Consider the following 57,671-nt stretch of genomic DNA (forward strand, 5'->3'; position numbering starts at 1 on the left):
AAAGCGATATTGATTAACGGCGAACCGTGCCACCTGCACTTCACTGAGGTTAGTTTTTACCGGAATGGAGGTGAAGCGGTGTGAACGGGCGCGCTCTTTTTTAAAGGCGGCAATGTCGTCGTCCGTCAGGTCTACGACGTTACGCAGCGCGTCGAGGGTATCCTGAACGTTGTCGACCTTTTCCGGCATCATTTCTATCTGATAAATGGTGCGGTTAAGGGCGAGTGGAATTCCGTTACGGTCATAAATGATGCCGCGACTGGGGGCGATAGGCACCAGTTTGATGCGGTTTTCGTTCGAGCGAGTCTGATAATCAGTAAAGCGAACGATTTGCAGATTATAAAGGTTGGCGATCAGCACGCCGGTGAGCAGCAAAATCCCCAAAAAAGCGACCAGCGCCCGGCGCACAAACAGCGCGGACTCAGCCGAATAGTCGCGAAAAGAATTCTGTAGTTTCATCCGCTGCTTAATCTACTCAAGAATCAATGATCACTCACGGTGATAAGGATGGTTGGTGGTGATGCTCCACGCCCTGTACAGACTCTCCGCGACCAGAACCCGAACAAGAGGGTGAGGAAGGGTTAACGCAGAGAGTGACCAGCTTTGTTCCGCTGCCGCTTTACAGGCAGGAGAGAGACCTTCCGGCCCGCCAATCAACAGACTGACGTCACGACCGTCCAGTTTCCAGCGTTCCAGTTCAGTCGCCAGCTGCGGCGTGTCCCAGGGTTTACCAGGGATATCAAGGGTGACGATGCGGTTTTTGCCTGCGGCAGCCAGCATCTGCTCACCCTCTTTGTCGAGAATGCGTTTAATATCCGCGTTCTTGCCGCGTTTTCCTGCCGGGATTTCGATCAGCTCAAAGGGCATATCTTTCGGAAACCGACGGAGATACTCCGTAAACCCGGTTTGCACCCAGTCAGGCATTTTCGTACCCACAGCGACAAGTTGCAGCTTCACGCATTAACTCCAGAGTTTTTCCAGTTCATACAGGCGACGGCTTTCTTCCTGCATCACGTGGACAATCACATCACCGAGGTCAACTACGATCCAGTCTGCAACGTTCTCGCCTTCTACGCCGAGCGGCAGCAGACCAGCAGTGCGGGACTCCTGAACAACGTGGTCTGCGATAGACATTACATGACGGCTGGACGTGCCGGTGCAGATAATCATGCAATCAGTGATGCTGGATTTGCCCTGAACGTCTAAGGCGATGATGTCTTGACCTTTCAGGTCATCAATTTTGTCGATTACAAAATCCTGAAGTGCTTTACCCTGCAAGTGTTCCCCCTGGGTGAAAAGAGTTAAAAACGTCTGTTAGTATACCTGAACCAGAGGCGATATCGGGACAAATGTCTCCGAAAGCGCTTTTGAAGTGCGCTATCATCCCACCCCACGCCGCAGAATGCATCGCCATTTTTGTAAAACAATTTCTGCAAAGCTCTGAAGGGCGGGAAAAGTCAGGTTGCGGAGAATAACAGCCTGTCATGGGGTGTCAATGGGAGAGAAGCCCTTCGGCAGAAAAAACAGGGCTTTCACTCCCCGTCGTGCCATACAGCCCGGCTGTTGAGCACTTTAAGAACCGCAAAATCGTCGCAAAAATCAATTGCGCTCCAGCAACCTTGTTCGACGCGAAAATGCCACATTGCTGTAGCCGGCATGGACAGCAGACGGGCGATCAACATGCTCAGAACACCCTGATGGCTCACCACCAGTAGGTTTTGGCACGTTTTGTAATCAGCGAGCTGAGCAATAAAGCGTTCCACGCGCAGGGAAAACGCCTGAAAACCTTCACCATTGGTTGGCGTCGCATTCTGCCAGTCGTTACACCACACGGCGTAGTTTTCGGCGTCTTCTCGCGCCAGATCGCGATGATGGCGCATTTCCCAGTCACCAAAAAACATCTCATTGAGCTCAGGCATGTTGCGCACAGGAACCTCGCGATCGCCTAAGATCAACTGCGTTGTATGGCGGGCACGTTCCAACTCGCTGCACAGAACGTTGTCGACAGGCACATTGCGTAACAGCGTACCCAGTATTTGCGCCTGAGCGATACCCCGTTCCGTTAGCGGTGTGGGGGCGTGGCCGCTGTATAAACCAGCGACATTGGCTTCAGTTTCTCCATGACGTACTAACCAGAGTCTCATTTTTTCCTCTTGAGGTTATTCGCACAAAACATGATGTTTGCCCTGATTGCGCAGAGATTTTTCACTAAAATACCTTTTTTTGCGTGGAGCGGCACGATGTCTTTATTGAAGAGCGCGCATGGTGGCAATACCCGAGAAGCCGCCGAACTGTTGGGCATCTCGCCTGAACAATTGTTGGATTTTAGCGCGAATATTAATCCGCTGGGTATGCCGGCAAGTTTAAAACGCGCGATCGTCGACAACCTGGACTGCGCGGAGCGTTACCCGGATGTTGATTACGCTAAATTGCATGCGGCGCTGGCGGAGCATCATCAGATTCCTGCCTCATGGATACTTGCCGGAAACGGCGAGACTGAGTCGATTTTCACTTTGGTGCAAGGACTTAAACCACGCCATGCGATGATCGTGACGCCCGGGTTTGCTGAATATCGTCGGGCGCTGCACTGGGGAGACTGCACGATCCATGAGTTTGCGCTACGCGAAGACGATGGCTGGCAGCTTACCGATGCAATCCTCGATGCGTTAACCTCAGAGCTGGACTGCCTGTTTCTCTGTACGCCCAACAATCCCACTGGCTTGCTGCCCGATAACCGCCTGCTGCGCGAAATAGCCGCGCGTTGTGAGTTGCTTGGGATCAATCTGATCCTTGATGAAGCGTTTATCGATTTTATTGCCGGGGAGCAGGGGTTTATTCCGCTGCTTCGGGATAACCCGCATATTTGGGTGCTGCGCTCGCTAACCAAGTTCTATGCGATACCGGGGCTGCGGTTAGGGTATCTGGTCAACAGTAATGAACAGGCTGTTGCACAGATGCGCCGTCGACAAATGCCGTGGTCAATTAACGCATTTGCTGCACTGGCAGGCGAGATTATTTTACACGACAGCGCATATCAGCAGGCAACATGGAAGTGGCTGGAGCAAGAGGGCGCGAGGTTTGATCGGCAGTTGAAAGAACTGCCCGGCCTGACGGTGTATCCTGGCAGGGCAAATTATCGCTTATTGCGCTGCGAGCGGGCGGATTTTGATCTGCAACGCGCAATGCTGGAACAACATGTCTTGATTCGCAGTTGTGCTAATTATCCGGGGCTGGATGCGCGCTATTATCGGGTAGCCGTTCGCAGCCAGGAAGAGAATAACCGCCTGTTGGCGGCTCTACGCAAGGTGCTTAGCGGTACAACCCCTGCTGATTGATATAGTCAAGCACTGCAGCTGGCATCAGGTCGTCGCAGGGCTCGCCTTTTTCCAGACGCTCACGGATGAGCGTGGCGGAGATGTTAAACCACGGCGTTTCAGCCAGATAAATTTTCCCGCAAGGCAAGTTGTGCAGGTCATCTGGCGAATGGGTCAGATGATCCTCCAGCCACTGCTGGTGCTTTTCCTGCGCCATTTCGAGCGGATAGCCCGGACGTCGGCAGACAATGAGGTGGGTGTTATCCAGAATCGTGTCGTAGTCATGCCAGGACGGAAAGGTAAGCAGTGAGTCCTGGCCAATAATAAACGCTAACGGTACTTCCGGGCCTTGCTCCTCGCGCCACTCTTTGAGCGTTTGCGCGGTGTAGGAGGCGGTATCGCGTTTCAGTTCGCGTTCATCGAGGGAGAACAACGGCTTATCGGCAATGGCCAGTTCAACCATGCGCTGACGTTGTTCGCCGGACGCTTCGGGTTGCGCACGATGCGGCGGCACATTATTGGGCATGATAATAACCCGGGAAAGGCCAATCAGATTCGCCAGAATTTCAACCGGTTTAAGATGACCATAATGCACCGGATCAAAGGTGCCACCGAACAGAGCCTGCAATGATTTCATATCAACCATCAATAAAAACATCGGCCAGCGATTTATGGCAGAGCAACAGGGAAAGCCCCTCAAGTTCCGCCCACACTGACTGACCATAGTCTTGTTTAAGCGTAATTTCAGTACGCGTTAACAGCGTTACCGCCTGACGCAACTGCGCAGGGTTCAGCCGGTTTAGCGCGTCTCCCATCATACCCCGGCGATTTTGCCACACCCGGTGTTTATCAAACAACGTGCGCAAAGGCGTATGGGCTGACTGCCGTTTTAAGTTGACCAACAGCAGTAATTCACGCTGTATCGTGCGCAGCAAAATAACCGGCTCACTGCCTTCCAGACGTAACTGTTGCAGAATGTGCAGCGCGCGTTTGCTTTTGCCCATCAGCAGCGCATCCACCCAATGGAACGGGGTAAAGTGCGCGGCATCGTTAACGGCTTTCTCCACGCGAGGCAGCGTTAGTTTGCCATCAGGCCAAAGCAATGCTAGCCGTTCCAGCGCTTGCGCCAGCGCTAACAGATTACCTTCATAGCAATAGCACAACAGCTGATTGGCTGCGTCATCCAGTTGTAGATTGTTAAGCTTCGCTCTGGCGGCGACCCAACGAGGAAGCTGTGCTTGCTCCGGCGTCTGGCAGCTTACCTGCACCGCATTATTGGCAAGTCCGGTATACCATGCGGCGTTTTCCTGCGCTTTAGTCAGTTTGTTGCCGCGAACGATCAGCAGCAGGTCGTCATGTAGCAGTGTGACGAGTGAAGCGAGCTGTTCGTTAATGGCGGCATTGGGGCCATTTTCAGGCAACTGCAAAAGTAGGGTTTGACGGCTGGCAAACAGGCTCATTGCCTGGCAGAGTGAAAAAATCTCTCCCCAGTCGGTGCTATTGTCCAGGGTGAAAGCGTGGTGTTCTTCGAACCCTTGTATGGCGGCAGCCTGACGGATAGCGTCCTGGCTTTCCTGCAACAAGAGAGGATCGTTACCTAAGAGCAAATATGCCGCGCGCAGCCCTTCATTGAGCTGTGCGCGGAGTTGTTCAGGGTACAACTTGAGCATCAGTTACCCAGCGTGGTGGAAACACGCGCCGGAGATGACGCAGGCTCTGCGGCTTTTGTCGCCGCTGGCTTAGCATCATCAGCATTGGATGACAGAGTATCGGCCAGATGTACGCTTGGCAGCTTACGAATTAACTGTTCAGCCGCTTTGTCATACATCTCTTTGATGATCATCTCTTGCTCGTTATCCTTCGCCAGTGCAGCCTGTGGGTTGTCAAAGAACGAACGATAAACTTTGGCGCTGATTGGATAAATATCATGACCAGGAATCAGCACAGTAGCACTTACGGACATCACCATCTGGTATTCAGCCGTTTGACCGTTCTGGAATACCGACGCCGTATCCTGCGAAATGCTGACCGCGCCAAGACGTAAGGACGTCACATCTTTACGCATTGAGCCGTCTTCAAGCAGCGTAACGCCATTCAGACGCAGCTGATTACGAACCGCGCGGCTTAATGGGCCGTTCGGATCACCAGAGTTCAGGATCATGGTTTTCATTGAGGGTGGAACCTGCGTAGTACTACGCAGATGCCAACCGCACCCGGCGGTGACAAGCACCGCCAGAGATAACAACAATGTTGTCAGAAGTCGCACGCTTCCTCCCGCGCTTAGCCAACGACCAGATTGAGGAGTTTACCCGGTACATAAATCACTTTACGTACGGTAACGCCATCAAGATATTTTGCTACCAGATGCTCCTGGCCAGCACGCTCACGAACCTGCTCTTCAGTGGCGTTTACCGGAACGGTGATTTTGCCACGTACTTTACCGTTTACCTGAACCACAACCAGCGTTGAGTCTTCAACCATTGCCGCTTCATCCGCCACCGGCCACGGTGCGTTGTCGATATCGCCTTCGCCTTTCAGTGCTTCCCACATCGTGAAGCAAACGTGTGGGGTGAACGGGTTCAGCATGCGAACGACGGCCAGTAAGGCTTCCTGCATCAGGGCTCTGTCTTGTTCGTCTTCCTGCGGTGCTTTCGCCAGCTTGTTCATCAGCTCCATAATCGCCGCAATTGCGGTGTTAAAGGTCTGACGACGACCGATATCATCGGTAACTTTAGCAATGGTTTTATGTACGTCGCGACGCAGCGCTTTTTGGTCTTCGCTCAACGCATCAACGTTCAGGGCAGCAACATCGCCTTTGGAAGTATGTTCGTAAACCAGCTTCCATACACGTTTCAGGAAGCGATTCGCCCCTTCAACGCCGGATTCCTGCCATTCCAGCGTCATATCAGCCGGAGAAGCGAACATCATGAACAGACGTACCGTGTCAGCGCCGTAACGTTCAACCATAACCTGCGGGTCGATACCGTTATTTTTCGACTTGGACATTTTGCTCATGCCGGTATAGACCAGTTCATGGCCTTCTGCGTCCTGAGCTTTGACGATACGACCTTTTTCGTCGCGCTCAACGATGGCATCAACCGGAGAAACCCAGTTACGCTCGCCGTTTGCACCAACGTAATAGAACGCATCAGCCAACACCATACCCTGGCACAGCAGCTGTTTGGCCGGTTCGTCAGAGTTGACCATGCCCGCATCGCGCATCAGCTTGTGGAAGAAGCGGAAGTAGAGCAGGTGCATGATGGCGTGTTCAATACCACCAATGTAGATATCAACTGGCAGCCAGTAGTTTGCGGCTTCTGGATCCAGCATCCCTTCGTTGTACTGCGGGCAGGTATAGCGCGCGTAGTACCAGGAGGATTCCATAAAGGTATCGAAGGTGTCGGTTTCGCGCAGCGCAGGCATGCCGTTAACGGTGGTTTTTGCCCACTCCGGATCGGCTTTTATTGGGCTGGTGATGCCGTCCATAACCACGTCTTCCGGCAGAATAACCGGCAACTGATCTTCTGGCGTCGGCAGTACGGTACCGTCTTCCAGCGTCACCATCGGAATTGGCGCCCCCCAGTAACGCTGACGGGAAACACCCCAATCACGCAGACGGTAGTTCACTTTACGTTCACCCACGCCTTTCGCTACCAGCTTGTCAGCAATGGCGTTGAAGGCAGCTTCGAAGCCGAGGCCGTCAAACTCGCCGGAGTTAAACAGCACGCCTTTTTCGGTCAGAGCTTGTTCGGACAGATCCGGCTCTGCGCCTTCAGCGGTCAGAATTACTGGCTTGATGGTCAGGCCATATTTTGTCGCAAACTCGTAATCGCGCTGATCGTGGCCCGGAACGGCCATGACTGCGCCCGTACCGTATTCCATCAGGACGAAGTTTGCTGCCCAAACGGGGATTTCTTCGCCAGTCAGCGGGTGAACAGCTTTAAAGCCCGTGTCGACGCCTTTCTTCTCCATGGTTGCCATTTCGGCTTCAGCAACCTTGGTGTTGCGGCATTCGTCAATGAAGGCAGCCAGTTCTGGGTTATTTGCAGCAGCTTTCTGCGCCAGCGGGTGACCTGCGGCAACGGCCAGATAGGTCGCACCCATAAAGGTGTCCGGGCGGGTGGTGTAAACGGTCAGCGTGTTGTCGTAACCGTTCACATCGAAGGTGATTTCCACGCCTTCAGAACGGCCAATCCAGTTGCGCTGCATCGTTTTCACGGTGTCAGGCCAGTGATCCAGGTTATCCAGGTCACGCAGCAGTTCGTCAGCGTAAGCGGTGATTTTGATGAACCACTGTGGGATCTCTTTACGCTCGACTTTGGTATCGCAACGCCAGCAGCAGCCGTCGATAACCTGTTCGTTTGCCAGTACGGTCTGGTCGTTCGGGCACCAGTTGACCGCAGACGTTTTCTTGTACACCAGGCCTTTTTTGTACAGCTCGGTGAAGAATTTCTGTTCCCAACGGTAGTATTCCGGGGTGCAGGTCGCCAGCTCACGGCTCCAGTCGTAACCGAAACCCAGCATTTTGAGCTGGTTTTTCATGTATGCGATGTTGTCGTACGTCCACGGTGCTGGCGCGGTATTGTTTTTAACCGCAGCGCCTTCTGCAGGCAGACCGAACGCATCCCAGCCAATTGGCTGCAGTACGTTTTTGCCCAGCATGCGCTGGTAGCGGGCGATCACGTCACCGATGGTGTAGTTACGTACGTGGCCCATGTGTAGTCGACCAGAAGGATAGGGAAGCATAGACAGGCAGTAATACTTCTCTTTGCTCTCGTCTTCGGTAACTTCAAATGTGCGCTTCTCATCCCAGTGAAGCTGTACTTTGGATTCTATCTCTTCCGGGCGGTATTGCTCTTGCATGGCAGCCAGTGGTCCTGTTTTCAATACAGCTACAAACGTAGCTCTAGATGTGGTGTTTCAGATCCGCATAGCATAGCCCAAACGCCCGCGCCAAAACAGCCTTTCGCGCATTCAGCGTTGAATTCCCGCAAGGATAATTCTTGCACGAATTTACACACTCTGTGGACAGTCTTGCAAAGCGTAGCGTAAATAACGTCTATTATTATAGACAGTTAACGACCCAGGAGGCGAAGTGATGAACAAGGTTGCTCAATATTACCGTGAACTGGTGGCTTCACTGAGCGAACGTCTGCGTAATGGCGAACGCGATATCGATGCGTTGGTGGAGCAGGCGCGTCAACGAGTTATGCAGACCGGGGAGTTAACGCGAACCGAGGTGGAAGAGCTCACCCGGGCCGTCAGACGTGACCTGGAAGAGTTTGCTCTGAGCTATGAAGAAAGTCTCGATGAGGAGACAGACAGCGTCTTTATGCGGGTTATCAAGGAGAGTATCTGGCAGGAACTGGCCGATATTACAGATAAAACGCAGCTCGAATGGCGCGAGGTGTTCCAGGACCTCAGTCATCACGGGGTTTATCACAGCGGTGAGGTGGTCGGATTAGGTAATCTGGTCTGCGAGAAGTGCCACTTCCATTTAGCGGTTTACACCCCGGATGTGCTGCCGCTGTGTCCGAAATGCGGACACGATCAGTTTCAGCGGCGACCGTTTGAGCCGTGATGATTAGGCGTGCCAGAAGTTATTTGTAGGCCTGATAAGATGCGCCAGCATCGCCATCAGGCAATATGCCGGATGGTGGCGCAAGCGCCTTATCCGGCCTACAGTTTTACGCGTAATATCTTAAACGTTCTGCCAGCAAATCGACAAACCCTTCGCGATCCACGTCTACCATTACGGTGGCGTTTGGCTTATTGCCGCTCAGGAAGTAGTAATCCACCACGGTCATTCCCTGGGTATATTTACCCTGAGTTTCCACGCCGACCCAGCGTTCAACGGTGGTAAACAGTTCAGGTTTCAGCAGCCAGGCAATGGTGCATGGATCATGCAGCGGTGCGCCGATGAATCCCCATTTTTCATCTTTGTGATATTCAAAGAAGAAGTCGAGTAGTTCTGCCACGATCGTCGAAATGGGATTGCCGATAGCGCGGAACCGCTCGGTATCTTCGCGATGTATTTGCGCTTTATGCGTGACGTCCAGACCAGCCATCACCACTGGAATGCCAGACTGGAATACGATTTCAGCGGCTTCAGGATCCACGAAAATATTGAACTCGGCGGCGGGCGTCCAGTTTCCGAGGCCCATCGCACCACCCATAATTACGATACGGGCGATTTTGGCGTGCAGCTCAGGATGGCTATTCAGAAGCAATGCGACGTTAGTCTGCGGCCCGGTGGAGACAATCGTCATCGGTTCCGGGCTTTCACGCAGGGTTTTCGCCATCAGTTCCACGGCGGTACAGTCTTGTGGCGCAAAAGCGGGTTCCGGCAGCGCCGGGCCATCAAGTCCACTCTCGCCGTGAACGTTATCGGCGATAATCAGATCGCGCATCAGTGGTTTCACTGCGCCACCAGCTACTGGTATATCCGTACGGTTGAGCAACGTTAACATGCGCAACACGTTACGCAGCGTTTTGTCAGGTGTCTGGTTACCGGCTGATGAGGTTATCGCTTTCACATCCAGTTCTGGTGAGGCGAGGGCGAGCACAATTGCGATAGCGTCGTCATGACCCGGATCGCAATCAAACAGGATAGGAAGTGCCATTGTTGCTCCTTGTAAGTGGGACTTTGTGACAAGGTTAACGCTGGGCTGTATGTGTTTCGAGAGGCGAAGGGATAAAGCGTGAGGTGGCGCGCACATGGAGGTGCGCGCCAGCAAGATTAGTGCAGTATTTTCGCGAGGAAGTCTTTGGCACGGTCCGATTTCGGATTAGCGAAGAACTCTTCTTTCGGTGAGTCTTCAACAATTTTCCCTTCATCCATGAAGATCACCCGGTTCGCCACTTTACGCGCAAAGCCCATTTCGTGGGTTACCACCATCATGGTCATCCCTTCATTGGCCAGTTCAACCATAACGTCCAGTACTTCGTTGATCATTTCAGGATCAAGCGCCGAGGTCGGTTCGTCAAACAGCATGGCGATAGGATCCATGCACAGCGCCCGGGCGATAGCGACACGCTGTTGCTGGCCCCCTGAGAGCTGAGCTGGAAACTTTTCCGCATGTGCTGACAGACCAACGCGTTCCAGTAACTTTTGCGCTTTGTCGCGGGCCGGCTTTTTATCGCGCTTGAGCACTTTTACCTGCGCCAGAGTCAGGTTCTCAATGATCGACAGGTGAGGGAACAGTTCAAAGTGCTGGAACACCATACCAACGCGAGAGCGCAGTTTGGCCAGATCGGTTTTTTTATCATTCACCACGGTACCATCAACGGTGATGACGCCTTGTTGTACCGGCTCCAGCCCGTTCACCGTTTTGATAAGCGTTGATTTACCTGAACCTGACGGGCCGCAGACCACCACCACTTCCCCTTTTTTCACTTCCGTGGAGCAGTCGGTCAGCACCTGAAAGTGACCATACCATTTAGAAACATTTTTCAGGGTAATCATTAAACTGTCCTTTTCTTCAAATAGCTGACCAACAACGATGCGCTCAGACTGAATACAAAATAAACGGCGCCAGCAAACAGGATCATTTCAACCTGTGTGCCGTCACGCTCGCCAATGGTAGAGGCGGTACGGAAGAAGTCTGCCAGACTTAATACGTAGACCAGCGAGGTATCCTGGAAGAGTACGATGCCCTGGGTTAGCAGCAGCGGTACCATCGCGCGGAATGCCTGCGGCAGAATAATGAGCTTCATCGACTGCCAGTGGGTCATCCCCAGAGCCAGCGCGGCGCTGGATTGCCCACGAGAAATACTCTGGATACCGGCACGGATAATCTCGGAATAGTACGCGGCTTCAAACATCGAAAACGCGACCATTGCTGAGATCAGGCGAATATCGGTTTTTGGCGACAGACCCAGTACGTTTTGCAGGAAGCCGGGCACAATCAGGTAGAACCACAGCAGCACCATGACCAGCGGAATAGAACGAAATACGTTGACGTAGCCTTTCGCAAACCAGGCAATCGGCGCGAAGCTGGACAGGCGCATTACTGCAAGGATGGTTCCCCAGACAATACCAATGACTACCGCCGTAACGGTGATTTTCAGCGTGATGATTAACCCATCCAGCAGATACGGCAGGGAAGGGATGATAGAACTCCAGTCAAATTCGTACATTATTTGCCTCCCAAATTGCCAGGCAGGCGGATTTTACGTTCAACAAGATTCATCACCAGCATGATGACGGCGTTAATCAGGACGTAGGCCAGAGTGATAGCGGTAAACGATTCCCATGCGTGGGCGGAGTAATCCAGCAATTTGCCCGCCTGTGCCGCCATATCGACCAGGCCGATGGTGGAGGCGATCGCGGAGTTCTTCACCAGGTTCATCATCTCTGAGGTCATTGGCGGAACAATCACGCGGTAAGCGTTTGGCAGCAGCACATAGCGGTAGGCCTGCGGTAGCGTTAGCCCCATCGCCAGAGCGGCGTTTTTCTGCCCACGAGGCAGAGACTGAATTGCGGCGCGAACCTGTTCGCAGACGCGCGCGGCGGTAAACAGCCCCAGACAAAGCATTGATGAGAGGAAGAACTGGATGTTGGGATCCAACTCAGCCTTGAACCACATCCCAATGTTTTCCGGCAGCAGTTCCGGAATAACCAGATACCAGGTAAAAAACTGGACGATGAGTGGAACGTTACGAAACAGCTCAACGTACAGCGTGCCGATCCCAGAAAGGAAACGATTTGGAACGGTACGTAAGATGCCGAATAAAGAGCCTATGAGGAAAGCGATAATCCAGGCGGTGATGGATAACGCGACAGTGACCTGGAAACCACTCCAGAGCCAGCCGAGATAGGTGGTGTTGCCGAACGGGGCTTGTTGTAAAAAAATACCCCAGTTCCAGTCTATAGACATAAATCTACTCCAGAAAAAAAAGGGTAGCAGCGCTACCCTCGAAGATTGTTATTCGGCGTTTTGCGGTTTTCAGGCCTGATGGGGAACGACCATCAGGCTTATAGTCTGTCCGTGCCGAGTAACAATCGAGAGGGAGGGGAAGCCTCCCATTTATTTTAGTTAGTTAAGCGCTTTATCATTCGGTTCTTTGAACAGAGCTTTCATCTCGTCTGACAGTTCGAAATTCATGTTCAGGTTCTTCGGCGGAATTGGATTTTTAAACCACTTATCAAACCATTTCTCAGCTTCGCCTGAGGTTTGCGCCTTGGCGATAGTGTCGTCCATCAGCTTTTTGAACTCAGGATCATCTTTGCGCAACATACAGCCGTAGGCTTCCTGAGACTGTGGCTTGCCGACGATCTCCCAGTTGTCTGGTTTCTTCGCTTTCGCGCGCTCGCCAGCAAGCAGGGCGTCATCCATCATAAAGGCAACGGCACGACCGCTTTCCAGAGTACGGAAAGAGTCACCGTGGTCTTTCGCGCTGATGATGCGCATATCCATTTTTTGTTCTTCATTCAGCTTGTGCAGCAGAACTTCGGAGGTGGTACCCGAAGTCACGACTACGGCTTTACCTTTCAGATCGGCGAAATCTTTAACGTCGCCGCCTTTTTTCGCCAGCAGACGGGTGCCGACAACGAAAATGGTGTCAGAGAAAGCCGCTTGTTTTTGGCGCTCGACGTTGTTGGTGGTGGATCCACATTCAAAATCGAAGGTGCCGTTTTGCAGCAGCGGGATACGGTTTTGTGAAGTAATCGGGATCAGTTTCACCTGCAGATCAGGCTTGTTCAGCTTTTTCTTCACGGCGTCAACGATCGCGTTGGAGTAATCCTGTGAATAACCGACCACTTTTTGCTGATTATCGTAGTAAGAAAACGGTACTGATGATTCACGGTGGCCGACAACGATCACGCCATTTTTGGCGATCTTATCCAGCGTGCTGCCTGCCGCTGGTGCTGCGTCTTCTGCGTGCGCCAGACCGGCGGACATTCCCATGACCAGCATGGCAGTGGCGAGCTTACGTAATTGCATATCCAACTCCTTTATCGTCTGCGCCAGGGACGCATTGATACCCATTGTGATGTTGTTATTGTTTGCTACTAAAACGTGCAGTCTTGTATGTGTTTGTTAACATTTAGTTTGGATGAATGTAAAGAATTTGCTGTGTTATTGTTTATTTTTGCGAAGTGCGCCGCACCATTTGGGGGCAAAAATATCTTGTTGCACTTTTCAGGTGCTACCGGCGCTCAACTTTGGTGCGACCAGGTTGCACATTCAGCCAAAACAGCGTTTGCCTTGTAGAACAAAGCAATAGACGTGCCAGAATGGTCTTTGGGAGGGGGAAGTAGGCCTGATAAGCGTAGCGCCATCAGGCACGATGCTGCACAACTGCCGGATGGCGGCGTACCGCCTTATCCGGCCTGCATTTGATGGGGCACTGTTTTACTTACGACGTTGGCGCAGACTCATTACCACTGCGCCAAAGCCAAACAGCGCGGTTAGCAGCCAGAGCGGCCAGTTTCCGGTACGGGCATAAGGGGTTAAGCCCGTCGTTGGCGTCACGCTGGTGGTCAGCACCTGACGGGTAAACTGCGGGATCATCGCCTGAACTTCGCCCTGCGGACCAATCACCGCCGTAATACCGTTGTTGGTGCTACGCAGCAGAGGTCGCGCTAGCTCCAGGGAACGCATACGCGCCATCTGGAAGTGCTGCCACGGGCCAATAGATTTACCAAACCATGCATCGTTAGAGATAGTCAGCAGGTAGTCCGTATCCGGGCGGAAGTTATCCCGTACCTGTTCGCCAAGAATGATTTCGTAGCAGATGGCAGCGGTCAGCTTAAAGCCGTGTGCATGCAACTGTGGCTGTACATAAGGACCGCGGCTGAACGAAGACATTGGCAGGTCAAAGAATGGCGCTAGCGGGCGTAGGATAGATTCCAGCGGGACAAACTCGCCAAACGGTACCAGATGGTTTTTGTTGTAGCGGTTGCTGGAGTCGTAGCTGTATGGGCTGTCTTTACCCAGTGTGATGATGGTGTTGTAGGTGTCGTAACGATTCTGCTTGTTCAGACGCGCGTCTACAATACCGGTAATCAGCGTGCTGTTTTTCGATTTCAGCAGGTCATCCATCATACTCAGAAAACGCTGCTGGTTAATTTCCAGGTCCGGAATAGCGGATTCTGGCCAGATGATGAGCTGTGATTTGCCCATCTCAGGCTGGGTGGCGTCGAGATAAATCTTCAGGGTGTTGAGTAACTGGCCTTCATCCCATTTGAGCGACTGCGGGATGTCACCCTGCACCATCGAGACCTGGGTGGTTTTTTCCGGCTCCAGCGTGTACCACTGAATATAACGTAGCGGGAAGGGCAGAGCGAAAAGCACCACGGCGGCAGCCAGCGGCTTCCAGTTACGCGTTACCAGTGCAAGTGCCAGCAGGCCGCTAACCATCATCAGCAGGAAGTTTATCGCCTCAACGCCCATTACCGGCGCCAGCCCTTTTAACGGGCCATCGATCTGGCTGTAGCCGAATTGCAACCACGGAAAACCGGTCAGTACCCAGCCGCGTAGAAATTCAGTGATTTGCCAGACTACCGGCGCGGCAATCGCTACACGTATCCAGGTAGTTTTCGGCCACAGACGCGCCAAAACGCCGGCAAACAGGCCAGTGTAGAGGGAAAGGTAAGCAGCAAGCAGAACCACGAGGAAGACGTTAACGGGGCCCGGCATACCGCCAAACTGCGCGATACTGACGTAAACCCAGTTGATGCCTGAGCCAAACAGTCCCAGTCCCCAGAAGTAGCCGATAGCGGCAGACTGGAGCGGACGGCGGTTGAAGGTGAGAGCCTGCAGACCCATCAGCGAAACAATCGCAGCGGGCCAGATGTCATACGGTGAGAAAGCCAGTGTCCCGCAGGCACCGAATAATAACGCCAGCAGCAGGCGAATGCGCTGGCGTTCAATTAAAGGGGCAAATGCCATGTAGTCTTAGATCCAGTTTCGGGTTTATTCGTCCAGTTTGGGCTGGGGTGAGTCGTCCGGAATTCTGACATGAACCTGAATAATACGACGGCTGTCGGCCATTGCCACTTTGAACTGGTAACCATCAATGTCGATGGTCTCTCCACGCGCGGGCAGATGACCGAAGGCCTGCATGACCAACCCGCCAATGGTATCCACTTCTTCATCGCTGAAATGCGTGCCGAAAGCTTCGTTGAAGTCTTCAATCGGCGCCAGTGCACGAATAGTCCAGGTGTGGCGACTGAGCTGACGGAAATCAATATCGTCTTCTTCGTCGTACTCATCTTCAATTTCACCGACAATCAGTTCAAGGATGTCCTCAATGGTCACCAGACCTGAGACACCGCCAAATTCGTCGATGACGATAGCCATATGATAACGCTGGGAGCGGAACTCTTTCAGCATGCGGTCAACCCGCTTGCTTTCAGGGACGACAACCGCCTGGCGTAACACTTTCTCCATGCTGAAGGCTTCGGCATCGCTACGCATAAACGGCAGCAGATCTTTGGCCATCAGAATCCCTTCAATGTGATCCTTGTCTTCGCTAATTACCGGGAAACGCGAGTGGGCAGATTCGATAATGACATCGAGGCATTCGTCCAGAGTTTGGTTGCGTTTCAGGGTAATCATCTGGGAGCGAGGGATCATGATGTCGCGAACACGCTGGTCCGCAATATCCATTACCCCTTCGAGCATATCGCGCGTATCTTCATCGATAAGGTCGTTTTGCCCGGAATCACGGATCAGCTCCAACAGTTCGTCGCGGTTTTTCGGTTCACCGTGGAAAAGTTGGCTCAGTAACAGGGAAAAAAATCCCTTTTTGCTGTTTAAGGTGTCACTACTGTGTGAATTGTCGTCGCTCATGGCGTCGTATGGGTTCTCATGTTAGTTAATACAAAGCGCGTCATGCGTTTACTCAGCTGTTGACGGCATATCTCTTCATTTTACTTCAAACCAAGTAGGCCTTATCAGGCCTACAAGATGTCGAAATGCTTACTCTTTCTCGGCAATGTACGGATCCTCATAGCCCAGAGCAAGCATAATCTCTGTTTCGAGGGATTCCATTTCTTCCGCTTCATCGTCTTCAATATGGTCGTAGCCGAGTAAATGCAGGCTACCGTGCACCACCATGTGCGCCCAGTGGGCCTCAAGCGGTTTGCCTTGCTCCTGCGCTTCTTTCTCAACCACCTGACGGCAGATGATCAAATCGCCCAGCAGCGGCATCTCAATGCCCGGCGGAGCCTCAAACGGGAAAGAGAGCACGTTGGTGGATTTGTCTTTCCCGCGATAGGTCAGGTTCAGGTCGTGGCTTTCCGCGTCATCGACCAGACGAATCGTCACTTCAGACTCTTCCTGAAACTGCGGGATCACCGCATCCAGCCAGCCCTGAAACTGACTTTCTGTTGGCAGACCGGATTCGTCTTCACATGCCAGCTGTAAATCGAGGATAACCTGACTCATTTTTGTTCCTGCTCCTGAGCTTCGCGCTTGCGTTCTGCAGCCTGCTCGGCTTTGCGTTTCTGTTCTGCTTCTTCCCAGGCTTCATACGCCGTGACGATACGGGCAACCACCGGGTGGCGCACCACGTCTTCGCTATGGAAGAAATTAAAACTAATTTCGTCGACTTCAGCCAACACTTCAATGGCATGACGCAGACCGGATTTGGTGCTACGCGGCAGGTCAATCTGGGTAATATCGCCAGTGATGACCGCTTTGGAGTTAAAGCCGATACGGGTCAGGAACATTTTCATCTGTTCGATGGTGGTGTTCTGGCTTTCATCAAGAATGATGAACGCATCGTTCAACGTACGACCGCGCATGTAGGCCAGGGGCGCAACTTCAATGACGTTACGCTCAATCAGCTTTTCAACCTTTTCAAAGCCAAGCATTTCGAAAAGCGCGTCATACAGCGGTCGTAAATACGGATCGACTTTCTGGCTGAGATCTCCTGGCAGGAATCCCAGTTTTTCGCCCGCTTCCACTGCCGGACGGGTCAGCAGAATGCGACGGATCTCCTGACGCTCAAGCGCATCAACCGCAGCGGCAACCGCGAGATACGTTTTACCCGTACCCGCAGGGCCAACGCCAAATGTAATGTCGTGGTCGAGGATATTCGCAATGTACTGTGCCTGGTTCGGCGTGCGCGGCTTAATTACTCCACGCTTGGTTTTGATGTTCACCGCTTTGCCAAATTCAGGCACGCTGTCTGCGCTTTGCTCAAGCACACGCGCTTCTTTGATCGCCAGATGAATTTGTTCAGGCTCGATGTCCTGCGTCTGACCGCGCATTGGGGCGGTATCGACGTACAGGCTACGTAAAATATCTGCCGCAGCGGTGACGCAAATTGGACGACCGGTCAGTTTAAAGTGGTTATCACGGCGGTTAATTTCGATGCCGAGGCGACGTTCCAGCTGTTTGATGTTGTCATCAAATGGGCCGCAAAGGCTCAACAGGCGGGCGTTGTCTGCGGGTTCAAGGGTGATTTCGCGAGTGTCTATGTTCAAACTGTTCCTCTTATGCATGTCTCGCCGGACGCTGAACATTTACCGGCATCTAAGGAAATTATTCACGCCATGGGGGAAAGGCGCAAGCATTGCAGCAAATATGGGGATGATAGGGCAGATTACAAGACCCGCCGGGACAGCGAGCCCTGGATTGTAGGCCCGATAAGTGTAGCGGTATCGGGCCTTTTTTACGTTTTTCAGCAGGATTAAGGCTGATAAATACCGACGCCCAGATCGTTTTCTTTGCGGGTACGCGCAATGACCGATTCAGGGGATTCTGCGATACGCAGACCCATTTCGTCCTCGGTACGCACCACTTTACCGCGCAGGGAGTTAGTCCAGACATCGGTAATTTCTACGTCTACGAACTTACCGACCATGTCCGGGTTGCCTTCAAAGTTCACCACACGGTTATTTTCGGTACGGCCTGACAGTTCCATGATGCTTTTACGCGATGTGCCTTCAACCAGAATGCGCTGGGTCGTGCCGACCATACGGCGGCTCCAGGCCATAGCTTGCTGGTTGATACGCTCCTGTAGAATGTACAGACGCTGTTTCTTCTCTTCTTCCGGTACGTCGTCAACCATATCGGCGGCAGGGGTGCCAGGACGCGCAGAGAAAATAAAGCTGTAGCTCATGTCAAAATTGACGTCAGCAATCAGCTTCATGGTCTGCTCGAAATCCTGCGTGGTCTCACCCGGGAAGCCAACGATGAAGTCGGAGCTAATCTGGATATCCGGACGCGCAGCGCGCAGTTTGCGGATGATCGCTTTGTATTCCAGCGCGGTATGGGTACGCCCCATCAGGTTCAGTACGCGGTCTGAACCGCTCTGTACCGGCAGATGCAGGAAGCTCACCAACTCTGGCGTATCACGATAAACTTCAACGATATCATCGGTGAATTCGATCGGATGGCTGGTGGTGAAGCGGATACGATCAATACCGTCGATCGCTGCGACCAGACGTAACAGATCGGCAAAAGATCCGATCGTGCCGTCGTAGTTCTCACCACGCCAGGCGTTCACGTTTTGCCCCAGCAGGTTCACTTCACGCACGCCTTGGGCTGCAAGCTGGGCGATTTCAAACAGAATATCATCCGCCGGACGGCTGACTTCCTCACCGCGGGTGTAGGGCACCACGCAGTAAGTACAATATTTATTACAACCTTCCATGATAGACACAAACGCGCTTGGACCTTCAGCACGCGGTTCCGGCAGGCGGTCGAACTTTTCGATCTCCGGGAAACTGATATCAACCACCGGGCTACGGGTCGTGCTTCCACGCACTTTGTTGATCATTTCCGGCAGGCGGTGCAGCGTTTGCGGCCCAAAAATAATATCGACGTAATGCGCGCGCTGGCGAATATGATCGCCTTCCTGAGACGCAACACAGCCACCGACCCCAATGATGAGCTTGGGGTTTTTCTCTTTTAACAGTTTCCAGCGGCCCAGTTGATGGAACACTTTTTCCTGAGCCTTCTCACGGATTGAGCAGGTATTCAGCAGCAGCACATCCGCTTCTTCCGCCACGTCAGTCAGTTGATACCCATGAGTGGCATCCAGCAGATCGGCCATCTTCGATGAATCGTATTCGTTCATCTGACAGCCCCAGGTTTTAATATGGAGTTTTTTGGTCATCGACTTGCTCTTGCGAAATTGTGGCTGAAATGCAGGGCGCATAGTGTACTGCTTTGGCGCGGTTGTGACCAGTATGACGGATGTCAGCCTCAAGGGGTAAAAAATCCTGTAAACTTACACAATACATGTAACTGGATAATTGACCATGACAAATCAACCAACGGAAATTGCCATTGTCGGCGGGGGGATGGTCGGCGGCGCGCTGGCGCTTGGACTGGCGCAGCATGGATTTACGGTAACGGTCATTGAGCATGCCGTTCCCGCGCCGTTTGTGGCTGACGGACAGCCTGATGTCAGAATTTCTGCCATTAGTTCCGCGTCGGTGTCGTTGCTAAAAGGGCTGGGCGTCTGGGATACGGTGCAGGGGATGCGCAGCCATCCTTATCGTCGACTGGAAACCTGGGAGTGGGAAAATGCCCATGTGATGTTTGATGCCGCCGAGCTTAAGCTGCCTCTGTTGGGCTATATGGTGGAAAACACGGTCCTGCAACAGGCGCTCTGGCAGGCGCTGCAAGCTAACCCTAAAGTCACGCTGCGCGTACCGGCGTCCCTGATTTCTTTGCATCAACATAACGATCGACATGAGCTTGAGCTGGCAGGTGGCGAAACTATTAGCGCGAAGCTGGTCATCGGCGCCGATGGTGCCAACTCTCAGGTGCGAAAAATGGCCGGGATTGGTATCCATGCCTGGCAGTACGCGCAGTCCTGTATGTTGATAACCGTGCAATGCGAAAATTCACCGGGAGACAGCACCTGGCAGCAATTTACGCCTGACGGCCCGCGCGCGTTTTTACCGCTGTTTGATAACTGGGCCTCGTTGGTGTGGTACGACTCACCGGCTCGCATCCGCCAATTGCAAGCGCTGAATATGCCGCAATTGCAGACGGAGATTGCTAAACATTTTCCATCGCGACTCGGTAAGGTGATGCCAGTGGCTGCGGGGGCGTTCCCGCTTACGCGTCGTCATGCGCTGCAATATGTGCAACCGGGGCTGGCGCTGGTAGGTGATGCCGCGCATACCATTCATCCGCTGGCGGGGCAGGGCGTTAATCTGGGCTTTCGTGATGTCGATGCGTTGATTGATGTGCTGGTGAACGCGCGCAGCTACGGTGAATCCTGGGCCAGTCAGCCGGTGCTCAAGCGCTATCAGAATCGCCGTATGACTGACAATTTCCTCATGCAAAGCGGTATGGATCTGTTCTATGCCGGATTCAGCAATAACCTGCAGCCGCTGCGCATCATGCGTAATCTCGGGCTCATGGCCGCAGAGCGCGCTGGCGTACTGAAACGTCAGGCACTGAAGTATGCGTTAGGGTTGTAGCTCGAGTGGTGCCTGATGGCGCTACGTTTATCAGGCCTACAAGTCATGTAGGCCGGGTAAGGCTTGCCATCACCCAACATTAGAAAAGCAAAAAGCTCGCCGAAGCGAGCTTTTTAATATGGCTGGGGTACGAGGATTCGAACCTCGGAATGCTGGTATCAGAAACCAGAGCCTTACCGCTTGGCGATACCCCAACGGGTGCACCCACAGAGTGGACGACTTTTTGAAATTGGCTGGGGTACGAGGATTCGAACCTCGGAATGCTGGTATCAGAAACCAGAGCCTTACCGCTTGGCGATACCCCAACAATTTTTTGGATTTACCGAACGAGTCGATACGTCCTTAATATGGTGGCTACGACGGGATTCGAACCTGTGACCCCATCATTATGAGTGATGTGCTCTAACCAGCTGAGCTACGTAGCCAAATACTAACATTTTCTTCGATGGCTGGGGTACCTGGATTCGAACCAGGGAATGCCGGTATCAAAAACCGGTGCCTTACCGCTTGGCGATACCCCAATGACCGTTGCGGTGAACCGCTATATCGAAGAAAAAAATGGCTGGGGTACCTGGATTCGAACCAGGGAATGCCGGTATCAAAAACCGGTGCCTTACCGCTTGGCGATACCCCATCCGTGCAACGCTTACGGGTGAATGGTGCGGGAGGCGAGACTTGAACTCGCACACCTTGCGGCGCCAGAACCTAAATCTGGTGCGTCTACCAATTTCGCCACTCCCGCAAAAAAGATGGTGGCTACGACGGGATTCGAACCTGTGACCCCATCATTATGAGTGATGTGCTCTAACCAGCTGAGCTACGTAGCCATCTTTTTTTCGCGTAACCTTATCGGCGTTGCGGGGCGCATTATGCGTATTGAGCCTTGAAGCGTCAACCCCTTTTTCATTGAAAATAGCTGGAATGTGACTGTTTGGTTAGGTTGCGAACAGCATGACGCAATATTCGGCAATTATTAGTTATGAATTGTTTTTTTGCACAGAAAACAAACATAAAAAAAGAGCCCCGCAGGGCTCTTATCTAAGGATTAACTTATTTATAAGCGGACTGGTGTACGCCAACGGCACGGCCAGATGGATCGTTCATGGTTTTAAACGCCTCATCCCATTCGATCGCCTTGGCTGAAGAACAGGCAACCGACGGCCCGCCAGGCACGCATTCGGCAGCGCTTGCTACCGGGAACAACTCTTCGAAAATCTCACGGTACAAATACGCTTCTTTTGACGATGGCGTGTTGTACGGGAAACGGAAGCTGGCGGTTTCCAGTTGTTGGTCTGAAACTTGTTCTGCAGCCACCTCTTTCAGCGTGTCAATCCAGCTGTAACCGACACCGTCAGAGAACTGCTCTTTCTGACGCCATGCGACGCTTGCCGGCAGGTAGGACTCAAAACATTCGCGCAGAACGTGTTTTTCCATTTTGCCGTTGCCGCACATTTTGTCCTGCGGGTTGATGCGCATCGCCACATCAAGGAATTTCTTATCCAGGAAGGGCACGCGAGCTTCTACACCCCAGGCCGACATGGCTTTGTTGGCACGGGCGCAGTCGAACATATGCAGCGCTTGCAGCTTGCGCACGGTTTCTTCGTGCAGTTCTTTTGCATCTGGCGCTTTGTGGAAATAGAGATAGCCGCCAAACACCTCGTCCGAACCTTCACCCGACAACACCATTTTAATACCCATCGCTTTAATTTTACGCGACATTAAGTACATTGGCGTCGAGGCGCGAATCGTCGTGACATCGTAAGTTTCGATGTGGTAAATCACGTCGCGGATCGCATCCAGACCTTCCTGCACGGTGAAGTGGATCTCATGGTGCACGGTCCCCAGATGGTTCGCCACCTCTTGCGCAGCTTTCAGATCCGGAGCGCCTTCCAGGCCGACGGCGAAGGAGTGCAGCTGTGGCCACCAGGCTTCGCTACGTTCCTGATCTTCAACACGGCGTGCCGCATATTTTTTAGTTATCGCGGAAATGACAGATGAATCCAGACCACCGGACAGCAGTACGCCATAAGGAACATCTGACATCAGGTGGCTTTTCACCGCATCTTCCAGTGCCTGGCGCAGCTCGTTTTTATCAGTAACGTTGTCTTTGACGGCATCGTATTCAAACCAGTCGCGCTGGTAGTACTGACGAATTTCACCGTCTTTACTCCACAAATAGCTACCGGCCGGGAATTCTTTGATTGTGCGGCAGACAGGAACCAGCGCTTTCATCTCAGACGCAACGTAGAAGTTACCGTGCTCGTCGTAACCCATATACAGCGGGATGATCCCGATATGATCGCGACCGATCAGGTAGGCGTCCTGCTCGCTGTCGTACAGGGCAAAAGCAAACATGCCTTGCAGGTCATCGAGGAACGCGGGTCCTTTTTCCTGATACAGCGCGAGGATAACTTCGCAGTCGGAACCGGTCTGGAACTGGTAGCGATCGCCGTATTCAGCACGCAGTGTCTGGTGGTTATAAATTTCACCGTTAACCGCCAGGATATGTGTCTTCTTCATGTTGTACAGCGGCTGAGCACCGGCATTGACGTCGACGATGGACAGACGTTCGTGCGCCAGAATGGCGTTATCACAGGCGTAAATACCTGACCAGTCCGGGCCGCGGTGGCGCATCAGACGAGACAGTTCCAGGGCTTTTTTACGCAGTTCAACTGCGTCAGTTTTAATATCGAATACGCCAAAAATAGAACACATAACCTTCTCCGTTAACCTGTTGCGTGATGCTTTTTATGTTTGCTTGATAAAGAAAATGCCGCAAAGCTGGAGAGGGCGCAAGCGAATTACGGGTCAGAAAATAAAAAACGCAATGGTCATTGTGGATTGATGAAAAAAGAATATGTAATGAGCGCTATTATTGATGAATCAGCAGTGAAATGGTGATTTTATTGAATGGATGTATTTTTCAGGCCGGATAACTTGCAGATGTTGTTATCCGGCTAAAGAGATTAAATGACGTCTATTTCAGCAACGGACGGGTAAATCCAGCTTGGTCTGAACGGCATGTTGTCAATATCATCAAGCTTGGAAACGCCAGACAGTACCAGGATAGTTTCCAGACCCGCCTGAAAACCTGCCAGAATATCGGTACGCAGGTTGTCACCAACGATAACGGTTTCTTCCGAGTGTGCCTGCATTTTGTTGAGCGCCGCGCGAATAATCCACGGGCTGGGTTTGCCGACATAAAACGGTTTACGGCCTGAGATCTTCTCAATACCGGCACAGAGTGCTCCACAGGCGGGATAAAAGCCGCGACCGTGGGTATCCGGGTTAGTGGCGATAAAACGAGCGCCGTTGGCGACAAAATACGCCGCTTTATGCATCATGTCCCAGTTATAGGAACGTGTCTCGCCAACAATCACAAAATCGGGGTTCACGTCGGTAATGGTAAATCCAGCTTTATACAGTTCGTGTATTAACGCGCCTTCACCCACCACGTAGGCCTTTTTTCCTTCCTGGCGACGAAGAAAATCAGCGGTAGCCATCGCGGAAGTATAAAAGACGCTATCAGGGACATTCACACCCGCGGTGGCGAAGCGGTTTGCCAGATCTTGCCCGGTCTGCGAAGGGTAGTTAGTCAGCAGGACTAACGGCAGGCCTTTTTCCAGGATCCCAGTCAGAAATTCTGCCGCACCCGGTACAGCAACATTGTCGTGCATCAGCACGCCGTCGATATCACAAATTACATTCTTAATGGCCATGGACAATCCGACATTAAAAAAAGAAGGCATTACTATACACAAAATACACTACATCATTCGAGTTGCATCAAGGCGGCAAGTCTGCGAACCCCTGGAGCTTACTGAAGTAAGTGACCGGGGTGAGCAGATGCAGCTAACGCAGAGGCAGCTCGCAGGATGACGTGTATTAGTTTTCCAGCAAACGTTGCAGCAGTGTACCGTTGAGCATTGCGCGCTTCACCAGCGCAAAGGCGCCAATGGCGGAGCGGTGATCCAGCGTGGACCGAACCACCGGTAAATTATGGCGAAACGCTTTCAACGCCTGCGTGTTGATACAGCTTTCTATTGCAGGCAGCAGCACCTTATCCGCCTCGGTAATTTCGCCCGCAATGACGATTTTTTGCGGGTTAAACAGGTTGATGGCAATGGCGATAGTTTTACCCAGATGGCGACCAACGTGCTCAATAACTTCTGCTGCCAGATTATCGCCTTTATTTGCTGCCTTACAGATGGCTTTGATGCTGCAATCATCCAGCGTGAGTCGACTTGGATAACCCTGCTTCAGTAAGTTCTGCACGCGATGTTCAATAGAAGCATTGGCGGCAATGGTTTCCAGGCAGCCGAAATTACCGCAGTGACAGCGCTCACCCAGCGGCTCTACCTGAATATGACCAATCTCGCCGACGTTGCCATTGCGACCGATGAAAATTCGGCCGTTGGAGATAATACCCGCGCCGGTTCCGCGGTGCACTCGCACCAAAATGGAGTCTTCGCAATCCTGGCTTGCCCCGAAATAGTGCTCAGCCAGCGCAAGGCTGCGAATATCATGACCAACAAAGCAGGTGACTTTGAAGCGTTTTTCGAGCGCTTCGACCAGTCCCCAGTTTTCGACCTGAATGTGTGGCATATAGCGGATGACGCCGCTTTCAGGATCGACAAGGCCTGGCAGGATGACAGAAATTGCGATCAGCTCACGGATTTTCCGCTGGCAGCTCTCAATAAAGATGGCAATGGTGTTGAGCAGCGCATATTCCAGCGTTTCCTGGGTGCGCTCCGGGAGGGGGTAATGCTCTTCGGCGACAACTTTACTGCTCATATCATAGAGCGTGAGCGTTGTGTCGTGGCGACCCAGTCGTACGCCAATGGCGTGGAAATTGCGGGTTTCTGTGACGATAGAGATAGCGCGGCGGCCCCCGGTGGAGGCCTGCTGATCGACTTCTTTGATCAGCCCGCGTTCGATCAACTGACGCGTAATTTTGGTTACGCTGGCGGGGGCAAGCTGGCTTTGCTCGGCAATTTGAATTCGCGAGATTGGCCCATGCTGGTCAATCAGGCGATAAACCGCCGCGCTGTTAAGCTGTTTTACGAGATCAACATTACCTATTTGAGCTTGTCCGCCTGGTGTCATTCTTTCTCTTACTCAGTAACGACCTCGTTGCCATTAACGATGGTCTTGATAATTTTAAAGTCGTGCGTGAACGCAGTCAGGTTGGCTACTTTGCCTGGCGCGATGCTGCCGAGTTGTTTGTCGACGCCGATGGCGCGAGCAGGGTAGAGCGTTGCCATGCGTAAGACTTCGTCGAGGGCGATATTTGCATGCTCGACCAGATTGCGTACGCCTTCAATCATGGTTAATGATGAACCGCTCAACGTGCCGTTCTCATCAACACACAGTCCATTGCGGTAGTATATTGTTTTACCAGCGAAAATGAACTGTTCAATGTTTGCACCTGCTGGCGCGGTCGCGTCAGTAACCAGGCACAGCTTGTCGCCTTTCAGGCGCTTAGCATTACGAATGTTAACGTAGTCAACGTGCAGGCCATCGGCGATGATACCGCAGTAGATATCGGCTTCATCCAAAATAGCGCCCGCCAGACCGGGTTCGCGGCCGGTAATGTACGGCATCGCGTTGAACAGGTGCGTTGCAAAGGTAATACCTGCACGGAATCCGATTTTTGCTTCTTTTACCGTTGCATTGGAATGACCCGCAGAAACCACGATACCCGCATTCACCAGTTTGGTGATGACCTCTACCGGGACCATTTCTGGTGCCAGTGTGACTTTGGTGATCACATCCGCATTATCGCACAGGAAATCAACCAGTGCAGCGTCCGGCTGACGGACAAATCCCGGATTATGGGTGCCTTTTTTAACAAGATTCAGCCACGGGCCTTCAAGATGAAGTCCTAATGCCTGATTCGGGTGTTTCGCCAGGTATTCACGCATCACGCGAACACCTTGTTTCATCAGGTCATCGCTGGTGGTGATAAGCGTTGGCAAATAGTTGGTGCAGCCAGATTTTTCATTGGCTTTCTGCATGATTTCCAGCGTTTCAACGGTTACGGCTTCTGCCGTATCGTTAAACTGCACACCGCCGCAGCCGTTCAGCTGTACATCAATAAAACCGGGGGAAACAATGGCCCCATTCAGTGAGCGCTGTTCAATCCCTGACGGTAATTCAGCCAGTGGGCAAACGCTGTCGATCAGGCCATTGGCGACAACAATCGCATGGTCATCAAGAATTTCGTGACCGGTAAAGATCCGGCCCTGGGTTAAAGCATACATTCCGACCCCCGATTTCAAAAAAATGCCGCCCTGCAACTTATCGACAGGGCGGAGACATCAATTACAGACCTTTAATATTTTCCGCTTCTAACTCGTTGAAGTATTTCAGCGTCTTCACTTTCAGTTCCATGGTGGAAGGCTCATCGCAGACCACAACGGCTTTTGGATGCAACTGCAGGCAGCTGATGGTCCACATGTGGTTAACGTTGCCTTCAACGGCGGCTTGCAGCGCCTGTGCTTTCTGGTGGCCCAGAACCAGGATCATCACTTCTTCAGCATCCAGCAGGGTGCCCACGCCAACGGTCAGCGCATATTTAGGCACCTGGCTTACGTCGCCGTCAAAGAAGCGTGAGTTAGCAACACGTGTGTCGTGAGTCAGCGTTTTGATGCGGGTACGGGAAGCCAAAGAGGAAGCTGGCTCGTTGAACGCGATGTGACCATCGTTGCCTACACCGCCCATAAACAGGTGGATTTTACCGTAAGAACGGATTTTTTCTTCATACTGACGGCATTCTGCATCAATATCCGGCGCGTTACCATTGAGGAGGTTGATGTTTTCTGCTGGAATATCAACGTGATCAAAGAAATTGCGGTGCATAAAGCTGTGGTAGCTTTCCGGATGCTCTTTCGGCAGGCCAACATATTCGTCCATGTTGAACGTAACAACATGCTTGAAGCTCACCTGGCCCGCTTTGTGCATTTCAACCAATGCTTTATAAGCTGTCAGCGGAGTACCGCCAGTCGGCAGGCCCAGAACGAACGGACGATCTGCCGTTGGTTTGAACGCGTTAATACGGTTAACGATATGGCGAGCAGCCCATTTGCCGACTTGTTCAGCGGTATTCAGGGGGATCAGTCTCATTCTTCACCTCAAAAGTAAAAGTAAGCAGTTGGCGGATTGAGTCTCTGTGCAGTAATAAGCGTAACCTGGTTTTGCATCGGTAAGGATCAATCCGTTTCGATTTTTTGAATGATAAAATAAGTTTTCGTAGTTAGCCAGTGAATGGGAGGGTTAATAACGATATTTGGTGACTGGAATCACAAAAAACACGCGTTTAATTTGCGATACGAATTAATTTTTCACACACTCTGAATGTAGATGAATGGTTAATATCGTTGTTCCAGAATCTTGCTGTCAGGAATGGTCGCACAATAAAAATATGGCTTCAAAGAAGCCTAATCGGGGTCTCGTAGGGGGAATAAAATGAATATTTTAGGTTTTTTCCAGCGGCTGGGTAGGGCGTTACAGCTCCCCATCGCTGTGCTGCCAGTCGCGGCACTGCTGCTGCGATTCGGCCAACCAGATTTACTTAACGTACCCTTCATCGCGCAAGCGGGTGGGGCCATCTTTGATAACCTCGCGTTAATTTTTGCGATCGGTGTTGCTTCCAGCTGGTCAAAAGACAGCGCAGGTGCAGCAGCGCTGGCAGGTGCGGTCGGTTATTTCATATTGACCAAAGCAATGGTTACCATTAACCCTGCAATCAATATGGGCGTGCTGGCTGGTATCATCACCGGTCTGGTCGGCGGTGCCGTGTATAACCGCTGGTCTGGTATCAAACTGCCTGACTTCCTGAGCTTCTTTGGCGGCAAACGCTTTGTGCCGATCGCCACTGGCTTCTTCTGTCTGGTGCTGGCTGCTATCTTCGGTTACGTATGGCCGCCGGTACAGAACGCCATCCATGCGGGTGGTGAGTGGATCGTGGGCGCTGGCGCGCTGGGTTCCGGTATCTTTGGTTTCATCAACCGTCTGCTGATCCCAACCGGTCTGCATCAGGTGCTGAACACCATCGCCTGGTTCCAGATTGGCGAATTTACTAACGCTGCAGGTACCGTATTCCACGGTGACATCAACCGCTTCTACGCGGGTGACGGCACTGCGGGTATGTTCATGTCTGGCTTCTTCCCAATCATGATGTTTGGTCTGCCGGGTGCGGCGCTGGCGATGTACTTCGCGGCTCCGAAAGCACGTCGTCCGATGGTTGGCGGTATGCTGCTGTCCGTTGCGATCACCGCGTTCCTGACCGGTGTTACCGAGCCGCTGGAATTCCTGTTCATGTTCCTGGCTCCACTGCTGTATCTCCTGCACGCACTGTTAACGGGTATCAGCCTGTTCGTTGCAACACTGCTGGGGATCCACGCAGGCTTCTCCTTCTCCGCAGGTGCTATCGACTACGTGTTGATGTACAACCTGCCAGCAGCAAGTAAGAACGTCTGGATGCTGGTGGTGATGGGGCTGGTGTTCTTCGTTATCTACTTTGTGCTGTTCAGCGCGGTTATTCGTATGTTTAACCTGAAAACGCCGGGCCGCGAAGATAAAGAAGACGATATCGTTACTGAAGAAGCCAACAGCAACACTGAAGAAGGTTTGGCTCAACTGGCAACCAACTACATTGCAGCGGTTGGCGGTACTGACAACCTGAAAGCGATTGATGCCTGTATCACTCGTCTGCGTCTGACCGTTGCCGACTCCGGTCGCGTAAACGATGCGATGTGTAAGCGTTTAGGCGCATCTGGGGTAGTTAAGCTGAACAAGCAAACTATCCAGGTCATCGTGGGTGCGAAAGCCGAATCCATCGGCGACGAAATGAAGAAAGTTGTCGCGCGTGGCCCGGTGGCAGCAGCATCTGGTGAAAGTGCGCCAGCAGCAGCGGCCCCAGTAGCAAAACCGCAGGCTGTAGCGAATGCAGTCACCGTTGAAGCGCTGGTTTCTCCGATTACTGGTGACGTAGTTGCGCTGGAACAGGTTCCTGATGAAGCCTTCGCCAGCAAAGCAGTAGGCGACGGCGTGGCAGTGAAACCAACGGATAAAATCGTGGTTGCTCCGGCTGCGGGCACCATCGTGAAAATCTTCAACACTAACCATGCGTTCTGCCTGGAAACTGTTAAAGGCGCGGAAATCGTGGTCCATATGGGCATCGACACCGTCGCGCTGGAAGGCAAAGGCTTTAAGCGTCTGGTTGAAGAAGGTGCGGAAGTTACTGCAGGCCAACCGATTCTGGAAATGGATCTGGAGTTCCTGAACGCTAACGCACGTTCGATGATAAGCCCGGTTGTGTGCAGCAACAGCGATGATTTCGGCGCTCTGGTTATTAAAGCCGAAGGTCATGTGGTTGCCGGTCAAACACCACTGTATGAGATTAAAGGTAAATAACTGCTCCTGAGTAAAGTGAGTTAAGTGCCTTAAGCGGCGGGGGATATTCCTCCGCCGCTTTTTTTTGCAGCAAATGCCCTCATATATCCTGTTGAAACACCTTTTTTGTGCAACTAATAGTTGTCTCCTGACGTCGCTTATAAGATCATACTCCGTTATACGTTGTTTACGCTTTGAGGAATCCACGATGAGTGAGGCTGAAGCCCGCCCGAGTAACTTTATTCGTCAGATCATCGATGAAGATCTGGCCAGTGGTAAGCACACCACTATCCATACCCGTTTTCCGCCGGAGCCAAATGGCTATCTGCATATTGGCCACGCGAAATCCATTTGTCTGAACTTTGGCATTGCGCAAGATTACCAGGGCCAGTGCAACCTGCGTTTTGATGATACGAACCCGGTTAAAGAAGATATCGAGTACGTTGAGTCGATTAAAAACGACGTTGAATGGTTAGGTTTCCACTGGACTGGCGACATTCGCTACTCTTCGGATTACTTCGATCAGCTTCACGCCTATGCGGTAGAGCTTATTAATAAAGGGCTGGCGTACGTTGACGAACTGTCAGCGGACGAAATCCGTGAATACCGCGGCACGCTGACTCAGCCTGGCAAAAATAGCCCGTACCGCGATCGTAGCGTCGAAGAGAACCTGGCGCTGTTCGAAAAAATGCGTGCCGGTGGTTTTGAAGAAGGTAAAGCCTGCCTGCGTGCGAAAATCGACATGGCGTCGCCGTTTATCGTGATGCGCGATCCGGTGCTGTACCGTATTAAGTTCGCCGAACACCACCAGACCGGCAACAAGTGGTGCATCTACCCGATGTACGACTTTACCCACTGCATCAGCGATGCGCTGGAAGGCATTACGCATTCCCTGTGTACCCTGGAGTTCCAGGATAACCGTCGTCTGTACGACTGGGTGCTGGACAACATCACCATTCCGGTTCATCCGCGTCAGTACGAATTCTCGCGCCTGAATCTGGAATATACCGTGATGTCCAAGCGCAAGCTGAACCTGCTGGTGACCGACAAGCACGTTGAAGGCTGGGACGATCCGCGTATGCCGACGATTTCTGGCCTGCGTCGTCGCGGTTACACCGCTGCCGCGATCCGTGAGTTCTGCAAACGCATTGGCGTGACCAAACAAGACAACACCATTGAGATCGCTTCTCTGGAATCCTGTATCCGCGAAGATCTGAACGAAAACGCCCCGCGCGCGATGGCGGTTATCGATCCGGTTAAACTGGTTATCGAAAACTATCCGCAGGGCGAAAGCGAATTGGTCACCATGCCTAACCATCCGAACAAACCGGAAATGGGCAGCCGCGAAGTGCCATTTAGCGGTGAAATTTGGATCGATCGCGCAGACTTCCGTGAAGAAGCGAACAAGCAGTACAAGCGTCTGGTGATGGGCAAAGAAGTACGTCTGCGTAATGCTTATGTGATCAAAGCCGAACGTGTTGAGAAAGATGCGGAAGGGAATATCACCACCATTTTCTGCACCTACGATGCCGACACCCTGAGCAAAGACCCGGCCGATGGTCGTAAAGTCAAAGGCGTTATTCACTGGGTGAGCGCGTCCCATGCGCTGCCGATTGAAATCCGCTTGTACGATCGTCTGTTTAGCGTGCCAAATCCAGGCGCGGCGGAAGACTTCCTGTCCGTTATTAACCCGGAATCGCTGGTCATTAAGCAGGGTTACGGTGAGCCGTCGCTGAAGGCAGCGGTTGCAGGTAAAGCGTTCCAGTTTGAGCGTGAAGGTTACTTCTGCCTGGACAGTCGTTATGCAACGGCTGACAAGCTGGTGTTTAACCGTACCGTTGGTCTACGTGACACGTGGGCTAAAGCGGGCGAATAAGCCGCAACACATCCTCTCTAAACGCCGCTTCATGCGGCGTTTTTTTTCGCAAAAAAACCGTGTTCCAGGCTCCGTTTGCGGAGCGAATTAATTACATGTCCGTAATAATGGACTGGGCGAATGTTTTTACGTTTAAATAACTTACCTCAATATGAAATGGGCTGAAACCGATTTCATCTCCATGGAAAACAAGCGATTTTTTCATTTTTTCAACGCTTTTTTATCTTCCGATGAAAATGTAACAGAAAGCAATCAAATATGTGCGGTTGCTCATACTATTACATACTCGTTACAGAAAGAGATTGATAATTCGCGTCGCGAAAAATAGTCTATTCATTGTAGTCACTGAGGTTTTCTTAGCGCTACTTTTTTATTTTTTGTTTTTTCGCTGTCCGCTTTTGTCGGCAGCATTTTATACGTCAAAGAGGATTAACATATGCGTACGTTTAGTGGCAAACGTAGTACGCTGGCGCTGGCTATCGCCGGTATCACAGCAATGTCGGGTTTTGTTGTCGCTCCACAGGTACACGCCGAAGGATTTATTGATGACTCAACCTTAACAGGTGGCATCTATTACTGGCAGCGTGAGCGTGACCGTAAAGATGTGACCGATCATGACAAATACAAAACCAACCTTTCTCACTCAACCTGGAACGCTAACCTCGACTTCCAGTCCGGTTATGCGGCCGATATGTTTGGTATTGATATCGCAGCATTTACCGCTATTGAAATGAACGAAAGTAGCGAAAGCGGCCATCCAAACGAAATCGCATTCTCTTCTAAAAATAAAGGCTATGACGAGGATTACTCCGGCGATAAAAGCGGGATTAGCCTTTATAAAGCAGCAGCCAAATTTAAATACGGCCCAACCTGGGCGCGCGCCGGTTACATTCAACCAACCGGGCAGACTCTGCTGGCACCGCACTGGAGTTTTATGCCAGGTACCTATCAGGGTGCTGAAGCCGGTGCCAACTTCGATTACGGTGATGCTGGCGCACTGAGTTTCTCCTATATGTGGGCTAACGAATATAAAGCACCGTGGCACACCGAAGTCGATAAATTCTATCAGGCTGATAAAAAGACCAGCGTTGATTACCTGCACTCAATTGGCGCGAAATATGACTTCAAAAATAACCTCTTGCTGGAAGCGGCATTTGGTCAGTCTGAAGGTTATGTCGATCAGTACTTCGCAAAAGCCAGCTACAAATTCGATTTAGGCGGTAACCCATTTACCACCAGCTACCAGTTCTACGGTGCACGCGACAAGGTTGATGATCGTACCGTGAACGATATTTATGATGGCACTGCCTGGTTGCAGGCGTTGACCTTTGGCTACAAAGTGGCAGAAGTCGTTGACCTTCGTCTGGAAGGGACCTGGGTTAAAGCGGACGGCCAGCAGGGTTACTTCCTGCAGCGTATGACCCCAACCTACGCCTCTTCAAACGGTCGTCTGGATGTCTGGTGGGATAACCGTTCTGACTTCAACGCCAACGGTGAAAAGGCAGTCTTCTTCGGCGCAATGTATGACCTGAAGAACTGGAATCTGCCGGGCTGGGCGGTAGGCGCGTCCTACGTTTACGCATGGGATGCTAAGCCATCAACCTGGCAGCTCAACCCGGATGCGTACTACGACAAAAACCGGACTATCGAAGAATCTTCTTACAGCCTGGATGCGGTCTACACCCTGCAGGAAGGTCGTGCGAAGGGCACCATGTTTAAGCTGCACTTCACTCAGTACGACAACCATTCAGACATTCCGAGCTGGGGCGGTGGCTACGGCAACATGTTCCAGGATGAGCGCGACGTGAAGTTCATCGTTATTGCTCCGTTCACCATCTTCTAATGCCAACAGCGGCAGGCCGGGTGCCTGCCGCCTCGTTGAGGAAAGTGCTATGAAAAAACTGATACTCATCGCCGTTATGGCATCAGGGCTGGTGGCGTGCGCGCAATCTCCTGCGCCGAAAGAGGACAGCCGTCTGAAAGAAGCCTACAGCGCGTGTATTAATACCGCGCAGGGATCGCCGGAGAAAATTGAAGCCTGCCAAAGCGTGTTGAATGTGCTGAAGAAAGAAAAACAGCACCAACAGTTTGCCAATGAAGAAAGCGTACGCGTGCTGGATTATCAGCAGTGTATCCAGGCCACGCGCACGGGTAACGGTCAGTCCGTCAATGCTGATTGTGACAAGGTCTGGCAGGAAATACGCAGTAAGAATACTGCGCAGTAAATCGAAAAATGAAAATACAACGGGCGGAGAATTCTCCGCCCGTTTGCATGTCAGAGTTTCTGTTCGGCCGGTTGATAATGACGACTCAGGCGGACAAACAACATTGCCGTGGCGGCGAGTCCGCAAAGTGCCGCGCACATCAGCCACCATCCCGGCGAGCTTTTATCTCCGGTTAGCTGGACCAGCGCCGTGGATATGACGGGTGTCAGACCGCCAAAAATCGCCGTAGCCAGACTGAAGGCCAGTGAAAAACCCACCGTACGGACATAGACAGGCATCACCTCGGTGAGTGCCGCGACCATTGCCCCATTGTACATACCAAAAAAGAACGAGAACCAAAGCAGAACCAACGTCATGCGCATAAAATCTGGCGCGGCGGTGAGCCAGTGCATGACCGGCCAGGTGGTGAGCAGTGCGAGTACGGTAATCCCCATCAACACCGGGCGGCGACCAATTCGGTCAGAAATCGCTCCGCCAATCGGCAGCCAGATAAAGTTAGAAATACCGACCAGCATGGTGACGACCAGGCTATCGCGCGCGCTCAGGTGGAGTACAGCCCTGCCATAGGTCGGGGTATAGACGGTAATAAAGTAAAACGTCGTTGTGGTCATCGCCACCAGCAGTGTACCCGCTGAGATCAAACGCCAGTTTTTGATGATAGTGGTGAAAATTTCCCTGGTGTCGGGACGGTGTGTACGTTGTAAAAATGCGTCCGTTTCCTGAAGCGAGCGGCGCAGGACGAAGATCAACGGAATAATCATACAACCAATAAAGAACGGAATGCGCCAGCCCCATTCAGAGATTTCATCGTGCCCCAGCGTGGCATTCAGGCCGTAGCCAATCAGCGCTGCCACCACAATGGCAACCTGTTGGCTGGCAGACTGCCAGCTGGTGTAGAAACCTTTATTGCCAGGCGTGGCGATTTCAGAAAGATAAACCGAAACGCCGCCCAACTCTACGCCCGCAGAGAAGCCCTGCAATAATCGACCGACTAATACCAGCACAGGAGCCAGCAGGCCAATACTTTGATAACCGGGAACCAGGGCAATCAACAGGGTCCCGCAGCCCATGATCGCCAGCGTCACCATCAGTCCTTTGCGGCGACCAATTCTGTCGATATAAGCACCCAGCACGATTGCGCCAACGGGCCGCATTAAAAAACCCGAACCGAAAACCGCAAAGGTCAACATGAGCCCGGCAAACTCACTCTCCGCGGGGAAGAAAGTCTTTGCGATATAGGTGGCGTAAAACCCGAACAGAAAAAAGTCGAACTGTTCGAGAAAATTACCGCTGGTTACCCGCAGTATTGCGCCGAAAGTTCCGGTGCGCGATGGTTGTTGTGTCATTGGGTTTGCTCCACTGTCTTATCATAATATTTATAGAGGTAAGAGTTTGCGGGTTAGTCGCCTGAGACTCCCGCCTGTTTGCCGCGCCGTTTCTCAATCGCCCACTTGAGTAAGGCTGCGCAGCGGTAAAATCCGTGGGCAAATTTTCCGTAAGGAATGGTCAGAAAAAGCGCCATGACCACGCCGAGATGAATGGCCAGTAAAATAGCCATCCATGAGGTATCTCTTCCCGCCAGCAGCGCCAGACCGGTCAGACTGGTCAGCAGCAGCAGCAAAATAAAACCGCGATCCATCGGTTTTTGCCGGGCGTCGCCGTGTAGCGGTGAGCGCCTGAGATTAAGCCATAGCAAGCCAGCCGGGCCGACAACCAGGCCAATACCACCCAACGTGCCCAGCATGACCGGAACGCTGAAGAACGGGTAGGGTGCTTCTATGCCTGCAAAGTAGTGATAGCCCGTTGCCACCACGGTGGCGGCAAAGCAGAGCATAAAACCATAGAAGGTAAGGTGGTGGAAACGGCGACGCATCAGGGTGAAAGCATCATCCGCTTCGTTACAACCTTTGCCATGGCCTCCATCGAGATACTTCAGAGTCAGCGCATTGTGCGAGGCTTCAGCAATCTCGGCGGAACGCGGCATGTCCGGAGAAATCTCGCGCCAGAAGCGGATAACGCCTGCCATCAGCAAACCGATCGCCAGAACAAAGACCGAACCAAACATCCAGGCCAGCAGGTTATGCGGGAAAATTTGATAGAAATCCCCGGCCAGCGGAGGATGGAATAGTGAACCTTTCAAGCCTATAGCGAGGAGTAAAAACAGGATCAGACCGAATACCAGCGCCAGCGTCACGGTTACGCCTGCGCGACGATATAGCGCTCCAAAAGCGGCGGGCTGCGCGTAATGCTGATAGGTTTCGAGCCGGACTTCCGCCATCGCCTTCGGCACGTTTATGGCAAATTCATGAGGCGGGGCATACTGACACGCGTGCAGGCAAGCGCCGCAGTTATGGCACAAGTTTGCCAGATAATTGATATCCGCTTTACCGAATTCCAGACGCTGAGCCATGGCCGGGAACACGGCGCAAAAGCCTTCGCAATAGCGGCAGGCGTTACACACCTGCATCACGCGTTCAACTTCTGCTTCCGGTTCGGTGATAATTTGCGCTTCGATGATCAGTTTCTCAAGCTGCTTCATGACGTGTCTCCTTACGTGCGGCCAGCGCGGCTTCTTTTCCGGCAATGCGGCCAAAGGTCGTGCCGATCGACATCCCCACGCCTGCGGTGTAACCCTTGCCCAGCACGTTGCCCGCCATCATCTCTCCGGCGACGAACAGGTTACGGCTTGGAAGCCCTGCAAAATGCACAGCGGCGCGTTCGTTCACTTTTAACCCAAGATAAGTGAAGGTGATTCCTGGCCGAAGGGCGTAGCCGTAGTAAGGCGGTTGATCCAGCGGTCGCGCCCAATGCGTTTTCGCGGGTAGCAAATCTTTAGTGGCGCAGTTATCCAGAACGGTATGGTCGAACTGACCTGGCTGGCAGGCGTTGTTGTACTCTGTCACGGTGTGGGTAAAGCGTTCGGCATCCAGTCCTAACTGAAAGGCCAGTTCAGCCAGCGTATCGGCCTGCGTGCCAGGAAAGACCGGAGGCATGAAGTGTCCGATAGCTTTACTGTCGATGATGGAGTAGCCAATCTGTCCTGGCTGTTGAGCGACCAGACGTCCCCAGATGGCGTAGCGTTTGGGCCAGAAATCTTCACCTTCATCATAAAAACGCTCAGCATCCCGGTTCACCACAATACCGAGCGAAACGCAGTCCACGCGGGTGCAAATCCCGCCGTCATATAATGGCGCTCTGGCATCAATTGCCACACAGTGTGACTGGGAGGGCTCGCCGATAATGTCTGCGCCAGCATCCATCATAAATTTAAGCAGTACGCCCTGATTAAAACGCGTGCCGCGAATCAGGAAGTTATCCGCTGGCCACTCGCCGCGCTCGTTCTCTCCCCAGGCTTCTCGCAGCCACTCCCGGTTAGATTCGAATCCGCCAGCGGCAAGCACGCAGGATTTAGCTGTGATACGCTCGTTGCCTGACAGCGCCGCCACGAACTCGCCGTTGTGCAGTTCAAGCGCCTGAACGGGAGTGTCATAGCGGATTTGCACGCCCAACTTTTCGGCACTGCGGTAATAGGCATTCACCAGGGCTTTTCCGCCCCCCATAAAAAAGGCGTTGGTCCGCGCCACGTGCAAAGCGCCAGAGAGAGGAGGCTGAAAGTTAACGCCGTGCTGGCGCATCCAGTCGCGGCATTGGGAAGAGGTACGGATCACCAGACGCGCCAGGGCTTCGTTGGTATTTCCTTCCGTGACACGGCGCAGATCCTGCCAGAACTCCTCTTCCGGATAGCTTTCCACCAGCACATCCTGCGGCGCATCATGCATACAGCGCAGATTACGCGTGTGTTGGGAGTTTCCCCCTCGCCATTCCCGGGGAGCCGCTTCGAGCAGAAGTACCGAAGCTCCTTGCTCCCGGGCGGACAAGGCAGCGCATAACGCGGCATTGCCACCACCAATCACCAGAACATCAACCATCGTATACTCCATTACCATTTAACCATTTAACCATTTAACCATTTGTTAAATTTGTAATTGAAATGTATACGCACAGCTTGTGCGGGCGCTATGACGTGGTGCTAAACGGTACTTTAGTTATTGTAAAGGATGGCGCCAGGCCAGCTTCCTGCTTCCACCAGTTGATGCATCACTTTCGTCAGCACCACGCGGGCCGCGAGGCCTGCCGGGGTGAGTTCATCGTCTGAGAGACTCACCAGAAAGTTGGGGCGGCTAAGTATTGGATTGTGAACGCCGATCACTCTTAGCGTCTCTTTATCTAGATGGGAAATTGCCGCGCCGGGCTGGAGAGTGGCACCAATGCCACTGCGCACGGCGCGCATGAGTAGCGCCAGACCATCAATTTCCGTGGCGATCTCAATGTTCAGCGCGTGTTCCTGACAAATCGCTTCCAGCCGGCCGCGCAGACCGTGGCCCGGGCTTGGCATTATCAATGGGATACTTGCCAGCTGGGCTGGAGCAATATTGTCATCGGCAATATCAGCCAGTAAGGCATGAGTCCCAATCAAAAACAGCCGCTCTTCGAGAATCGGTATGGCGCTCCAGCGCAGGATCTTTTCTTTCTGAAACACGACAGCCAGATCAATCTGGCGGGTATTAATCATCCGCTCCAGATTGCCAGAGAGGCTTTCCACCACATGCAGACGGACATCACTGTAGCTTTCCCGCATGGCGTTGATAAACGGCATTCCGAGAACGGAAGCGGTACTGGGAGCCATACCGACGCTGACGTGCCCGGAAAGCCGGGACTCGCGTGCGGCGAGGATCGCGTCGTCTGCGTGACGAAGCGCCAGTTGCGCCTGGGAGTAAAAAGCCAGCCCGGCGCTGGTGGGCGTCACGCCTCGCGAGGTGCGCTGCAGCAGGCGAATAGCGAGTTCGTTTTCCAGACGCGACATTTGCTGGCTGAGTGCCGAAACCCCGATATTGAGATCGAGCGCCGCGCTACCCAAGCTGCCGGTTTCTACAATGCGCACAAAATAGCGTAGCTGGCGAAGTTCCATTTCGACTCTCCGGAAGGGGCAATTGATTTTTACATTAAAGCAACACAGGAGCGGAGGGAAGGGGAAAAGGGCAGGTAATGCCCATAAAAAAAGCCAACCGGAAGGTTGGCTTTTCAAAAAGCATTACATTATTTGCCGTCGTGGGCATGCTCATCTTCGCGGCAATCGCCTTCAGCGCAGTGGCCGTAGAGATAGAGACTATGGTTGGTTAAACGAATACCATGTTTAGCCGCAATCTCACGCTGGCGCGCTTCGATGGAATCATCGCTGAACTCGACCACTTTGCCGCAGTCGAGGCAAATGAGGTGATCGTGGTGATGCTGTTGAGTCAGTTCGAAGACGGATTTACCACCTTCAAAATTATGGCGGGTCACGATACCGGCATCATCAAACTGGTTCAGCACACGATACACGGTCGCCAGACCAATCTCTTCACCCATATCGATCAGGCGTTTGTATAAATCTTCCGCACTGACGTGATGGTTATCCGGTTCCTGAAGAACTTCCAGAATTTTTAAACGAGGAAGCGTTACTTTCAGGCCAGCCTTCTTTAATGCGGTATTGTTGTCAGTCATGCGGAATCTGTCCTGTAGCTAAACGATTCACTTCATTAACAGAAGTGACAGAAATTGCACTTGAGATAATGCGTATCATTATAGAACTGCCATGGCTAAATGAAAACTGCAAGTCTCTGGCATATATTGTTAATCAAAACGTGGTATCGCCGACAAACACACTGTGCAACACCCGATTGGCATCCAGCCATTGTACAGGGTCAGACGAAAAAGTTACAAATTTGTAGCAATTATTTTGATTGGTTTTATCTATTGATGCGGCGCAGATGGAAATCTGCGCCGCACGAAATCAGGCATTAATGATTTCGTCGAGGTGCAGCTCTTCAGAGATCTGCTTAACCCATTTTTCTACGCGTTCTGCTGTCAGTTCTGGCTGGCGATCTTCATCGATAGCCAGACCGACAAAGTGGTCGTCGTCAGCCAGGCCTTTAGACGCTTCAAAGTGATAACCCGCAGTCGGCCAGTGACCAACGATAGTTGCGCCGCGCGGTTCGATGATGTCGCGAATGGTCCCTAACGCATCGCAGAAATATTCTGCGTAATCTTCCTGGTCGCCGCAGCCGAACAATGCAACCAGTTTGCCATTAAAATCAATGTCTTCGAGGGTAGGGAAGAAGTCGTCCCAGTCACACTGAGCTTCACCGTAGTACCAGGTTGGGATGCCGAGCAGCAGAATGTCATAACCTTCGAGGTCTTCTTTGCTGCTTTTTGCAATGTCATGAACATCGGCAACGTCTTTACCAAGCTGTTTTTGAATCATTTTTGCGATGTTTTCGGTATTACCGGTGTCGCTGCCGAAAAAGATGCCAGTGATTGCCATGAGTAAAATAACCTCTTGAAACTTATTGAAATGGTGGTGGCGCATTGCCCACGGATAAGGGCAATCATAGCAGAACAGTCAGGCATGCGGAAACAGCAAACACGCAGGACTGCACTCTGTGCTACACGATTTATGATTTAGAGCAGAAATTCAGACTATGCCTGACCGCGCAATGTGCTGAGTTGGGTCATCAGCATCTCTTCGATGAGTTCACTGCGACTCATGTTACGCGCCTCAGCCAGCTCGTTCAGAGCGTCAACGGCATCAGCGTTCAGTTTCAGTTCGACACGCTTAAGCCCGCGAACTTTGTCACGCTTAAGCTGATTACGTTTATTAATACGTAACTGTTCATCACGCGAGAGCGGATTAGTTTTGGGTCGTCCCGGGCGACGCTCCTGCGCGAACAGATCTAATGTCGTACGGTCCGTTTGTTCTTTGGCCATGATCTTGGTGACTTCGGGGAAACAATCAGCCAGGCGTCTGCCCGGATGGATAGCGCGCCATAATACATCAGCAGGGGTGACACGCCAACGCCCACGCGCGTAATCGCGCGCAGACGCTGAGTTTTTAATCAGTTAGCCTGTTCGTTCAGATAACGACGGATGGCGCGCAGTACCGCCTCCGGTTTTTCCGCATGCACCCAATGACCGGCTCCTGCAATAACATGCGCCCGAGCCTGTGGGAATTGTGTCAGCAGTTGTTCGCGATACGCTTCGGTAACATACGGTGAGTTGCCGCCAGGGATAAACAGCGCCGGGTGCTCCCACGCAGGAATGGTTTCCCAACCGACGATATGAGGATATTGATCCCACAGCACGGGAACGTTAAAACGCCATTCGCCGTCGACGAAAGATTTCAGCAGAAACTGGATTACGCCTTCCTCATGCAGATGTTGACGCATGACGCTGGCCGCCTGCTGACGTGAAGTGGCCTGGGCATCGGTTACGGCATTAATAGCGGTAAAGATCGCATCGTGACGGCGAACATGATAGTCGACCGGAGCAATATCAATGGCCACCAGTCGATCGATACGATCAGGAGCCAGCGCGGTTAAAGCCATGACGGCTTTCCCCCCCATCGAGTGACCAATAAAGGTCGCCTTTTCTATTTGCTGAGCGTCCAGCGTATCCAGCAAATCTTGCGCCATGGCCGGATAATTCATCTCAGGGGAACGAGGGGAGAGGCCATGATTTCGCATATCGACCTGGATGATATCGTGATCGACCACCAGATCGCGCGCCAGGATCCCCAGGTTATCCAGACTGCCAAACAGGCCGTGAACCAGGACGATGGGAGAATTATTGTGCAGGTTTTGCGCAGATTGCGCTCGGATATTCAATTTCATGGCAAAGTTCTTTTTTTCACACTCACGGGTTAGGGTATCATGTTGACCATTCTGCCACATGGCTGCAACAACTACGGTTACTCTGAGTTTTGCTGGCCACCAGGCTTGACGCTATCCGCTGTTGGGATTTGCCTTTACACTACGTGTGTTTACCCCGACAACTTGTATTCAGCTAAACACTGCACTGGATTAAGATGAAAACGATTGAAGTTGATGATGAACTCTATAGCTATATTGCCAGCCACACCAAGCATATTGGCGAGAGCGCATCCGACATTTTACGGCGTATGTTGAAATTTTCCGCCGCATCACAGCCTGTCACTCCGATAGTCAAAGAAGTCCGCGCTGTGCAACCTGTCGTGGAAGCTAAGCCGGTTAACCCCGTAAAAGATAAAGTGCGCGCGATGCGTGAACTGCTGCTGTCCGACGAATACGCGGAACAGAAGAAAGCAGTAAATCGCTTTATGCTGGTGCTGTCTACACTCTATTCACTGGATCAAAACGCGTTCGCCGAAGCAACGGAATCGTTGCATGGCCGTACGCGCGTTTATTTTGCAGCGGATGAACAGACGCTGCTGAAAAATGGTAATCAAACCAAACCGAAACACGTGCCAGGCACGCCGTACTGGGTGATCACCAACACCAATACCGGCCGTAAATGCAGCATGGTTGAACACATCATGCAGTCAATGCAATTCCCTGCGGAATTGATTGAAAAGGTTTGCGGAACAATTTAATCCTTGCATTAGAAGGACCAGGCAATGGCAATCCACAACCGTGCAGGTCAACCTGCGCAACAGAGTGATTTGATTAACGTCGCCCAACTGACGGCACAGTACTATGTACTGAAACCAACAGCAGGGAACGCTGAGCACGCCGTTAAGTTCGGTACGTCCGGACATCGCGGCAGTGCAGGTCGTCATAGTTTTAACGAGCCGCATATTCTGGCTATCGCTCAGGCGATTGCTGAAGAACGTGCGAAAAACGGGATTACTGGCCCGTGCTATGTGGGCAAGGATACCCACGCGCTGTCTGAACCGGCTTTTATCTCTGTACTGGAAGTGCTGGCGGCGAACGGCGTTGACGTCATCGTGCAGGAAAATAACGGCTTTACGCCAACCCCTGCTGTGTCGAATGCTATCCTGGTCCACAACAAAAAAGGCGGCCCGCTGGCTGACGGCATTGTGATCACGCCGTCCCACAACCCGCCGGAAGATGGCGGCATTAAATACAACCCGCCAAACGGTGGTCCGGCAGATACCAACGTCACCAAAGTGGTGGAAGACAGAGCCAACGCGCTGCTGGCTGACGGTCTGCAAGGCGTGAAGCGCATGTCGCTGGACGCTGCGCTGGCATCTGGTCATGTAACAGAGCAGGATCTGGTTCAGCCGTTTGTTGAAGGACTGGCTGACATCGTCGACATGGCGGCGATCCAAAAAGCGGGTCTGACGCTGGGTGTCGATCCGCTGGGCGGTTCCGGTATCGAATACTGGAAGCGTATTGCTAAGCACTACAACCTGAACCTGACTATCGTTAACGATCACGTTGATCAGACTTTCCGTTTCATGCATCTCGACAAAGATGGTGCTATCCGCATGGACTGCTCCTCCGAGTGCGCGATGGCGGGCCTGCTGGCGCTGCGCGACAAGTTCGACCTGGCCTTTGCCAACGACCCAGACTACGACCGTCACGGTATCGTCACCCCGGCAGGGCTGATGAATCCGAACCACTATCTGGCGGTGGCGATCAACTACCTGTTCCAGCATCGTCCGCAGTGGGGCAAAGATGTTGCCGTTGGTAAGACACTGGTGTCCTCGGCGATGATTGACCGCGTGGTGAATGATTTAGGGCGTAAACTGGTCGAAGTGCCGGTTGGCTTTAAATGGTTTGTTGACGGTCTGTTCGACGGCAGCTTTGGCTTTGGTGGTGAAGAGAGCGCGGGGGCATCTTTCCTGCGTTTCGACGGTACACCGTGGTCGACCGACAAAGACGGCATCATCATGTGCCTGTTGGCGGCAGAAATTACCGCAGTGACCGGTAAGAATCCGCAGGAGCACTACAACGAACTGGCTGCCCGCTTTGGTGCGCCGAGCTACAACCGCCTGCAGGCAAGTGCGACCTCCGCACAGAAAGCGGCGCTGTCTAAGCTGTCTCCGGAAATGGTGAGTGCCAGCACGCTGGCGGGCGACCCGATCACCGCACGTCTGACGGCGGCACCGGGCAACGGTGCTTCTATCGGCGGTCTGAAAGTGATGACTGACAACGGCTGGTTTGCCGCTCGTCCGTCCGGCACCGAAGACGCTTATAAAATCTATTGCGAGAGCTTCCTCGGTGAAGAACACCGCAAGCAGATCGAAAAAGAAGCGGTTGAGATCGTCAGCGAAGTGCTGAAAAACGCGTAAACCGTAGGCCGGATAAGACACTAGCGTCGCTATCCGGCATGAATTAAAAAGCCGGATAGCTTTGCGCTGATCCGGCTTTTTTTATTCGGCTTAGATTCACGGCATAAACCGATAACCAATCCCGGTTTCAGTCAGAAAATGACGCGGACGCGCCGGGTCCTGTTCCAGCTTCTGGCGCAGGTGTCCCATGTAAATTCGCAGATAGTGACTGTGTTCGACGGCGTTTGGTCCCCAAACCTGATTTAGCAACTGGCGTTGCGTTAGTACCTTTCCGGCATTATTCAGCAGTACCGCTAACAGGCGAAACTCAATCGGCGTCAGATGAATCTCTTCATCACCACGATGTACGAGGCGGGCGGCGATATCTACTTTTACGTTGGAAAAATGCACCACCGGCTCGGGAGACGCGCCGCTGGCGTGGCGGCGCAATGCCACGCGTAATCGCGCCTGTAGCTCGCCAATACCAAAGGGTTTACTGAGATAGTCATCGGCACCGGCATCCAGAGCGGCGATTTTATCGCTTTCTTCGCTGCGGGCTGAGAGCACAATTACCGGTATCGCGCTCCATTGTCGCAGGTCACGAATAAAATCAATGCCGTCACCGTCCGGCAGACCGAGATCGAGAATGATGAGATCGGGTTTTCGCGTGGCGGCTTCCAGCAGACCACGTTGCAGCGTTTCCGCTTCATATACACGCAGACCATCGGTTTCCAGCGCGGTGCGCAGAAAGCGACGGATAGCCTGTTCATCTTCAACAATCAGTACGTTCGTCACATATCCTCATGAAAATCTTCAAGTTCAGGGGGGATTTCCTGGGGCAGTGTAACACGGAAACATGCTCCTCCCTGTGCGCGATTGTGGACGGAAATCGTACCGCCGTGCACGTCCACAATGGCCTGACAGATTGCCAGTCCCAGCCCAACGCCCGGTACCGATGACTCTTTGTTTCCCCGGGAAAACTTGTCAAAAACTCGCTGCTCCATACCCGATGGAATGCCGGGGCCATTATCCCAGACGTCCAGTTGCAGGTGCTCGCCATCGACGCTGGCATCAATACCGATTTGCGCCGCTGGACCTGCGTATTTAACGGCGTTTTCCAGCAGATTAATCAGCACCCGTTCAAAGAGTGGGCCATCGACGTGGATCAGCGTCAACGGTGCTGGTAGCGACAAATTAATAGGAGCAGAGAGTCCTGGCTCCAGCATCTGCAGGGCGCTGCCGACCACCTCTTCCAGTGTTAACCACTCCTTCTTAAGATTAAAGCCGCCAGACTGAATTCGCGCCATATCCAGCAGGTTATTAACCAGTCGGGTAGTATTCAGGACGTGCTGGCGAATCTCACTGGCCTGGCGCGCGTGCGGCGATCCTTCGCTTGCCAGATCCAACGTTAAGATCTCTGCCTGACCAAACAGCACCGTTAGCGGCGTACGTAAATCGTGGGAAAGGGCGGCGAGCAGCGCGTTGCGAATGCTTTCGCGCTCGCTGGCAAACCGGGCTTGCTCTTCGCTGGCAGTCAGCGTCAGACGCTCCAGCGCACTGGCGACCAGTAAAGTGAAAGTTTCCAGCAGGCGTTGCTGTTCGGGGATCATCAGCTGGCGTAAATTTCCTGGTTCCACAACCAGCAGCCCATGCGTTTTGTCAGCGCTTTTTAACGGTAAAATTTGATACGGCACACCTGGCAACGTGTCAGTACCTGCGCCAGCCGGTTGCCCTTTATCAAAGCTCCATTGGGCAATGGCATCATCCCACGGCGTCATGCCCTGTTGATGGGTGAGAGGGGCCAGCTTACCGTTCTCACCGGGCAGTAAAACCTGGCTGCGGGCCTGGAACGTTGAGGCAATAAATTGTTCGCTGGTGGCGGCGATATCTTGCTGACTACGCCCAACGGCCAGCGCTTTCGACATCTCATACAAATGGCGCGTACGTTGTTCACGATAACGGGCCACCCGCGCCTGATAACGCACTCCGGCGGTCAGATTACCAATAACCAGCCCTACCGTTAGCATCACGGCGAAGGTGAGCAGGTACTGGACATCGGAAACGGCCAGCGTGCCACGCGGAGCAATAAAGAAGAGATCGAAGCTGGCGACGTTAATAAAAGTTGCCAGCACCGACGGCCAGCGTCCGTAAAAGAGGGCGATAACCACCACGCCCAATAAATAGATCATCACCAGGTTGGCGGCGTCAAAGGCCATCAACCACTGCATGGCAATCAACGTAATGATGGCGCACAGCGCGACGGCAACCACACAACCCTGAATTTGTACCCGCCATTTATCCTTAAAGGTGCGGTTATCTGCAGTTTGTAGCACAGGGCGCGAAGGTGGCTCATCGAGTGCAACAATCATCAGGTCGAGATCCGGTGCGCGATGGGCCAGTTTGTCAGCAAAGGAATCACTGCGCCACCAGCGTCGCGTAGTCGGACGTCCGAGGACAATTTTTCCCAGATTATGCTCACGAGCGTAGCGGATTACAGCCTTGTCTTCAGCGGGATCGGAAAGGGTGGCGGTTTCTGCACCCAGCTCCTGGGCTAACCGCAGAGCGCTTAGGATTGCCCGGCGCTGTTTTTCGGGCAGTCGGTGCAGCGCTGGCGTTTCGACATACACTGCATGCCAGACGCTGCCGAGGCGCGCTGCCAGACGCGCGGCAGCACGCACCAGCTTTTCGCTGCCGGTATTGTGTCCAATGCACAGTAAAATGGCGTCACGGGTATGCCAGACTTTTTCTTCCCCCGGACGCCCTCGCCAGGCACGCATCTGATCGTCAACCCGATCGGCCGTGCGGCGCAGGGCCAGCTCACGTAGCGCGATCAAGTTCCCTTTGCGAAAGAAATGCTCGATGGCTCTTTCCGCCTGACCGGCGATATAGACCTTGCCTTCGTTCAGGCGTTGGCGCAAATCGTCGGGGGGAAGATCGACCAGCACCACATCGTCGGCGGCATCGAAAAAAGGATCGGGGACGGTTTCGCGAACCTGAATGCCTGTGACGCCGCTGACCACATCATTGAGGCTTTCCAGATGCTGCACGTTGACGGTAGTAAAAACGTCAATGCCGGCTTCGAGCAGTTCTTCAATATCTTGCCAACGCTTAGGGTGGCGTGAGCCAGGCGCATTACTGTGCGCCAGTTCATCCATCAAAATGAGCGCCGGACGGCGGGCCAGCGCCGCGTCGAGATCGAACTCGCTGATATGACGACCATGGCGCGCCTGTCTCTTTAGCGGCAGGATGCTGAGACCGTCCAGCAGCGCGGCGGTCTCTTTGCGTCCGTGGGTTTCCACCACGCCAATCAGCACATCTAACCCCTGCGCCCGCAGCCGCTGGGCCTCTGCCAGCATGGCCCAGGTTTTACCGACGCCTGCACACGCGCCGAAGAAAATTTTCAGTTTTCCGCGGTGCGGGGCAGCGGTCTGCTCCAGCAGGCGATCGGGATCGGGGCGTAAGGGTTCGTTATGCATGTCCTTTTTCTCAGTGCTTATCCAGCGCTAAATTAAGTTCTACCAGGTTCACCACCGGCTGGCCGATAAAACTGACCAACGGCTTTTGCGTGTATTGTGCAACCAGGCGCGTGACCTCTTCAATGCTGAGGTTGCGAGCCTGCGCCACGCGGGGGATTTGCCAGGCCACCGCGGCGGGTGTCAGATTGTTATCCAGCCCGCTGGCAGAAGCCGTTACCAGCTCTACCGGAACGACAGGATTTGCCTGCGGGTTGGCGGCACGCAGCGCGGCTATCCGGCTTTGCAGCTGTTTATCCAGTTCCGGGTTGCTGGCTGCCAGATTGCTGCCGCCTGAAGCCATTGGATTATAGGGCATTTCTGCTGTAGCAGACGGACGTCCCTGAAAATAACCGGCCGCGGTAAAATGTTGCCCAATGAGCGCAGAGCCGCGAACGACCTGACCTTCGCGTAGAAGCGAGCCGTTAGCCTGGTGGGGAAACCACCACTGCCCCAACGCGGTGGTCAACAACGGGTAAGCCCCGCCGGTGATAAGCATCAGGAAAATCAATGTTGATAATGCAGGACGTAATCCACTCATCTGAAACCTCACACCAGACCCAGCAGGGTCAGCAGTAAATCAATTGCTTTGATACCGATAAACGGCACAACCAGACCACCCAGACCATAGATCCACAAATTACGGCGCAGCATTGCGGATGCGGATAACGGTTTGTAGCTCACGCCTTTAAGCGCCAGCGGGATCAGAAAGACGATAACCAGCGCATTAAAGATAACCGCGCTGAGGATCGCCGAATCCGGCGAATGCAGACCCATCACGTTAAGTGCATTGAGCTGCGGGTAGGTGGCGGCGAACGCGGCCGGGATAATGGCGAAATACTTCGCCACGTCGTTGGCGATACTGAAGGTGGTCAGCGAACCACGCGTCATCAGCATCTGTTTACCAATGTGCACCACTTCAATCAGCTTGGTGGGGTTAGAGTCGAGATCCACCATGTTGCCTGCTTCCTTCGCCGCCTGGGTCCCGGAGTTCATGGCGACCGCCACGTCGGCTTGCGCCAGCGCCGGGGCGTCATTGGTTCCGTCGCCGGTCATCGCCACCAGACGACCTTCCGCCTGATACTGACGAATCAGCGCCAGCTTGGCTTCCGGCGTGGCTTCAGCTAAGAAGTCATCTACCCCGGCTTCTGCCGCAATCGCGGCGGCGGTCAGGCGGTTATCGCCGGTGATCATCACCGTTTTGATGCCCATTTTGCGTAGTTGGGCAAAACGTTCTTTGATTCCGCCTTTTACGATATCTTTCAGGGCAATCACGCCCAGCACGCGGGAGCCTTCGGTAACCACCAGCGGCGTAGCACCAAGGCGTGCGACGTTTTCGACCTTCTGCTCCACGTCGGCAGGGAAGTGGCCGCCGTTGGCTTCAACGTGACGACGAATAGCATCGACCGACCCTTTGCGGATCATACGGTTGTCGATGTTGATCCCGCTCATCCGACTTTGGGCGGTAAACGGTACAAAGGTGGCGTGTAGCGATTGCACGTCGCGAATACGCAGATTAAAGCGCTGTTTTGCCAGAATCACGATACTGCGGCCTTCAGGGGTTTCATCGGCCAGAGATGAAAGCTGCGCGGCGTCGGCCAGCGTTTTTTCGTCTACGCCCTGGGCGGGCAGGAAATCTGAAGCCTGGCGGTTACCCAGCGTAATGGTGCCGGTTTTGTCCAGCAGCAGTACGTCCACGTCACCCGCAGCTTCTACTGCACGTCCGCTGGTGGCGATGACGTTCGCGCCCAGCATGCGGCTCATCCCGGCGACGCCAATTGCAGAGAGCAACCCACCGATGGTGGTGGGGATCAGACACACCAGCAGGGCAACCAGTACCGTGACGCTAACCGCGCTACCACCCCAGGCGGAAAATGGCCACAGCGTGGCGGTCGCCAGCAGAAAAACGATGGTCAGGGCTATCAACAGGATCGTCAGGGCGATTTCATTCGGCGTTTTACGCCGCTGCGCGCCTTCAACCATGGCGATCATCCGGTCGAGGAACGTTTCACCAGGGTTCACGCTACATTCGATCACCAGCCAGTCGGAGAGGATGCGGGTCCCGCCGGTGACGGAGGCGAAATCACCACCGGATTCACGAATGACCGGCGCGGATTCACCGGTAATGGCGCTTTCATCTACCGATGCGCCACCTTCGATGACCTCGCCGTCACACGGGATAATATCGCCCGCTTCTACTAACACGATATCTCCTTTGCGCAAATCCTCCGCCGGAACGTGATCCATGGCGGCACCGTATTTCGGCTCGCGGAGTTTGCGAGCAAAAGCGGTTTTTTTCACTCCTTTCAGACTGTTAGCCTGAGCCTTACTGCGTCCTTCCGCCAGCGCTTCGGCAAAGTTGGCGAACAGAACGGTGACCCACAGCCACAGACTTATCGCGCCGGTAAACCACGGATTGCCTTGCATATGGCCTGTGGCCATTGCCAACGTTAACAGGGTTGTCAGCAGACTGCCCAGCCAGACGATAAACATCACCGGATTGCGCCACTGGGTATGTGGGCTTAATTTTTTCACGGCGTCCATCAGCGCCTGTGCGACCAGAGAGGGTTCGAACAGCGCCAGTTGCTTGCGACTCATAGTAATGTGCTCCGCATCACTCAGTGTAATGACAGGTATTCTGCGACCGGGCCAAGCGCCAGGGCAGGAACAAAGGTGAGGGCGCCAACCAGTAACACCGTACCGATTAACAACCCGACAAACAGTGCACCGTGAGTAGGCAGCGTGCCTGGACTTGCTGGCTGGATCTTTTTACTGACCAGCGATCCGGCAATTGCCATCACGGGAATGATCACGCCGAAACGGCCGAAGAACATGCACAGGGCCAGCAGACAGTTCCAGAACGGGCTGTTGGCGCTTAATCCGGCGAAGGCACTGCCGTTGTTGTTCGCGGCAGACGATACGGCGTACAACACCTCACTAAAGCCATGTGGACCAGGATTGAGCATGGCGCTGCGTCCGGCGTCGCTCATCATCGCTATCGCCGTACCGAGCAGGACCAGCGCAGGGGTGACCAGAATCGCCAGTGCGGTCATTTTCATTTCACGCACGTCTATTTTCTTACCCAGATATTCCGGCGTGCGACCAATCATCAGGCCCGCGATAAACACCGCCAACAACACGAACAGCAGCATGCCGTACAGGCCCGAACCGACACCACCGAAGACCACTTCGCCAATCTGCATTAGCCACATCGGCACCATCCCGCCCAGCGCGGTGAAGGAGTCATGCATCGCATCGACAGCGCCGCAAGATGCCGCTGTCGTCACGACGGAAAAAAGACTCGTAGCCAGCACGCCAAAGCGGCTTTCTTTGCCTTCCATGTTGATATTACTGTCTGCACCGAATGCCATCAGGTGCGGGTTGCCTTGAACTTCGGCCCACATCACCACGGCTACGCAGACTACAAATATCAGCGACATGGCCCACAGCAGGGTCCGCCCCTGGCGACGATCGCCAACCACATCACCAAAGGCAAAACACAGCGCGGTAGGAATTAAGAAAATGGCCAGCATCTGTACCAGATTGGTCAACGCGGTAGGGTTTTCAAACGGATGTGATGAGTTAGCGTTAAAGAACCCACCCCCGTTAGTGCCAAGCATCTTAATCGCTTCCTGTGAGGCGACGGGCCCCATTGGCAGCAGCTGTTTCACCCCTTCAAGGGTAGTAATGGGCTGATAGGGCAACACGTTTTGCAGCACACCTTGCTGAATGAAGAACAACGCAATGAGCAATGCAATGGGGAGCAGGATCCACAGCGTAATGCGAACCAGATCGACCCAGGCGTTGCCCAGCGTGTTCATACTCTGGCGAGTAAAGGCACGGGCCAGGGCAAAAATCACCGCAATCCCGGTTGCCGCTGACAGGAAGTTCTGCACGGTCAGCCCGACCATCTGGCTGAAGTAGCTTAAGGTGGTTTCGCCAGCATAGGATTGCCAGTTGGTGTTGGTGACAAAACTTACCGCCGTGTTGAGCGCCAAATCCCACGAAAGCCCAGGTAGCTGTTGCGGATTTAGCGGTAGCAGGTTTTGCGCCATCAGCATTGAAAACAGGACCAGCAACCCCAGCACATTGAGCGCGAGGATCGCCAACAGATACTGCCGCCAGTTCATCTCCTGCTGCGAGATGCCCAGACCGCGCCAGAGCAGATGTTCCACGCCAGCCAGGCCCGGCAGGGACGTATTATTGATCAGCCGAGCCAAGCCAAAACCCAGCGGTCTGGCGATGATAAACAGTACCAGCAAGAAACTGGCAATGAGTAAAAATCCTTGGGCCGCCATCAGAACGCCTCCGCATTAATCAGGGCATACACCAGATAACCTAATAATAAAAAGACCAGCACAATGCCGGTTATCACGCCTGCACTCACGGTGCACCTCCAGTGGCATAAATGTGATAACCAGAGCGTAGATTTTTGCTTGCAAAGATTTCGCAAAAATCAGTTAGAGAGGTGTAAAAAAAGTATAAAAATGGCAAAGACCATTATTTAACTAATGATTAGTATTAATTTAACTTTTATGTAACTTAATTACGGTTTTTAGCTAAACGGAGCATCAATAGATAAAAATAAGTGGTCGGATGAGTAGCAAAATTACACACAAGGCGGTATTATTTTCATCAGTTAACCAAGTTTATTTTTCCGGTGCGATTCACCGAACAGATATATGGGAGAGGATTATGGACTTTTATAAAGAATATCCAGCACACATTGTTTTCTTGCGCCGTACCTTTGCCGTTGTGGCGGGCGTGCTGGCGCTGCCGGTCATGTTGTTCTGGAAAGACCGCGCCCGTTTTTACAGCTATCTGCACCGCGTCTGGTCCAAAACCAGTGATAAACCGGTGTGGATGGAGCAGGCTGAAAAAGCCACCTGCGACTTCTATTAAGTTGTCGTTATTGTTCAAGAAAACCGCCAACAGCAATGTGGCGGTTTTTTTATACGCCGAGGTCTACACTTATCTGAGTAACGGATAAGGAGTGGCGATGAGCACGAGAATTCCTGTTGGTATCCGCACCTGTCTGACCACAGAAGCGAGTGAGGCACCTCAGTTCGACGAAAATACATTAATACGTGTTTACGCTTTGCATAAATTGCACCGCCTGCGTCAGCGAAAATTAACGCGGGGCGCATTAATTGACTATCATACCCGCTACAAACTGGTACTACTGGCGCATTCCCAGCCAGAGTATCGGGAGCTTGGCCCCTTCGTTGCCGCAATCCATGAATGGCAAGATCTCGATGCTTTTTTTACCGAGTATCGCCTACGATTGACCCATTTGTTATTAAATCCTGCTACCCGGCGTAACCATACCAATGTATTGATGCACGTACAGGGCTATTTCCGTAATCAGCTCGATCTGCGTCAACGTCAGGAATTGACCTCGATAATCGATAACTATCGACGCGAGGCGCAGCCGCTACTTGCACCCTTAATGCTCCTCAAACACTATATGGCTGAGCACCCGAACACCTGGTTGTCCGGGCAACGTTATTTTGAACTCTGGCCTGCGATTTGGCGTTTACAGGGCAATGATTAATTTTTATCAGGGAGTGTTATGACCACGCATCTGGTCTGGTTTCGGCGTGATTTACGTCTGCATGACAATCTCGCGCTGGCGGCGGCTTGTCGGGATCGTTCTGCACATGTACTCGCGCTCTATATCTCCACGCCTGAACAGTGGAAGGCGCATGATATGGCCCCACGTCAGGCGGCATTGGTTAATGCGCAGCTGAACGCGTTGCAAACGGCGCTGGCAGAAAAGGGCATCCCGCTTCTGTTTCATGAAGTTGCTAATTTTGCGACCAGTGTGGAAACCGTCAAAAACGTCTGCGTACAGCATGGCGTCAGTCGAATATTTTATAACTATCAATATGAAATAAACGAACGCCAGCGTGATGCTGCCGTTGAAAAGTCAATACCTCAGGTGGTGTGCGAAGGGTTTGACGACAGCGTGATCCTGCCTCCGGGGGCGGTCATGACCGGTAATCACGAGATGTATAAAGTCTTTACGCCGTTTAAAAATGCCTGGCTGAAGCGGATAAAAGACGGGATCCCAGAATGTGTCAGTGCGCCGAAGGTGAGAGAAAGCGGTGCTCTTGACTCTCCATTAACATCCATCACGCTGAGCTACCCGCAGCAGGATTTTGATTCGCAGCAATTTCCGGCAGAAGAAAAATTGGCCATCGCGCAATTACGCCATTTTTGCCAGCAGGCCGCCGGAGAATATGAACAACTGCGTGACTTTCCGGCGATTGATGGAACCAGTCGATTATCCGCGAGCCTGGCGACAGGAGGACTATCACCGCGCCAGTGCCTGAATCGACTGCTCGTGGAGCAGTCGCAGGCGCTTGAGGATGGGGCAGGCAGCGTTTGGTTGAATGAGCTTATTTGGCGCGAATTTTATCGTCATCTGATGACTTACCATCCGGCGCTGTGTCGGTATCAACCTTTTATTCGCTGGACCGATCGCGTGCAATGGCAGAATAATCCGACGCATTTGCAGGCCTGGAAAACAGGGTATACGGGCTACCCCATTGTGGATGCGGCCATGCGTCAGCTCAACGCCACGGGCTGGATGCATAATCGTTTACGCATGATTACCGCCAGTTTTTTAGTGAAAGACCTGCTGATCGACTGGCGTAAAGGCGAACAATATTTCATGTCGCAACTGATCGATGGCGACCTGGCGGCCAATAACGGCGGCTGGCAGTGGGCAGCCTCAACCGGAACCGACGCCGCACCGTATTTCCGTATCTTTAACCCCACGACGCAGGGCGAAAAATTCGACCGTGACGGTGAGTTTATCCGCCAGTGGGTGCCGGAACTGCGCGACGTGCCGGGTAAAGCCATTCATGAACCGTGGTCGTGGGCTGAAAAAGCGCAGGTAACACTGAGTTATCCTCGCCCGATTGTGGATCATAAACAGGCGAGGCTGGCGACGCTGGCGGCATATGAGGCGGCGCGTAAGGGATAAGCGCGCAGCGGATTTCTGCGTAATACCTTCCAGCAGAATGAATATGTTGCAGTGGGGGGGCATTTAGCGCTGAAGCGTGTACGCAAGGCTGCTAATGCCTTGATGAAGATGTTTTCCGCCAGCAGTAAAGTGCCGTCATCTTCATTCAGGTGACGGAATTTGATGACAACACCAACGACATCTACACCGCACGATGCGGTATTTAAAACGTTTTTACATCATCCAGAAACAGCTCGGGACTTCCTCGAAATTCATCTACCCGCAGATCTGCAAACGCTTTGCGATTTAAATACGCTGAAGCTGGAGTCAGAAAGCTTTATTGAAGCGGATTTACGTACCCGCTACTCCGACGTGCTCTGGTCTGTGCATACGCACGATGGTGAAGGTTATGTATACGTGGTTATAGAACACCAGAGTTCAGCCGATCCGCATATGGCTTTTCGTCTGCTGCGTTACGCAATAGCGGCGATGCAGCGTCATTTGGATGCCGGGCACAAAGAACTGCCGATTGTGATACCCATGCTGTTTTATCATGGCTGTCGAAGTCCGTATCCGTACTCACTGTGCTGGCTTGATGCGTTTACCGATCCTGTAACGGCACGGCAACTTTATGCCAGCGCATTTCCATTGGTGGATATCACAGTGGTGCCCGATGACGAAATCATGGCTCACAGGCGAATGGCACTGCTGGAACTAATGCAAAAACATATCCGTCAGCGGGATTTGATGGGGCTGGTAGATCAACTGGCCACGCTGTTACTTACAGGGTGCGCTAATGACACGCAACTACAGGCGATGTTTAATTACATCCTGCAATCCGGCGATGAATCTCGCTTTAATGAATTTATACAAGAGATGGCGCAACGGATCCCCCAACATAAGGAGAAGCTGATGACGATTGCCGAGCGGTTACGCTTAGATGGATTACAGGAAGGGTTGCAGCGAGGGTTGCAGCAAGGCAAACGAGAAGCCGCATTACGTATAGCGCAAACTATGTTGGAGCAGGGAATAGATCGCAACATGGTGCTTCAGATTACAGGTCTTTCTGAAGAGGAGTTGACTGCCAGCCATGCGTAATTCCTGAAAAAAGCCCGATTCAGATTACATCATCGGGCCCCTACACTCAGGATTCTACCGCCAGTGAACGGTTTCTGAACTTAAGCGACTGGTACAGCCAAATCAGCAGCACCAGCACCACACAGGCCAGCGCGCCCCAGGTAATTTCACTAAAGACATCAATATAGGCATTGATAGAGTAGTTGATAGCGCCCGCAGCATCAAACGAGCCTTGTGAGGTCTGATCGGCGATAACACCAGCCAGGTAGTTGGCGATGGCACCGGAAAGCAGCATATAAATGCCGGTTAATACGCCAGTAACACCAGGGATCTCAATACGCGTAATTTGTGACATTGCCACCGGATCGATAAACAGTTCGGCAAAGCCCATGACCGCCAACCCAAGTACCATCAGCGGCATGGAAGAGTGGCCGTAAGCAGCGGACCAGCGAGCGCTCAAGGTTAGAATACAGAACCCAGCGCTCATTAAGCCGAGGCCAAGGGCAAATTTACCCCAGATACGTACGGTACGATTGCCACTCACGCTTTCTTTGACTACCCACGCCAGTACGATACCGCACAGCATAACGGCAAAAGCGTTAACCGACTGGAACATCGCGGTAGGGACGGAATACCCCAGAATATCGCGGTTAACGAAGCGGTCGATATACAGGCTGATCGAACTGCCGCCCTGTTGAGCAAAGGCCCAAAACAACAGGCTGAAGAAGGTCAGCGTGACGATAAGCCCCAGCTCTTTGCGTTGTTTCTGCGTCTGTGCCTGGCGATAAATCTTCGCCAGAACTGCCAGACCAATAATGGTGGCAACAATCAGTGCGTAAACGGACCACTCTTTCCAGAACAGCACGGTAATCAGCAGCGGTGCGGCAACCAACAAAACTAACAGCCAGGCCCAATTTGGCAGAATAAAGGTTTTAGCACAGAGAACGGCCTTGTTGACGCCGGTGGTGTGGGCGAAATGGCGATTACCACATAAGAATATCACCAGCCCTGCCAGCATGCCGATGGCAGCCAGCGCAAAGCCCATCGCCCAGCTGTATTCTTCCTGCACGTAGCCACAGGCAATAGGGGCAATAATCGAACCTATGTTACCAGCAGCGTAAAGCAGAGAGAATCCACCGTCGCGACGCGGGTCTTCAGGTTGATACAACTCGCCCAACAGGCAACTGATATTTGATTTAAACAGACCGTAGCCGCAGACAATTATCGCCAGCGACAAATAGAGGAACGCCGGGGCCACTTCGCTGGCACCCAATACCAGATGTCCTACCGCCATTAAAAATGCGCCGATCATCACCGCCATTCGATTGCCGAGCACTTTATCGGCCAGGTATCCCCCGAGAATAGGGGTGACATAGACCAGCGAGCAGTAGGCGCTGAACAGTTCATATGCGTGATTATCGTCGTACTTAAGCTGGTTAGTGAGATACAGGATCAGCAGCGCACGCATGCCGTAAAAACTGAAGTATTCCCAGATTTGTAGCGCGACGACGTAGTAAATCGCCCGTGGTTGAGATGCTTGTTTATTCATTATTTTCTCGAAGTAAATGCCTCGCGACTGGCTGAACGTGCTGCGCGAGTGTGTTTCCTTAAAGTTGTAACTTTGATACAGATCTGATTATTTTTGCAATATGCTGTCTGATTGCATAAATATACATGAATTAGATCGAGTAGTGGTAAGCAAATCACGTTCAAAGCGGGTGTGATTGTTTCTTTATGTGTCAGTGAAATGGCTATCGACGAACGCAGGCGGGGACGCTATTTTAACCTAAGCTGTGTTGCTGATTGGGCAGGC

The 57,671-nt window shown here is 52.8% G+C and carries 53 protein-coding genes and 7 tRNA genes (1 of these 60 only partly in view); 14 read left to right on the plus strand and 46 right to left on the minus strand.

The features are described from left to right. The 4 genes from mrdA to OGY13_RS05040 form a co-directional block, all read right to left on the minus strand. On the minus strand, positions 1–459 hold the 5' portion of the coding sequence (gene mrdA / locus OGY13_RS05025) for a peptidoglycan DD-transpeptidase MrdA (RefSeq protein ID WP_003831292.1). It extends 1,443 nt beyond the left edge of the window; the window shows 459 of its 1,902 coding nt (coding positions 1–459); its start codon is at positions 457–459; the stop codon falls past the left edge of the window. A 30-nt stretch (positions 460–489) separates the two neighbouring features. Beyond that, entirely contained in the window at positions 490–957 is a 468-nt protein-coding gene (gene rlmH / locus OGY13_RS05030; protein WP_003022725.1) for a 23S rRNA (pseudouridine(1915)-N(3))-methyltransferase RlmH, read from the minus strand. Between the two features lie 3 nt (positions 958–960). Continuing rightward, positions 961–1,278, minus strand: coding sequence for a ribosome silencing factor (rsfS, locus tag OGY13_RS05035; protein WP_003022728.1), 318 nt, complete (start codon positions 1,276–1,278; stop codon positions 961–963). 254 nt (positions 1,279–1,532) lie between these two features. Next, on the minus strand, positions 1,533–2,144 hold the full coding sequence (locus tag OGY13_RS05040) for an adenosylcobalamin/alpha-ribazole phosphatase (protein WP_213752670.1): 612 nt from the start codon (positions 2,142–2,144) through the stop codon (positions 1,533–1,535). A gap of 96 nt (positions 2,145–2,240) precedes the next feature. On the opposite strand from OGY13_RS05040, the gene cobD reads away from it, so the two are divergent. Continuing rightward, complete coding sequence (cobD, locus tag OGY13_RS05045) at positions 2,241–3,335, plus strand: threonine-phosphate decarboxylase CobD (protein WP_213752669.1); 1,095 nt, start codon at positions 2,241–2,243, stop codon at positions 3,333–3,335. Here cobD and nadD read toward each other — a convergent pair. From nadD to leuS, 4 genes are read right to left on the minus strand one after another with little or no spacing between them, the layout of a single operon-like run. Then, positions 3,310–3,951, minus strand: coding sequence for a nicotinate-nucleotide adenylyltransferase (gene nadD, locus OGY13_RS05050; RefSeq protein WP_213752668.1), 642 nt, complete (start codon positions 3,949–3,951; stop codon positions 3,310–3,312). The two genes, cobD and nadD, sit on opposite strands and share 26 nt — an antisense overlap. Before the next feature lies 1 nt (position 3,952). Continuing rightward, entirely contained in the window at positions 3,953–4,984 is a 1,032-nt protein-coding gene (holA, locus tag OGY13_RS05055) for a DNA polymerase III subunit delta (protein ID WP_167820337.1), read from the minus strand. Beyond that, the gene (lptE, locus tag OGY13_RS05060; protein WP_213752667.1) at positions 4,984–5,580 is read right to left on the minus strand and encodes an LPS assembly lipoprotein LptE; all 597 of its coding nucleotides are present in this window, start codon (positions 5,578–5,580) and stop codon (positions 4,984–4,986) included. Before lptE ends, holA begins: the two co-directional genes overlap by 1 nt. A gap of 14 nt (positions 5,581–5,594) precedes the next feature. Then, positions 5,595–8,177, minus strand: a complete 2,583-nt coding sequence (gene leuS / locus OGY13_RS05065) for a leucine--tRNA ligase (RefSeq protein ID WP_003831305.1) — start codon at positions 8,175–8,177, stop codon at positions 5,595–5,597. A 235-nt stretch (positions 8,178–8,412) separates the two neighbouring features. Between leuS and OGY13_RS05070 the strand changes: the two genes are divergently transcribed. Continuing rightward, positions 8,413–8,895 carry a zinc ribbon-containing protein gene (locus OGY13_RS05070; protein ID WP_003022748.1) on the plus strand — a complete coding sequence of 161 codons (483 nt, stop codon included), beginning with the start codon at positions 8,413–8,415 and terminating at the stop codon, positions 8,893–8,895. Between the two features lie 106 nt (positions 8,896–9,001). Here OGY13_RS05070 and rihA read toward each other — a convergent pair whose 3' ends face one another. The 10 genes from rihA to miaB form a co-directional block, all read right to left on the minus strand. Further along, on the minus strand, positions 9,002–9,937 hold the full coding sequence (gene rihA / locus OGY13_RS05075) for a pyrimidine-specific ribonucleoside hydrolase RihA (RefSeq protein WP_153686947.1): 936 nt from the start codon (positions 9,935–9,937) through the stop codon (positions 9,002–9,004). A 116-nt stretch (positions 9,938–10,053) separates the two neighbouring features. Beyond that, a complete protein-coding gene (gene gltL, locus OGY13_RS05080; protein ID WP_003022754.1) occupies positions 10,054–10,779 on the minus strand; it encodes a glutamate/aspartate ABC transporter ATP-binding protein GltL in 726 nt (241 codons plus the stop codon). Then, positions 10,779–11,453: a glutamate/aspartate ABC transporter permease GltK gene (gltK, locus tag OGY13_RS05085; protein ID WP_003831315.1), complete on the minus strand. Its 675-nt coding sequence runs from the start codon at positions 11,451–11,453 to the stop codon at positions 10,779–10,781. The genes gltL and gltK overlap by 1 nt, the downstream gene beginning before the upstream one ends. Next, a complete protein-coding gene (gene gltJ, locus OGY13_RS05090) occupies positions 11,453–12,193 on the minus strand; it encodes a glutamate/aspartate ABC transporter permease GltJ (protein WP_003831316.1) in 741 nt (246 codons plus the stop codon). The genes gltK and gltJ overlap by 1 nt, the downstream gene beginning before the upstream one ends. 159 nt (positions 12,194–12,352) lie before the next feature. Continuing rightward, the gene (gltI, locus tag OGY13_RS05095; protein ID WP_003831318.1) at positions 12,353–13,261 is read right to left on the minus strand and encodes a glutamate/aspartate ABC transporter substrate-binding protein GltI; all 909 of its coding nucleotides are present in this window, start codon (positions 13,259–13,261) and stop codon (positions 12,353–12,355) included. A 411-nt stretch (positions 13,262–13,672) separates the two neighbouring features. After that, complete coding sequence (lnt, locus tag OGY13_RS05100; protein ID WP_071445754.1) at positions 13,673–15,211, minus strand: apolipoprotein N-acyltransferase; 1,539 nt, start codon at positions 15,209–15,211, stop codon at positions 13,673–13,675. Between the two features lie 24 nt (positions 15,212–15,235). Next, positions 15,236–16,114: a CNNM family magnesium/cobalt transport protein CorC gene (gene corC, locus OGY13_RS05105; protein WP_003022770.1), complete on the minus strand. Its 879-nt coding sequence runs from the start codon at positions 16,112–16,114 to the stop codon at positions 15,236–15,238. A gap of 129 nt (positions 16,115–16,243) precedes the next feature. Further along, a complete protein-coding gene (ybeY, locus tag OGY13_RS05110; protein ID WP_003831323.1) occupies positions 16,244–16,711 on the minus strand; it encodes an rRNA maturation RNase YbeY in 468 nt (155 codons plus the stop codon). Further along, complete coding sequence (locus OGY13_RS05115; RefSeq protein ID WP_003022776.1) at positions 16,708–17,754, minus strand: PhoH family protein; 1,047 nt, start codon at positions 17,752–17,754, stop codon at positions 16,708–16,710. The genes ybeY and OGY13_RS05115 overlap by 4 nt, the downstream gene beginning before the upstream one ends. 206 nt (positions 17,755–17,960) lie before the next feature. Continuing rightward, entirely contained in the window at positions 17,961–19,391 is a 1,431-nt protein-coding gene (miaB, locus tag OGY13_RS05120) for a tRNA (N6-isopentenyl adenosine(37)-C2)-methylthiotransferase MiaB (protein ID WP_003831327.1), read from the minus strand. 145 nt (positions 19,392–19,536) lie between these two features. Here miaB and ubiF point away from each other — a divergent pair, with 145 nt between their 5' ends. Further along, positions 19,537–20,712, plus strand: a complete 1,176-nt coding sequence (ubiF, locus tag OGY13_RS05125) for a 3-demethoxyubiquinol 3-hydroxylase (protein WP_008784098.1) — start codon at positions 19,537–19,539, stop codon at positions 20,710–20,712. 119 nt (positions 20,713–20,831) lie between these two features. Here the strand turns inward: ubiF and OGY13_RS05130 are convergent. The 8 genes from OGY13_RS05130 to asnB form a co-directional block, all read right to left on the minus strand. Continuing rightward, positions 20,832–20,906: transfer RNA gene (locus OGY13_RS05130), tRNA-Gln, on the minus strand. A 36-nt stretch (positions 20,907–20,942) separates the two neighbouring features. After that, positions 20,943–21,017, minus strand: a tRNA-Gln gene (locus OGY13_RS05135). Between the two features lie 43 nt (positions 21,018–21,060). Continuing rightward, positions 21,061–21,137: transfer RNA gene (locus OGY13_RS05140), tRNA-Met, on the minus strand. Between the two features lie 21 nt (positions 21,138–21,158). Continuing rightward, positions 21,159–21,233, minus strand: a tRNA-Gln gene (locus OGY13_RS05145). 38 nt (positions 21,234–21,271) lie between these two features. Next, positions 21,272–21,346: transfer RNA gene (locus OGY13_RS05150), tRNA-Gln, on the minus strand. Positions 21,347–21,369: 23 nt separating this feature from the next. Continuing rightward, a tRNA-Leu gene (locus tag OGY13_RS05155) sits at positions 21,370–21,454 on the minus strand. A gap of 8 nt (positions 21,455–21,462) precedes the next feature. Then, a tRNA-Met gene (locus tag OGY13_RS05160) sits at positions 21,463–21,539 on the minus strand. A gap of 223 nt (positions 21,540–21,762) precedes the next feature. Beyond that, positions 21,763–23,427, minus strand: coding sequence for an asparagine synthase B (gene asnB, locus OGY13_RS05165; RefSeq protein ID WP_003831332.1), 1,665 nt, complete (start codon positions 23,425–23,427; stop codon positions 21,763–21,765). Between the two features lie 39 nt (positions 23,428–23,466). Here asnB and OGY13_RS05170 point away from each other — a divergent pair, with 39 nt between their 5' ends. Continuing rightward, positions 23,467–23,613: a peroxiredoxin gene (locus OGY13_RS05170; protein WP_122973776.1), complete on the plus strand. Its 147-nt coding sequence runs from the start codon at positions 23,467–23,469 to the stop codon at positions 23,611–23,613. 65 nt (positions 23,614–23,678) lie between these two features. Here the strand turns inward: OGY13_RS05170 and nagD are convergent, their stop codons facing one another. The 4 genes from nagD to nagB all read right to left on the minus strand — a co-directional run bounded on the left by nagD (position 23,679) and on the right by nagB (position 27,837). Then, entirely contained in the window at positions 23,679–24,431 is a 753-nt protein-coding gene (gene nagD, locus OGY13_RS05175) for a ribonucleotide monophosphatase NagD (RefSeq protein WP_003022792.1), read from the minus strand. 166 nt (positions 24,432–24,597) lie between these two features. Then, the gene (gene nagC / locus OGY13_RS05180; RefSeq protein WP_048235883.1) at positions 24,598–25,818 is read right to left on the minus strand and encodes a DNA-binding transcriptional regulator NagC; all 1,221 of its coding nucleotides are present in this window, start codon (positions 25,816–25,818) and stop codon (positions 24,598–24,600) included. An 8-nt stretch (positions 25,819–25,826) separates the two neighbouring features. Continuing rightward, positions 25,827–26,975 carry an N-acetylglucosamine-6-phosphate deacetylase gene (gene nagA, locus OGY13_RS05185; RefSeq protein ID WP_003831339.1) on the minus strand — a complete coding sequence of 383 codons (1,149 nt, stop codon included), beginning with the start codon at positions 26,973–26,975 and terminating at the stop codon, positions 25,827–25,829. A 61-nt stretch (positions 26,976–27,036) separates the two neighbouring features. Then, positions 27,037–27,837 carry a glucosamine-6-phosphate deaminase gene (gene nagB, locus OGY13_RS05190; RefSeq protein WP_003022803.1) on the minus strand — a complete coding sequence of 267 codons (801 nt, stop codon included), beginning with the start codon at positions 27,835–27,837 and terminating at the stop codon, positions 27,037–27,039. A 342-nt stretch (positions 27,838–28,179) separates the two neighbouring features. On the opposite strand from nagB, the gene nagE reads away from it, so the two are divergent. The 4 genes from nagE to OGY13_RS05210 all read left to right on the plus strand — a co-directional run bounded on the left by nagE (position 28,180) and on the right by OGY13_RS05210 (position 34,209). After that, positions 28,180–30,129, plus strand: coding sequence for a PTS N-acetyl glucosamine transporter subunit IIABC (gene nagE, locus OGY13_RS05195; protein ID WP_048235881.1), 1,950 nt, complete (start codon positions 28,180–28,182; stop codon positions 30,127–30,129). Between the two features lie 187 nt (positions 30,130–30,316). Beyond that, positions 30,317–31,984 (plus strand): glutamine--tRNA ligase, encoded by a 1,668-nt coding sequence (gene glnS / locus OGY13_RS05200; protein WP_048226099.1) that lies wholly within the window; start codon positions 30,317–30,319, stop codon positions 31,982–31,984. A 436-nt stretch (positions 31,985–32,420) separates the two neighbouring features. Beyond that, complete coding sequence (gene chiP / locus OGY13_RS05205; RefSeq protein ID WP_008784105.1) at positions 32,421–33,827, plus strand: chitoporin ChiP; 1,407 nt, start codon at positions 32,421–32,423, stop codon at positions 33,825–33,827. Positions 33,828–33,876: 49 nt separating this feature from the next. Beyond that, complete coding sequence (locus OGY13_RS05210; RefSeq protein ID WP_008784106.1) at positions 33,877–34,209, plus strand: ChiQ/YbfN family lipoprotein; 333 nt, start codon at positions 33,877–33,879, stop codon at positions 34,207–34,209. A 50-nt stretch (positions 34,210–34,259) separates the two neighbouring features. Here OGY13_RS05210 and OGY13_RS05215 read toward each other — a convergent pair whose 3' ends face one another. The 9 genes from OGY13_RS05215 to ybfF form a co-directional block, all read right to left on the minus strand. Continuing rightward, the gene (locus OGY13_RS05215) at positions 34,260–35,555 is read right to left on the minus strand and encodes an MFS transporter (RefSeq protein WP_008784107.1); all 1,296 of its coding nucleotides are present in this window, start codon (positions 35,553–35,555) and stop codon (positions 34,260–34,262) included. A gap of 53 nt (positions 35,556–35,608) precedes the next feature. Beyond that, positions 35,609–36,748 carry a tricarballylate utilization 4Fe-4S protein TcuB gene (gene tcuB / locus OGY13_RS05220; RefSeq protein WP_032942700.1) on the minus strand — a complete coding sequence of 380 codons (1,140 nt, stop codon included), beginning with the start codon at positions 36,746–36,748 and terminating at the stop codon, positions 35,609–35,611. Further along, the gene (gene tcuA / locus OGY13_RS05225) at positions 36,735–38,138 is read right to left on the minus strand and encodes an FAD-dependent tricarballylate dehydrogenase TcuA (RefSeq protein ID WP_032942701.1); all 1,404 of its coding nucleotides are present in this window, start codon (positions 38,136–38,138) and stop codon (positions 36,735–36,737) included. Before tcuA ends, tcuB begins: the two co-directional genes overlap by 14 nt. Positions 38,139–38,251: 113 nt before the next feature. Next, positions 38,252–39,178, minus strand: a complete 927-nt coding sequence (gene tcuR / locus OGY13_RS05230; protein ID WP_071445740.1) for a tricarballylate utilization LysR family transcriptional regulator TcuR — start codon at positions 39,176–39,178, stop codon at positions 38,252–38,254. 128 nt (positions 39,179–39,306) lie between these two features. After that, positions 39,307–39,753, minus strand: a complete 447-nt coding sequence (fur, locus tag OGY13_RS05235; protein ID WP_003022836.1) for a ferric iron uptake transcriptional regulator — start codon at positions 39,751–39,753, stop codon at positions 39,307–39,309. Next, positions 39,746–39,832, minus strand: coding sequence for a ryhB-regulated fur leader peptide (locus tag OGY13_RS05240; RefSeq protein WP_100247215.1), 87 nt, complete (start codon positions 39,830–39,832; stop codon positions 39,746–39,748). Before OGY13_RS05240 ends, fur begins: the two co-directional genes overlap by 8 nt. Before the next feature lie 210 nt (positions 39,833–40,042). Continuing rightward, positions 40,043–40,573 carry a flavodoxin FldA gene (gene fldA, locus OGY13_RS05245; protein WP_003022839.1) on the minus strand — a complete coding sequence of 177 codons (531 nt, stop codon included), beginning with the start codon at positions 40,571–40,573 and terminating at the stop codon, positions 40,043–40,045. 155 nt (positions 40,574–40,728) lie between these two features. Beyond that, positions 40,729–41,016, minus strand: coding sequence for a LexA regulated protein (gene ybfE / locus OGY13_RS05250; RefSeq protein ID WP_003831362.1), 288 nt, complete (start codon positions 41,014–41,016; stop codon positions 40,729–40,731). A gap of 128 nt (positions 41,017–41,144) precedes the next feature. Next, the gene (gene ybfF / locus OGY13_RS05255) at positions 41,145–41,918 is read right to left on the minus strand and encodes an esterase (protein ID WP_167819702.1); all 774 of its coding nucleotides are present in this window, start codon (positions 41,916–41,918) and stop codon (positions 41,145–41,147) included. A 194-nt stretch (positions 41,919–42,112) separates the two neighbouring features. On the opposite strand from ybfF, the gene seqA reads away from it, so the two are divergent. Continuing rightward, a complete protein-coding gene (seqA, locus tag OGY13_RS05260; RefSeq protein ID WP_003022848.1) occupies positions 42,113–42,655 on the plus strand; it encodes a replication initiation negative regulator SeqA in 543 nt (180 codons plus the stop codon). Between the two features lie 24 nt (positions 42,656–42,679). Continuing rightward, the gene (gene pgm, locus OGY13_RS05265; protein ID WP_008784117.1) at positions 42,680–44,320 is read left to right on the plus strand and encodes a phosphoglucomutase (alpha-D-glucose-1,6-bisphosphate-dependent); all 1,641 of its coding nucleotides are present in this window, start codon (positions 42,680–42,682) and stop codon (positions 44,318–44,320) included. A gap of 96 nt (positions 44,321–44,416) precedes the next feature. Here the strand turns inward: pgm and kdpE are convergent, their stop codons facing one another. Genes kdpE through kdpF form a run of 6 tightly spaced genes read right to left on the minus strand, consistent with a single transcriptional unit; the run spans position 44,417 to position 52,198 of the window. Next, positions 44,417–45,094 (minus strand): two-component system response regulator KdpE, encoded by a 678-nt coding sequence (gene kdpE / locus OGY13_RS05270; RefSeq protein ID WP_174770556.1) that lies wholly within the window; start codon positions 45,092–45,094, stop codon positions 44,417–44,419. Beyond that, the gene (kdpD, locus tag OGY13_RS05275) at positions 45,091–47,775 is read right to left on the minus strand and encodes a two-component system sensor histidine kinase KdpD (protein ID WP_032942706.1); all 2,685 of its coding nucleotides are present in this window, start codon (positions 47,773–47,775) and stop codon (positions 45,091–45,093) included. Before kdpD ends, kdpE begins: the two co-directional genes overlap by 4 nt. Before the next feature lie 10 nt (positions 47,776–47,785). Further along, the gene (gene kdpC, locus OGY13_RS05280; protein WP_048235873.1) at positions 47,786–48,352 is read right to left on the minus strand and encodes a potassium-transporting ATPase subunit KdpC; all 567 of its coding nucleotides are present in this window, start codon (positions 48,350–48,352) and stop codon (positions 47,786–47,788) included. 8 nt (positions 48,353–48,360) lie between these two features. After that, on the minus strand, positions 48,361–50,409 hold the full coding sequence (gene kdpB / locus OGY13_RS05285; protein WP_213752666.1) for a potassium-transporting ATPase subunit KdpB: 2,049 nt from the start codon (positions 50,407–50,409) through the stop codon (positions 48,361–48,363). Positions 50,410–50,429: 20 nt separating this feature from the next. Beyond that, positions 50,430–52,109 (minus strand): potassium-transporting ATPase subunit KdpA, encoded by a 1,680-nt coding sequence (gene kdpA / locus OGY13_RS05290; protein WP_032942710.1) that lies wholly within the window; start codon positions 52,107–52,109, stop codon positions 50,430–50,432. Continuing rightward, a complete protein-coding gene (gene kdpF, locus OGY13_RS05295) occupies positions 52,109–52,198 on the minus strand; it encodes a K(+)-transporting ATPase subunit F (protein WP_001670793.1) in 90 nt (29 codons plus the stop codon). Before kdpF ends, kdpA begins: the two co-directional genes overlap by 1 nt. A 308-nt stretch (positions 52,199–52,506) precedes the next feature. Here kdpF and OGY13_RS05300 point away from each other — a divergent pair, with 308 nt between their 5' ends. The 4 genes from OGY13_RS05300 (at position 52,507) to OGY13_RS05315 (ending at position 55,879) form a co-directional block, all read left to right on the plus strand. Continuing rightward, the gene (locus OGY13_RS05300) at positions 52,507–52,713 is read left to right on the plus strand and encodes a YbfA family protein (RefSeq protein ID WP_003022870.1); all 207 of its coding nucleotides are present in this window, start codon (positions 52,507–52,509) and stop codon (positions 52,711–52,713) included. A gap of 97 nt (positions 52,714–52,810) precedes the next feature. Further along, positions 52,811–53,365, plus strand: coding sequence for a DUF1722 domain-containing protein (locus OGY13_RS05305; protein WP_213752665.1), 555 nt, complete (start codon positions 52,811–52,813; stop codon positions 53,363–53,365). 18 nt (positions 53,366–53,383) lie between these two features. Beyond that, on the plus strand, positions 53,384–54,802 hold the full coding sequence (gene phrB / locus OGY13_RS05310; protein ID WP_213752664.1) for a deoxyribodipyrimidine photo-lyase: 1,419 nt from the start codon (positions 53,384–53,386) through the stop codon (positions 54,800–54,802). Positions 54,803–54,964: 162 nt separating this feature from the next. Beyond that, a complete protein-coding gene (locus tag OGY13_RS05315) occupies positions 54,965–55,879 on the plus strand; it encodes an Rpn family recombination-promoting nuclease/putative transposase (protein ID WP_186413595.1) in 915 nt (304 codons plus the stop codon). Between the two features lie 46 nt (positions 55,880–55,925). Here OGY13_RS05315 and dtpD read toward each other — a convergent pair whose 3' ends face one another. Beyond that, entirely contained in the window at positions 55,926–57,407 is a 1,482-nt protein-coding gene (gene dtpD, locus OGY13_RS05320) for a dipeptide permease DtpD (RefSeq protein WP_186413594.1), read from the minus strand. Positions 57,408–57,671: the final 264 nt, after the last annotated feature.

The organism is Citrobacter sp. Cpo045, from assembly GCF_030332875.1.
In the GTDB taxonomy this organism is placed as follows: domain Bacteria; phylum Pseudomonadota; class Gammaproteobacteria; order Enterobacterales; family Enterobacteriaceae; genus Citrobacter; species Citrobacter portucalensis.

Excerpts from the sequence above, each read along its gene's own strand:
- OGY13_RS05040 (WP_213752670.1), bottom strand. The coding sequence starts at position 2,144 with ATGAGACTCTGGTTAGTACGTCATGGAGAAACTGAAGCCAATGTCGCT.
- cobD (WP_213752669.1), top strand. The coding sequence starts at position 2,241 with ATGTCTTTATTGAAGAGCGCGCATGGTGGCAATACCCGAGAAGCCGCC.
- nadD (WP_213752668.1), bottom strand. The coding sequence starts at position 3,951 with ATGAAATCATTGCAGGCTCTGTTCGGTGGCACCTTTGATCCGGTGCAT.
- holA (WP_167820337.1), bottom strand. The coding sequence starts at position 4,984 with ATGCTCAAGTTGTACCCTGAACAACTCCGCGCACAGCTCAATGAAGGG.
- leuS (WP_003831305.1), bottom strand. The coding sequence starts at position 8,177 with ATGCAAGAGCAATACCGCCCGGAAGAGATAGAATCCAAAGTACAGCTT.
- OGY13_RS05070 (WP_003022748.1), top strand. The coding sequence starts at position 8,413 with ATGAACAAGGTTGCTCAATATTACCGTGAACTGGTGGCTTCACTGAGC.
- rihA (WP_153686947.1), bottom strand. The coding sequence starts at position 9,937 with ATGGCACTTCCTATCCTGTTTGATTGCGATCCGGGTCATGACGACGCT.
- gltL (WP_003022754.1), bottom strand. The coding sequence starts at position 10,779 with ATGATTACCCTGAAAAATGTTTCTAAATGGTATGGTCACTTTCAGGTG.
- gltK (WP_003831315.1), bottom strand. The coding sequence starts at position 11,453 with ATGTACGAATTTGACTGGAGTTCTATCATCCCTTCCCTGCCGTATCTG.
- gltJ (WP_003831316.1), bottom strand. The coding sequence starts at position 12,193 with ATGTCTATAGACTGGAACTGGGGTATTTTTTTACAACAAGCCCCGTTC.
- gltI (WP_003831318.1), bottom strand. The coding sequence starts at position 13,261 with ATGCAATTACGTAAGCTCGCCACTGCCATGCTGGTCATGGGAATGTCC.
- lnt (WP_071445754.1), bottom strand. The coding sequence starts at position 15,211 with ATGGCATTTGCCCCTTTAATTGAACGCCAGCGCATTCGCCTGCTGCTG.
- corC (WP_003022770.1), bottom strand. The coding sequence starts at position 16,114 with ATGAGCGACGACAATTCACACAGTAGTGACACCTTAAACAGCAAAAAG.
- ybeY (WP_003831323.1), bottom strand. The coding sequence starts at position 16,711 with ATGAGTCAGGTTATCCTCGATTTACAGCTGGCATGTGAAGACGAATCC.
- miaB (WP_003831327.1), bottom strand. The coding sequence starts at position 19,391 with ATGACCAAAAAACTCCATATTAAAACCTGGGGCTGTCAGATGAACGAA.
- ubiF (WP_008784098.1), top strand. The coding sequence starts at position 19,537 with ATGACAAATCAACCAACGGAAATTGCCATTGTCGGCGGGGGGATGGTC.
- asnB (WP_003831332.1), bottom strand. The coding sequence starts at position 23,427 with ATGTGTTCTATTTTTGGCGTATTCGATATTAAAACTGACGCAGTTGAA.
- nagD (WP_003022792.1), bottom strand. The coding sequence starts at position 24,431 with ATGGCCATTAAGAATGTAATTTGTGATATCGACGGCGTGCTGATGCAC.
- nagC (WP_048235883.1), bottom strand. The coding sequence starts at position 25,818 with ATGACACCAGGCGGACAAGCTCAAATAGGTAATGTTGATCTCGTAAAA.
- nagA (WP_003831339.1), bottom strand. The coding sequence starts at position 26,975 with ATGTATGCTTTAACCCAGGGCCGGATCTTTACCGGTCACGAAATTCTT.
- nagB (WP_003022803.1), bottom strand. The coding sequence starts at position 27,837 with ATGAGACTGATCCCCCTGAATACCGCTGAACAAGTCGGCAAATGGGCT.
- nagE (WP_048235881.1), top strand. The coding sequence starts at position 28,180 with ATGAATATTTTAGGTTTTTTCCAGCGGCTGGGTAGGGCGTTACAGCTC.
- glnS (WP_048226099.1), top strand. The coding sequence starts at position 30,317 with ATGAGTGAGGCTGAAGCCCGCCCGAGTAACTTTATTCGTCAGATCATC.
- chiP (WP_008784105.1), top strand. The coding sequence starts at position 32,421 with ATGCGTACGTTTAGTGGCAAACGTAGTACGCTGGCGCTGGCTATCGCC.
- OGY13_RS05210 (WP_008784106.1), top strand. The coding sequence starts at position 33,877 with ATGAAAAAACTGATACTCATCGCCGTTATGGCATCAGGGCTGGTGGCG.
- OGY13_RS05215 (WP_008784107.1), bottom strand. The coding sequence starts at position 35,555 with ATGACACAACAACCATCGCGCACCGGAACTTTCGGCGCAATACTGCGG.
- tcuB (WP_032942700.1), bottom strand. The coding sequence starts at position 36,748 with ATGAAGCAGCTTGAGAAACTGATCATCGAAGCGCAAATTATCACCGAA.
- tcuA (WP_032942701.1), bottom strand. The coding sequence starts at position 38,138 with ATGGTTGATGTTCTGGTGATTGGTGGTGGCAATGCCGCGTTATGCGCT.
- tcuR (WP_071445740.1), bottom strand. The coding sequence starts at position 39,178 with ATGGAACTTCGCCAGCTACGCTATTTTGTGCGCATTGTAGAAACCGGC.
- fur (WP_003022836.1), bottom strand. The coding sequence starts at position 39,753 with ATGACTGACAACAATACCGCATTAAAGAAGGCTGGCCTGAAAGTAACG.
- OGY13_RS05240 (WP_100247215.1), bottom strand. The coding sequence starts at position 39,832 with ATGATACGCATTATCTCAAGTGCAATTTCTGTCACTTCTGTTAATGAA.
- fldA (WP_003022839.1), bottom strand. The coding sequence starts at position 40,573 with ATGGCAATCACTGGCATCTTTTTCGGCAGCGACACCGGTAATACCGAA.
- ybfE (WP_003831362.1), bottom strand. The coding sequence starts at position 41,016 with ATGGCCAAAGAACAAACGGACCGTACGACATTAGATCTGTTCGCGCAG.
- ybfF (WP_167819702.1), bottom strand. The coding sequence starts at position 41,918 with ATGAAATTGAATATCCGAGCGCAATCTGCGCAAAACCTGCACAATAAT.
- seqA (WP_003022848.1), top strand. The coding sequence starts at position 42,113 with ATGAAAACGATTGAAGTTGATGATGAACTCTATAGCTATATTGCCAGC.
- pgm (WP_008784117.1), top strand. The coding sequence starts at position 42,680 with ATGGCAATCCACAACCGTGCAGGTCAACCTGCGCAACAGAGTGATTTG.
- kdpD (WP_032942706.1), bottom strand. The coding sequence starts at position 47,775 with ATGCATAACGAACCCTTACGCCCCGATCCCGATCGCCTGCTGGAGCAG.
- kdpC (WP_048235873.1), bottom strand. The coding sequence starts at position 48,352 with ATGAGTGGATTACGTCCTGCATTATCAACATTGATTTTCCTGATGCTT.
- kdpB (WP_213752666.1), bottom strand. The coding sequence starts at position 50,409 with ATGAGTCGCAAGCAACTGGCGCTGTTCGAACCCTCTCTGGTCGCACAG.
- kdpA (WP_032942710.1), bottom strand. The coding sequence starts at position 52,109 with ATGGCGGCCCAAGGATTTTTACTCATTGCCAGTTTCTTGCTGGTACTG.
- OGY13_RS05300 (WP_003022870.1), top strand. The coding sequence starts at position 52,507 with ATGGACTTTTATAAAGAATATCCAGCACACATTGTTTTCTTGCGCCGT.
- OGY13_RS05305 (WP_213752665.1), top strand. The coding sequence starts at position 52,811 with ATGAGCACGAGAATTCCTGTTGGTATCCGCACCTGTCTGACCACAGAA.
- phrB (WP_213752664.1), top strand. The coding sequence starts at position 53,384 with ATGACCACGCATCTGGTCTGGTTTCGGCGTGATTTACGTCTGCATGAC.
- OGY13_RS05315 (WP_186413595.1), top strand. The coding sequence starts at position 54,965 with ATGACAACACCAACGACATCTACACCGCACGATGCGGTATTTAAAACG.
- dtpD (WP_186413594.1), bottom strand. The coding sequence starts at position 57,407 with ATGAATAAACAAGCATCTCAACCACGGGCGATTTACTACGTCGTCGCG.